The organism is Dysgonomonas sp. 520 (assembly GCF_010501095.1).
Taxonomy (GTDB): domain Bacteria; phylum Bacteroidota; class Bacteroidia; order Bacteroidales; family Dysgonomonadaceae; genus QVMP01.
This window is the reverse complement of the sequence record NZ_QVMP01000003.1, coordinates 57,672-115,342: the sequence shown is the minus strand read 5'-3', so window position 1 is coordinate 115,342 and position 57,671 is coordinate 57,672. Positions and strand designations below refer to the sequence as shown.

Annotated in this window: 36 protein-coding genes and 1 riboswitch (2 of these 37 cut by a window edge); of the genes, 10 read left to right on the top strand and 26 right to left on the bottom strand. The window is 40.6% G+C overall.

Annotation, left to right across the window (positions count from 1 at the left end):
* On the top strand, positions 1 to 77 hold the final stretch of the coding sequence (locus D0T56_RS02910; RefSeq protein ID WP_163318631.1) for a helix-turn-helix domain-containing protein. It extends 781 nt beyond the left edge of the window; only the last 77 of its 858 coding nucleotides appear in the window; its start codon lies off the left edge, out of view; its stop codon occupies positions 75 to 77.
* A gap of 89 nt (positions 78 to 166) precedes the next feature.
* On the opposite strand, the gene D0T56_RS02905 is transcribed toward D0T56_RS02910, so the two are convergent.
* The 6 genes from D0T56_RS02905 to D0T56_RS02880 all read right to left on the bottom strand — a co-directional run bounded on the left by D0T56_RS02905 (position 167) and on the right by D0T56_RS02880 (position 8,068).
* Entirely contained in the window at positions 167 to 616 is a 450-nt protein-coding gene (locus D0T56_RS02905; RefSeq protein ID WP_163318674.1) for a nucleoside deaminase, read from the bottom strand.
* A complete protein-coding gene (locus D0T56_RS02900) occupies positions 616 to 828 on the bottom strand; it encodes a hypothetical protein (protein ID WP_163318630.1) in 213 nt (70 codons plus the stop codon). Before D0T56_RS02900 ends, D0T56_RS02905 begins: the two co-directional genes overlap by 1 nt.
* Before the next feature lie 155 nt (positions 829 to 983).
* The gene (trxA, locus tag D0T56_RS02895; protein WP_163318629.1) at positions 984 to 1,301 is read right to left on the bottom strand and encodes a thioredoxin; all 318 of its coding nucleotides are present in this window, start codon (positions 1,299 to 1,301) and stop codon (positions 984 to 986) included.
* Positions 1,302 to 1,398: 97 nt separating this feature from the next.
* Positions 1,399 to 5,136, bottom strand: coding sequence for a DNA polymerase III subunit alpha (gene dnaE, locus D0T56_RS02890; RefSeq protein WP_163318628.1), 3,738 nt, complete (start codon positions 5,134 to 5,136; stop codon positions 1,399 to 1,401).
* A gap of 192 nt (positions 5,137 to 5,328) precedes the next feature.
* The gene (locus tag D0T56_RS02885; RefSeq protein WP_163318627.1) at positions 5,329 to 6,870 is read right to left on the bottom strand and encodes a YifB family Mg chelatase-like AAA ATPase; all 1,542 of its coding nucleotides are present in this window, start codon (positions 6,868 to 6,870) and stop codon (positions 5,329 to 5,331) included.
* 64 nt (positions 6,871 to 6,934) lie between these two features.
* A complete protein-coding gene (locus D0T56_RS02880) occupies positions 6,935 to 8,068 on the bottom strand; it encodes a DUF4369 domain-containing protein (RefSeq protein ID WP_221412326.1) in 1,134 nt (377 codons plus the stop codon).
* 286 nt (positions 8,069 to 8,354) lie between these two features.
* On the opposite strand from D0T56_RS02880, the gene leuS reads away from it, so the two are divergent.
* A complete protein-coding gene (gene leuS / locus D0T56_RS02875; protein ID WP_163318625.1) occupies positions 8,355 to 11,156 on the top strand; it encodes a leucine--tRNA ligase in 2,802 nt (933 codons plus the stop codon).
* Positions 11,157 to 11,170: 14 nt separating this feature from the next.
* Positions 11,171 to 12,040, top strand: a complete 870-nt coding sequence (locus D0T56_RS02870; protein ID WP_163318624.1) for a YitT family protein — start codon at positions 11,171 to 11,173, stop codon at positions 12,038 to 12,040.
* Between the two features lie 273 nt (positions 12,041 to 12,313).
* Here D0T56_RS02870 and D0T56_RS02865 read toward each other — a convergent pair whose 3' ends face one another.
* The 7 genes from D0T56_RS02865 to purD all read right to left on the bottom strand — a co-directional run bounded on the left by D0T56_RS02865 (position 12,314) and on the right by purD (position 20,386).
* Positions 12,314 to 13,735, bottom strand: a complete 1,422-nt coding sequence (locus D0T56_RS02865; RefSeq protein WP_163318623.1) for an L-fucose/L-arabinose isomerase family protein — start codon at positions 13,733 to 13,735, stop codon at positions 12,314 to 12,316.
* A 52-nt stretch (positions 13,736 to 13,787) separates the two neighbouring features.
* On the bottom strand, positions 13,788 to 15,284 hold the full coding sequence (glpK, locus tag D0T56_RS02860) for a glycerol kinase GlpK (protein ID WP_163318622.1): 1,497 nt from the start codon (positions 15,282 to 15,284) through the stop codon (positions 13,788 to 13,790).
* Positions 15,285 to 15,287: 3 nt separating this feature from the next.
* Entirely contained in the window at positions 15,288 to 16,232 is a 945-nt protein-coding gene (locus D0T56_RS02855; protein ID WP_163318621.1) for a transketolase family protein, read from the bottom strand.
* 5 nt (positions 16,233 to 16,237) lie between these two features.
* Positions 16,238 to 17,083 carry a transketolase gene (locus D0T56_RS02850; RefSeq protein WP_163318620.1) on the bottom strand — a complete coding sequence of 282 codons (846 nt, stop codon included), beginning with the start codon at positions 17,081 to 17,083 and terminating at the stop codon, positions 16,238 to 16,240.
* Positions 17,084 to 17,233: 150 nt separating this feature from the next.
* Positions 17,234 to 18,004 carry a DeoR/GlpR family DNA-binding transcription regulator gene (locus D0T56_RS02845; RefSeq protein ID WP_163318619.1) on the bottom strand — a complete coding sequence of 257 codons (771 nt, stop codon included), beginning with the start codon at positions 18,002 to 18,004 and terminating at the stop codon, positions 17,234 to 17,236.
* Positions 18,005 to 18,099: 95 nt separating this feature from the next.
* Positions 18,100 to 19,107 carry a hypothetical protein gene (locus D0T56_RS02840; protein WP_163318618.1) on the bottom strand — a complete coding sequence of 336 codons (1,008 nt, stop codon included), beginning with the start codon at positions 19,105 to 19,107 and terminating at the stop codon, positions 18,100 to 18,102.
* 7 nt (positions 19,108 to 19,114) lie between these two features.
* Positions 19,115 to 20,386 (bottom strand): phosphoribosylamine--glycine ligase, encoded by a 1,272-nt coding sequence (gene purD / locus D0T56_RS02835; protein ID WP_163318617.1) that lies wholly within the window; start codon positions 20,384 to 20,386, stop codon positions 19,115 to 19,117.
* Between the two features lie 212 nt (positions 20,387 to 20,598).
* Between purD and def the strand changes: the two genes are divergently transcribed.
* From def to D0T56_RS02800, 7 genes are all read left to right on the top strand, one after another.
* On the top strand, positions 20,599 to 21,141 hold the full coding sequence (gene def, locus D0T56_RS02830; RefSeq protein WP_163318616.1) for a peptide deformylase: 543 nt from the start codon (positions 20,599 to 20,601) through the stop codon (positions 21,139 to 21,141).
* A 59-nt stretch (positions 21,142 to 21,200) separates the two neighbouring features.
* Positions 21,201 to 21,401, top strand: a riboswitch (cobalamin riboswitch).
* A 194-nt stretch (positions 21,402 to 21,595) separates the two neighbouring features.
* Positions 21,596 to 23,641, top strand: a complete 2,046-nt coding sequence (locus tag D0T56_RS02825) for a TonB-dependent receptor (protein WP_163318615.1) — start codon at positions 21,596 to 21,598, stop codon at positions 23,639 to 23,641.
* Entirely contained in the window at positions 23,638 to 24,807 is a 1,170-nt protein-coding gene (locus D0T56_RS02820) for a YncE family protein (protein WP_163318614.1), read from the top strand. The genes D0T56_RS02825 and D0T56_RS02820 overlap by 4 nt, the downstream gene beginning before the upstream one ends.
* Positions 24,798 to 25,979, top strand: coding sequence for a T9SS type A sorting domain-containing protein (locus tag D0T56_RS02815; RefSeq protein WP_185153824.1), 1,182 nt, complete (start codon positions 24,798 to 24,800; stop codon positions 25,977 to 25,979). The genes D0T56_RS02820 and D0T56_RS02815 overlap by 10 nt, the downstream gene beginning before the upstream one ends.
* Positions 25,980 to 25,983: 4 nt before the next feature.
* The gene (locus D0T56_RS02810; protein ID WP_163318613.1) at positions 25,984 to 27,069 is read left to right on the top strand and encodes a DUF4465 domain-containing protein; all 1,086 of its coding nucleotides are present in this window, start codon (positions 25,984 to 25,986) and stop codon (positions 27,067 to 27,069) included.
* A 476-nt stretch (positions 27,070 to 27,545) separates the two neighbouring features.
* Complete coding sequence (locus D0T56_RS02805) at positions 27,546 to 28,673, top strand: universal stress protein (protein ID WP_185153823.1); 1,128 nt, start codon at positions 27,546 to 27,548, stop codon at positions 28,671 to 28,673.
* A gap of 206 nt (positions 28,674 to 28,879) precedes the next feature.
* On the top strand, positions 28,880 to 30,004 hold the full coding sequence (locus D0T56_RS02800) for an acyltransferase (protein WP_163318612.1): 1,125 nt from the start codon (positions 28,880 to 28,882) through the stop codon (positions 30,002 to 30,004).
* Between the two features lie 281 nt (positions 30,005 to 30,285).
* Here the strand turns inward: D0T56_RS02800 and D0T56_RS02795 are convergent, their stop codons facing one another.
* The 13 genes from D0T56_RS02795 to D0T56_RS02735 all read right to left on the bottom strand — a co-directional run.
* Entirely contained in the window at positions 30,286 to 32,247 is a 1,962-nt protein-coding gene (locus D0T56_RS02795; RefSeq protein WP_163318611.1) for a sialate O-acetylesterase, read from the bottom strand.
* A gap of 309 nt (positions 32,248 to 32,556) precedes the next feature.
* On the bottom strand, positions 32,557 to 33,582 hold the full coding sequence (locus D0T56_RS02790) for an aldose epimerase family protein (protein WP_163318610.1): 1,026 nt from the start codon (positions 33,580 to 33,582) through the stop codon (positions 32,557 to 32,559).
* Positions 33,583 to 33,587: 5 nt separating this feature from the next.
* Positions 33,588 to 35,891: a GH92 family glycosyl hydrolase gene (locus D0T56_RS02785; protein WP_163318609.1), complete on the bottom strand. Its 2,304-nt coding sequence runs from the start codon at positions 35,889 to 35,891 to the stop codon at positions 33,588 to 33,590.
* Between the two features lies 1 nt (position 35,892).
* Positions 35,893 to 38,136 (bottom strand): GH92 family glycosyl hydrolase, encoded by a 2,244-nt coding sequence (locus D0T56_RS02780; RefSeq protein WP_163318608.1) that lies wholly within the window; start codon positions 38,134 to 38,136, stop codon positions 35,893 to 35,895.
* 163 nt (positions 38,137 to 38,299) lie between these two features.
* A complete protein-coding gene (locus D0T56_RS02775) occupies positions 38,300 to 40,726 on the bottom strand; it encodes a glycoside hydrolase N-terminal domain-containing protein (protein WP_163318607.1) in 2,427 nt (808 codons plus the stop codon).
* A 319-nt stretch (positions 40,727 to 41,045) separates the two neighbouring features.
* Entirely contained in the window at positions 41,046 to 42,443 is a 1,398-nt protein-coding gene (locus D0T56_RS02770; RefSeq protein ID WP_163318606.1) for a leucine-rich repeat domain-containing protein, read from the bottom strand.
* 368 nt (positions 42,444 to 42,811) lie between these two features.
* On the bottom strand, positions 42,812 to 44,134 hold the full coding sequence (locus D0T56_RS02765) for a leucine-rich repeat protein (RefSeq protein WP_163318605.1): 1,323 nt from the start codon (positions 44,132 to 44,134) through the stop codon (positions 42,812 to 42,814).
* A 19-nt stretch (positions 44,135 to 44,153) separates the two neighbouring features.
* Positions 44,154 to 46,433: a glycoside hydrolase family 97 catalytic domain-containing protein gene (locus D0T56_RS02760; protein ID WP_163318604.1), complete on the bottom strand. Its 2,280-nt coding sequence runs from the start codon at positions 46,431 to 46,433 to the stop codon at positions 44,154 to 44,156.
* A 98-nt stretch (positions 46,434 to 46,531) separates the two neighbouring features.
* Entirely contained in the window at positions 46,532 to 48,148 is a 1,617-nt protein-coding gene (locus tag D0T56_RS02755) for a RagB/SusD family nutrient uptake outer membrane protein (RefSeq protein WP_163318603.1), read from the bottom strand.
* A gap of 19 nt (positions 48,149 to 48,167) precedes the next feature.
* On the bottom strand, positions 48,168 to 51,308 hold the full coding sequence (locus tag D0T56_RS02750) for a TonB-dependent receptor (protein ID WP_163318602.1): 3,141 nt from the start codon (positions 51,306 to 51,308) through the stop codon (positions 48,168 to 48,170).
* 455 nt (positions 51,309 to 51,763) lie between these two features.
* Complete coding sequence (locus D0T56_RS02745) at positions 51,764 to 53,698, bottom strand: glycoside hydrolase family 97 protein (protein WP_163318601.1); 1,935 nt, start codon at positions 53,696 to 53,698, stop codon at positions 51,764 to 51,766.
* Between the two features lie 134 nt (positions 53,699 to 53,832).
* A complete protein-coding gene (locus D0T56_RS02740) occupies positions 53,833 to 56,013 on the bottom strand; it encodes an alpha-galactosidase (protein WP_185153822.1) in 2,181 nt (726 codons plus the stop codon).
* A 118-nt stretch (positions 56,014 to 56,131) separates the two neighbouring features.
* Positions 56,132 to 57,671 carry the 3' end of a DUF5107 domain-containing protein gene (locus tag D0T56_RS02735; RefSeq protein WP_163318600.1) on the bottom strand. The gene runs 1,832 nt beyond the window's last position, so only the last 1,540 of its 3,372 coding nucleotides appear in the window; its start codon lies off the right edge, out of view; the stop codon is at positions 56,132 to 56,134.

Genomic DNA, 57,671 nt, shown 5'->3' with positions numbered 1-57,671 from the left:
GGAAAGGAGATATGGATAGCATGCATAAAAAAAGAACCTCCGTCACTTACATAGTGACAGAGGCTCTTTTACGCTGATTATTAAAAAACAAAGGTATGTATTTTTTTCAATTTAGCTGCATGGGCAATCGTTAAAATTTGTTTCGACACAAAACAAAGACAACACCCTATCTTCTTTTTTCCTTGAAGAAATTGATGATAAGCTCCGCACAATCGTGCTCCAAAATTCCTCCGATAACTTCAGTTTTTGGATGCAAGGCTTTGGGTGAAATCAAGGAATAGCCACGTTTGAGGTCTTTTGTTCCGTAAACAATTTTAGGTATTTGCGACCAACCCAGTCCTCCGGCACACATCGGACATGGCTCCACCGTGACGTAAAGAGTGCAGTTGGCAAGATATTTACCGCCCAACACGTTTGCCGCAGCCGTTATAGCTTGCATTTCGGCATGAGCCGTAACATCGTTAAGAGTTTCTGTCAGGTTGTGAGCACGGGCAATAATCTTGTTGTTACAGACAACCACAGCTCCTATGGGAACTTCGTCTTGCTCATAGGCACGTTTAGCTTCAACAAGTGCCTGTCGCATAAAAAAATCGTGATTGAGAATTTGATTTTCCATCATCTTCTCATTTCATTTTCACCGAAAAGGGTGGGATAATCCTGATCCAGATTCTTGAGTATGTGCGAAATAATGGTTTCCCTATACCAGCGCGATTTGTTCGATATTTTATATTTTTTCACGTACGAACATATCAGATTATACTCTTCTTCGTTCAGAGAAAAGTTAACATGTTTTGTGCGTGGCAATTGTGCTCCTTTTTTTTGTTTCATCACTGCAAAAATAGGATGCTTTATCGAATAAATGAAGAAAAAGTTACTCTTTTTGACTGATAAGGCAGATATTGCGGCTTTATTGCGAAGAAAAACAAAACAGGTTGTCCGAAAAAATCCGAACAACCTGTTTTTGTGACTATTTGATAGAAAAATTAGCCTAAAAGTTTATCTATTTTTTCAACTAATGCTGTTTTTTGTACTTCTCCTACCTGTTTATCCACAATTTCTCCATTTTTAAAGAACAGTATCGTAGGAATATTACGGATACCAAATTTGGTTGTAATCTCGTCATTATTATCTACATCAACCTTTCCGATAACTACTTTGCCATCGTATTGTGTTGCTAGTTCGTCTACAATCGTGCCAACCACACGACAAGGACCACACCATTCGGCCCAAAAGTCGATTACTACCGGTAGGTCTGAATTTAGTACATCGTTAAAAGTTGCGTCTGTAATTTCTAATGCCATAATTGTTAATTATATCTTTAAGTTTTTATATATTTTCTTAATAAAACAGAAGCACAAAAGTAATCAATCTTTCATACTAATGAAAACAGAATGTTGGTCAGTTAATGTTAAAAATAATATTCTCGTTTTCCGTCAAATAGTTAATTATCTCTTTGTCAACATTAATTTTATAGTTTCGTGCAAACAGTTCTACTTTCATATTTCTTTCGCCGTCTACTATCTTAAAATATAACAAAGTACTTCCCGTATTGTTTTTGGTCAACGTCGATAGTTCGTCTACAATCTGGTTGTTCAGTTCGTGCAAAGGCAGGGTAATAACTATCTTTTCTATCAGTTTATCTTTCACATCGGGGAGCAATTGGATAGAAAGGATTTTCAGCTCGTATTGGCTCGCGTCAAACCTCCTGCCCTGAACCCGGCCTTTTATATACACATAAAGACCTTCTTTTCCGTATTTACTGAAATTGATGTAATCGTCTCCGAACAAGGGTATTTCGCCACTGCCTGAATAGTCCTCTATCTTGATGATCATATACGGTTTCCCGTTTTTGGTCATGCCCTCGCGCACTGCGGAAACCAAACCACCCAAAGAGACTTCCTTATCTTTCAGTGCCTCCTTGTCTTCTATCTCTGCCATTCTTACATTGCAGGCATATTCCAACGCTATTTTATATTCGTCAAGGGGGTGTGCCGACAGATAGATACCAATCAGGTCACGTTCTTTATTCAAACGTATAAGGTCTGACCACTTTTCTGCTTTCGGAATTTCGGGACGTGCTATATCGAATGATGTATCGTCACCGAACAGAGAGTTTGCGGCTTGCTGCTTGTCTATCTGATATTTGTTTCCGTAGCGTATCAGCATATCTATAAATATTTCTCCTTTTGCATTTGGTTCGAAGAATTGCTCCCGGTGCATATTCGGAAAGTTGTCGAAAGCCCCGGCTAAAGCCAACGACTCTATGTTCTTCTTGTTGCATGCACTGAGGTTGACACGCTCCACAAAATCGAAAATGTCTTTGAACTTCCCATTCTTTTCTCTTTCTTCGATAATGTTGTTCACGGCTCCTTCGCCCACACCCTTCACGGCTGCAAGTCCGAAACGAATATCCCCCTGCGGGTTTACCGAAAATTTCAGGAACGACTCGTTCACATCAGGCCCGAACACGTTTATATCCATGGCTTTACATTCGTCCATGAATTTCGTGATTTCGGTGATGTTCGACAAGTTTCGTGAAAGCACGGCAGCCATATATTCCGACGGATAGTTTGCTTTCAGCCATGCAGTCTGGTATGCTACCCAAGAATAGCAAGTTGCATGAGATTTATTGAAGGCGTATGACGCAAATTTTTCCCAATCGGCCCAAATTTTATTCAGTGTTTTCACCTCATGCCCATTTGCCTTACCTCCTTCAAGGAACTTTTCCTTCAATGCGTTCATCTTGTCGATGAGCTTTTTACCCATCGCCTTACGAAGTTCGTCCGACTGACCTCTGGTGAAGTTTGCCAGAAGACGTGAAAGAAGCATGACCTGTTCCTGATACACGGTGATTCCGTATGTGTCGCTCAGGTAACGTTCCATAATGGGGATGTCGTATTTTATCTCTTCACGCCCCTGTTTACGGGCAACGAACGACGGAATATAGTCCATTGGTCCCGGACGATAAAGGGCATTCATCGCAATGAGGTCTTCAAACTTACTCGGTTGAAGTTCTTTCAGGTATTTTTGCATCCCGGCCGACTCGAACTGGAATGTTCCGGTTGTTTTTCCGGCACTGTACAGTTCATAAGTCTTTTCGTCGGTCAGTGATATTTTGCTTATATCAATGTCTTTGCCTGTTGTATGTTTGATGTTTTCTACCGCTTCTTTTATGATAGACAGGGTTTTCAACCCCAGAAAGTCCATTTTTATCAAACCTGTTTCTTCAATCACAGAGCCTTCGTACTGAGTAACGAGCATGTTTTCGCCCGTTTCCTTGTCTTCGGCTGTGCTAACGGGCACAATGTCGGAAATATCCTGCCGCCCGATTATGATTCCACAAGCATGCACACCCGTGTTGCGCACATTGCCTTCGAGCATCTGTGCATATTTCAGCGTATCTCTGGCTATGGGATCGGAGCCTATTGCTGCGCTTTTTAGTTCGGGCACATATTCTATGGCATCCCTCAACGTAATCTTTTTCTTGTCGGGAATTCTGTCAGGCACAAGTTTAGCCAGCCTGTTCGACTCTGACAAAGGAAGTTTTTGCACGCGGGCAACATCCTTTATAGCCGATTTTGTAGCCATCGTACCATAAGTAATGATGTGGGCAACACGGTCGTAGCCATATTTCTCGGTCACCCAGCGCAATACCTCTCCACGACCGTCGTCGTCGAAGTCGATATCAATATCGGGCATGGATATACGGTCGGGATTCAGGAACCGTTCAAACAGCAAGTCGTACTTTATCGGGTCGATATCCGTAATTCCGAGGCAATACGCAACAGCCGACCCGGCAGCCGATCCACGTCCGGGACCGACAGCCACACCCATTTTACGGGCGGCGGCAATAAAGTCTTGCACAATGAGGAAGTATCCGGGAAAACCCATCGTCTTCATTGTGTCCAGCTCGAAGACAAGCCGCTCTTTTGTGTCATTATCCATTTCCGGATAACGCTCGGCAGCCCCTATCATGGTAAGGTGGGCAAGATAATCGGCTTCAAGTTTCACCCTGATCACCTTGTCATATCCTCCCAAGCGGTTGTAAGCATCCTCGCCAAATTCGGTGATCAAATCTTGCTCCGAATATTTTTCTTTGTAACCCTCTTCCGTGCCAAATGATTCTTCGATCATGAAATATGGCATCAAGGCATCGGAGTCGATAGAATAGAACTCAACTTTATCTGCTATTTCGAGTGTGTTGGACAATGCCTGCGGAACATCAGCAAATAGTTGATTCATTTCGGCAGTTGTCTTCATCCACTCTTGTTTGGTGTAGCGCATACGGTTTGGGTCGTCCAGATCTTTTCCCGTACTCAGGCAGATAAGACGGTCGTGAGCGTCGGCATCTTCTTCATTCACAAAGTGAACATCGTTTGTAGCAATAATTTTGACTCCAAATTTCTCACCCAGCTTTAAAAGTTCTTTGTTCACCTTTTCTTGCAGAGGATAGGCCTCGGTGTTTGCATCGGGACGTGATGTTTTATGCCTTTGCAATTCGAGGTAGAAGTCATCTCCAAACAAGTTTTTAAACCACATAACAGCCTCTTCGGCTTCCTTCATGTCTCCGGCGGTGATCTTCTTCGGTATTTCTCCTCCAAGACAAGCGGAAGAAACGATTAATCCTTCGTGATATTCTTCCAGAAGCTCTTTGTCTATACGAGGACGCATATAGAAACCTTCCGTCCAGCTTTTCGACACCATTTTTATGAGGTTCTTGTATCCGGTAAGGTTTTTCGCCAACACCACCAAATGCCAGCCGCTCATGTCAGGCTTACCCTCTTTTAGTTTGCGGTTGCGCCGAGCCACATAACACTCACAGCCAAGGATGGGTTTGAACAGATGAGATTCTTCTTCGGCAAGTTTGGCTCGAAGTGTCTCGATCTTCTCTGTCTCCCCGTTTTTTTCAGCCTCTTTGATCTGTTTTTTTATATCCTTAATGTTGCCATTTACCGGACCATTCTTTTTATTCGCATAATTGAAGAACTCCTTAATCCCGAACATCGAGCCGTGATCTGTGAGCGCAATGGCTTTCATGCCATCTGCTTTTGCCTTATCCACAAGGCGGGGTATGCTTGCCTGTCCGTCCAACAACGAGTATTGAGAGTGGACATGAAGATGTATATATGGTTGCATATCGATTAAATTTTTTAGAGCATAAAGATACTAAATAGGCGATGAGATATGAAGTTAAATAAGACAAATAGTTTTTAACACCTGTCTCACTAAGTATCAGAGCCTATTTCAAGCTAGATTGTATCCGACCGATTTTTTTAGCTGATTATGTTTGTTGTTCAATTACATTAGTCGTTTATACCGGCGGGAGCGTTACTTGTTTGCCCAGTTTTCTCTGTCCAGATTCCTGTAATTAATAGCTTCGGCAAGATGCTGTGGTTGTATGGACGGAGAATTGTCCAGATCGGCAATTGTGCGCGACACCTTCAAAATCCGGTCGTACGCCCTTGCCGACAGGTTAAACCTATCCATTGCAGTTTTCAATAGTTGCAGACCGTTGTTGTCGGGCGAAGCGTACTTTTGCAACAGTTTGCTATTCATCTGAGCATTGCAGTAAACCCCGTCTTCGTCCTTGAAGCGTTCTGCCTGAATTTCACGTGCCCTTATCACCCTATGCCGTATTTCCTCACTCTTTTCGGCTTCTGTTTTAGACGAAATTTTCTCGAAGGGAACAGGCGTTATTTCAACCTGAATGTCAATCCTGTCCAATAGTGGCCCTGAAATCTTATTCATATATTTATGCACAGCACCCTGAGGGCAGATACATTCTTTTTCCGGATGATTGTAATATCCACAAGGGCACGGATTCATTGACGAAACCAACATAAAACTAGCAGGATATTCGACCGAAAATTTTGAACGGGATATGTTTATTTTCCTGTCTTCGAGAGGTTGGCGCATAACCTCCAGCACGCTGCGGTTGAATTCGGGCAGTTCGTCAAGAAACAAAACTCCATTGTGAGCGAGGCTTATCTCTCCGGGTTGAGGATAGGCTCCGCCTCCAACCATAGCAACATCTGAGATGGTGTGGTGAGGCGACCTGAACGGACGCAAGTTCATAAGGGAAGTCTCGACACCGATTTTCCCTGCCACACTATGTATTTTGGTGGTTTCCAGAGCTTCGTGCAGTGTAAATGGCGGTAAAATGGACGGGATTCGTTTAGCCATCATAGACTTACCTGCCCCCGGTGGACCTATCATTATCACATTGTGTCCTCCGGCAGCAGCAACCTCTAATGCTCTCTTCACATTTTCCTGCCCTTTTACGTCTGAAAAATCGAACTCAAAGTTGTTTTGCTTTTGATTAAACTCGGCACGCGTGTCTACTTTGGTCGGGGTCAATGTTGCTTCGTCATTGAAGAAGTCTATAACTTCGTTTATATTTGTGACTCCATAAACATCCAGATTGTTGACAACTGCGGCTTCTCTGGCATTTTTTTCGGGAAGGATAAATCCTTTAAATCCCGCCTCCCTAGCCATAATGGCTATGGGCAGAACACCTTTTATGGGTAAAATAGAACCGTCTAAAGACAATTCGCCCATGATAAGGTAATCTTCTATTTTATCTGTTTTCAACGAATCGGATGCCGCCAATATGCCGATAGCAAGAGGCAGGTCGTAGGCGGTTCCTTCTTTTCGGATGTCGGCGGGCGACATGTTTATAACCACCTGTTGACGTGGAAATTTATGTCCGTTGACTTGCAATGCAGAGATTATACGCTCGTGACTTTCTTTGACCGAAGCATCGGGCAACCCCACAAGCATAAATTTTATACCTTTCGAACAGTTTACTTCAATAGTTATCAGTGTAGCATTGATGCCTTGCACGGCTGCTCCATATATTTTCGCAAGCATTTTTGTAAAACTCTATTGGTGTAGTTGGCAAAGAAAATAAGAAAATGTCAAATAACCAGAATTGTTATTTGTCTTTTTCTTTCTCTTCCTTCAATTTGTCCATAATATCGGGGAGGGAGGTAATTGAGAAGTCTCTGTCTACAATTAATCCTTCGGGTGATATCAGTATATAGCTGGGAATGCCGGTTATGTTGTACAATTTGATAGATTCGGCAGTCCAACCTCCTGTATCTGAAAGCACAACCCACTCTTTAGGAAAAGAAGCCACGTCCTTTTTTATGGAGTCGTTTTTAGAGTCGATATAGATGAACGAAAAGACAATGTCGTACTTGCTTTTCTTTAGTTTAGAGAACACTTCTTTTGTGTAAGGCACATCCGCTTCACAAAACTCGCAAGTGGACGAAACAAATGCCAGCAAAAGATATTTTCCTTTATACTTCGACAAATTGACTTCCGTCCCGTTCAGATTTGAAAGGCTGAAATAAGGAGCGGAAGATCCTATCTGCGATCTTTTCACATACTCACTGTATGCCTTCAATTCTTCGGTCAGATAGTAAGAGGCGGCGTCACCTTTCAGCTTGTCCAACTCTTCGGTCAGCACTTCTACCGACGCTTTCTTTTTGAAAAAAGCCTCTATCAGTAACACACTTGCTATTTTGTCCGGATTGTTTTGTATGTATTGTTTAGCCTTGCCCGATAATTCGAACTCAACGTTTTTCAGTTCGGCCTGCTTGGCTATTCCGTTAGTCTCGGACGTATCGTTCAAAGCCTTATTCAGTTCGAGCAAAGAACCGATCAACGCTTTATTTTCTTCTTTAAATTTTGTCAGGTCGTCGTTCACATCACCACCCTTAACCGTCATTAGTTCAGGTGTGTTTACATCCCCGTTTATTTTTATATTCCACCTTTTGTTCAAAAACACAGGAATCATTTTCTTGTCATCATCCAGATATAAATAGCTCTGATACAATGTGTCTACATTTCCTTTGTACGAGAAGTGACCCTTTTCGTCTACTTTTATGGTATCAACCACAATAGAATCCTGATTGAACTGTGTTGCCAGAATAACATAAGGTTTTTCTATGTTCGACAAACGGCCTTCAATCGTATACGACTCATCAATTTTCTTTTCTTTACAAGATAATATGGCGAAAGAAAGAATGAAGCAAACCAATACCGGTTTATATATATTTTTCACGAAGTATGTCATTGTTTTTTTATGAGAGTATAATAATTTTATCAAAATCACATCTTAAGAAATTCAATTAAAGATGCTTAGCATAGTTATAAAAAGACTTGTAACCGAACAATCCCCTTTCAGACTACAAAGATGTTTAAAAATTCTTAATTAATAACAAAAAGTATTACATTTTTGTTCACTTTTATTGAAAATTTAACTTAATAGTTTAGCTGATATTTTCTATGCTCAAAATCCAAAGAAATGACTAACTTTGCACATTCAAAAAAAAATAGCATAAAACGTTATGGAATACAATTTTAAGGAAATAGAAAAACGCTGGCAGAAATATTGGGAAGAAAACAATATTTATAAAGTAACCGAAGACAAAAACAAGAAAAAATATTATGTGCTCGATATGTTCCCTTATCCGTCGGGAGCAGGGTTGCACGTTGGTCATCCTCTCGGTTACATTGCGTCCGACATCTTTTCTCGCCATAAACGTTTGCAAGGCTTTAACGTTTTACACCCAATGGGTTACGATGCCTACGGGCTTCCGGCCGAACAATATGCCATACAAACAGGACAGCATCCTGCCATAACCACCAATCAGAACATAGACCGGTACAGGGAGCAACTGGACAAAATCGGTTTTTCTTTCGATTGGAGTCGTGAGATACGGACTTCCGAACCAATATATTATAAATGGACACAATGGGCATTCATCAAAATGTTCAATTCATATTATTGCTACGACGAGCAGCAAGCTCGCCCGATAGAAGAATTGATCAGCGTTTTTGAAATGCAAGGTGCGAAAGATATGAACATTGCCTGTGGCGAGGAATTATCTTTCACTGCCGAAGAATGGAAATCTAAATCAGAACAAGAGCAACAAGAAATATTGCTGAACTACCGTATTGCTTATCTGGGCGAAACTATGGTGAACTGGTGTGCTGCATTGGGCACTGTTTTGGCTAATGACGAGGTCATCAACGGTCTTTCGGAGCGTGGAGGATACCCTGTTGAACAGAAAAAAATGCGTCAGTGGTGCTTGCGTGTTTCGGCTTATGCTCAACGCCTGCTCGACGGTTTGGACAAAATAGACTGGACCGAATCAATCAAAGAAACTCAACGCAACTGGATCGGACGATCGGAAGGTGCGGAAATGCAATTTAAAGTGAAAGACTCTGATGTTTGTTTGGAAATCTTCACGACCCGAGCCGACACTGTTTTTGGAGTAACATTTATGGTTCTTGCTCCTGAAAGCGAATATGTAGAAAAACTGACCACACCGGATCAAAAAGCTGAGGTGGACGCATACATTGCCGCGACCAAAAAACGCACCGAGCGTGAACGCATGGCTGATAAGAAAATAACCGGCGTTTTCTCCGGTTCCTATGCCATTAATCCGTTGAACGGAAAAGAAATCCCAATCTGGATTGCCGACTATGTATTGGCAGGATACGGAACAGGTGCTATTATGGCTGTCCCTGCTCACGACAGCCGTGACTATGCGTTTGCAAAGCACTTCAATCTGCCGATCATTCCGTTGATTGAAGGTTGTGATGTGTCGGAAGAAAGTTTCGATGCTAAAGAAGGAATTGTGATGAACTCTGACTTCTTGAACGGACTGACTGTAAAAGAAGCTATTGAGAAAGCTAAAGAATATATCAAGGACGCAGGTATCGGACGAGTAAAAACAAATTACCGTTTGCGTGATGCCATTTTCTCTCGTCAACGCTATTGGGGAGAGCCTTTTCCTGTATACTACAAAGGCGATATTCCTTATATGTTACCTGAAAATTGTTTGCCTTTGGAATTGCCGGAAGTGGACAAGTTTTTACCCACCGAAACAGGTGAACCGCCATTGGGCAACGCTACAAAATGGGCATGGGACGCAGTGAACAATAAAGTTGTTGACAAATCGGAAATAAACGACGAAACCATCTTCCCGTTAGAACTGAACACGATGCCCGGATTTGCCGGATCTTCTGCATATTACTTGCGCTATATGGACCCGCACAACGAGGAGGCATTAGTAGCGAAAGACAAGGACGAATATTGGAGAAATGTAGACCTTTACATCGGTGGAACCGAACACGCCACAGGACACTTAATTTACAGTCGCTTCTGGGATAAGTTCTTGTACGATGTAGGCATTTCGTGCGAAGACGAGCCTTTCAAGAAATTGATAAATCAGGGAATGATTCAGGGACGGAGCAATTTTGTTTACCGTATCAATGGAACAAACAAATTTGTGTCTTTGAATCTTAAAGATCAATATGAAACTACAGAAATTCATGTGGATGTGAATATCGTAGACAATGACGTTCTCGATTTGGATAAATTCAAGGCTTGGCGACCTGAATTTGCCACCGCCGAGTTCATTCTTGAAGATGGAAAATACATCTGCGGATACACTGTTGAAAAGATGTCAAAATCTTATCACAATGTAGTGAATCCCGATGATATAGTTGAAAAGTATGGAGCAGACACATTGCGCCTCTACGAAATGTTCCTTGGACCATTAGAGCAGTCAAAACCTTGGGACATGAACGGTATTGACGGGGTTCACCGTTTCTTGCGCAAATTCTGGAATTTATTTTATAAAGGAGAAGAATTCTCTGTTTCGGACGATGCTCCAACAAAAGAGGAACTGAAAGCATTGCATAAACTGATAAAGAAAATTTCTCATGATATTGAGAATTTCTCTTTCAACACATCTGTTTCTGCCTCAATGATATGCGTAAACGAATTGACAGCATTGAAATGCAATAAAAGAGCAATCTTGCAAGAATTAGTCATTGTCATTTCTCCGTTTGCGCCACACATTGCCGAAGATTTGTGGCATAGTTTAGGCAACAACTCTACCGTTTGCGATGCACAATGGCCTGCCTATAACGAGGAGCATTTGGTGGAAGATGTGATCAACTATACAATTTCTTTCAACGGAAAGGCGCGTTTCAACATCGAATTTGCCGCCGACGCCAGCAATGACGAAATTGAAAAAACAGTATTGGCTCACGAAAGTTCAGCCAGATGGATGGACGGAAAAACTCCGAAAAAGGTGATTATAGTTCCTAAGAAAATTGTGAATATAGTATTATAAAAACAGCTACCGGAATGCCTACGAAATATCTGAAAGATTTTTATTGGCGAGACTATGTGACTATGACACTTGGTCTTGCTTTGTATGCGATTGGCCTTATTGGCTTCATCAAGCCGGGAGGAATCGTAACCGGAGGACTGACCGGTATTGCCTTACTTGTAGAATACAGCACAAAAGGAGTCATTCAACTGCAAAATGTTTTTTTTGTGGTGAATTGCGTACTTCTGCTTCTGGCTTTCAAGGTTTTGGGATTTAAGTTTATCGTCAAAACATTGTACAGTGTTGTTGTCTTAACTTTGTTTCTCACTATTGCCCGACACATTATAACCGAGCCTCTGATTGAGGAAGAACCTCTTCTTTCGGGTGTTATCGGAGGGATGATGTGCGGAGCCGGCATAGGTTTGGTGTTCAGTGTAAATGGCAGCACAGGCGGAACGGACATTATTGTTGCGATAATAAATAAATATAAGAGCCTAACTTTTGGGCGGGGAATGATGCTGTGTGATTTAACTATTATTTGTTCATCCTATTTCGTTTCCCAAGATTATAACAAAATTGTAGCCGGACTTATCGTAATGGCCGTGATGACCTATGTTATTGATATGGTTATCAATGGATTCCGTCAATCGGTGCAATTTCTTATTTTCTCCGAAAAATACGAAATCATAGCTGATGCTATCAACAAGGAACTTAAAAGAGGCTGCACAGTGCTTGATGGAACGGGGTGGTATACGAAAAAATCGACGAAGGTGATCATACTTCTGGCGAAACGCTCCGAGTCGGTCGATATATTCCGAATGATACGCAGCATAGACGAAAAGGCATTTATTTCTCAAACCAATACCAGAGGTGTTTATGGCGAAGGTTTCGATCAAATGAAATAATCTGAAAATACACTTATGACAAATAATCAATAGATAAAAAAGAAATAACGATGAAGCAGTCCCTGGCTACGAATCGTGGTATTTAGCAAAACAACTATCAATTAGCTATTTATTTATCGAGCAAAAGCGTTATTTGATTCATTTGTAGCGATGTATTGAATTGTTGATTTATTATAAGGAACACTAATACTGACAGCATTAGCCGTAAACAAAAAAAAGAGATGTGTCAAAAAAAATTACATCTGACACACCCCTCCTAACTATTCGTCAAAATTAATCGTGTTTGTAAATATCCCAGCCCAAATATGTTTCAACGGCCTCGAAAACAATATCCTGAACATTGCCTCGACACATTGCCACATGATGTTCAAATCCGTTCTTACACATATATTTCATCAAATTCTGGAGATTAGGAACTTCCGTCACGGCGATGCAACCATCCATTGCGTAAGGATCGTCAGTGATGTTGCCTTCTCCCAAATATGATTTGATAATGCCTTTGGTATCATCGGTTGAAATTCTGAAATAAGTGAACGGCCCACTTGTAACCTTAGCCAATACGGCTCCGAATGTATTTTCGGTTCCCATCGTACGGCTCAACACTCCCAGATTACCCAATTTCAGGTCGTTCTTAACGAAACTTTTCGGGAAGTTTCCGCAGTGCGTACATACACATTTGTTGCGATCTTCTGCAAAATTATTGTTCCAATCTACAATAGCGGAAGCGTTTCCTGAGGCAAGAGTCAGCACATACATAGAAATTGCTCCGGCAATATCCACTTCGCAAGCACTCGGAATCAGTTTGTCGCCCAACATACTCATCGTTACACAAGCTGCACAACCATAATTTGCCTGCAACGAATCCCAACATTGAATAGCCACAGCATCAATATCGTTTGCCGCTATCCATTTTTCCACAGCCAAACCGAATTTTGCCTGTTTCAACAATTTTTTCTCATATCCACCCGGAACAAGCGCATAGCCGTGTATCTCCTTAACCCGGTTGAGAAGCATATTATCATCGTCGGCAATAGCATCGGCCATGCCCAGAATTTCAGATAAATCGACCGGAACAACAGTTATTCCTGTACGTTGAAGAATTTTCTCAGACGCACGAACTGTCTGGAATCCCGCAGGACGAGCGCCGATAGCACCGATACGTGCTCCTCTAACGTTATTCACTACTCTACAAATAGCTGCAAAACGGTTGATATCTTCCAAAAGCAACGGGCTGTTTATAGAATAGGTATGCAATGTTGTATCTGTGAACGGAATACCATACTGATACAAATTGTTGCAAACAGACAACTTGCCGCAGAAAGCATCACGACGATTGTCTAAGTCTACCTTATCATTATCATCGTCACATGCCTGAACAAGAATAGGAACATTCAGGTTGGCTAGTTGAATGGCATTGATAATACCTATTTCAAAACCAAAGTTAGGAAGGGTAACAATAATACCATCAATCCTTTCACGGTTCTTTTTGAAAAGTTCGGCACATTTGATTCCGTCCTCACGGGTTTCGATACTACCCGAACCTGTCGGAGTATCTTCTTCGTCTAGTATAACATAGTCGTAGTTATTCTCGGTTAAGACTTTTGTCAATGTCGCGCGAACGTCTTTAGCCAAAGCCGAATTGAAATAGCTGCGTGTAGCCAGTATTATTCCAAATGTTATTTTCTTGTTCTTCATGATAGTTAATTTTTAATGATATGTTTTTTTAAGTCGGATTTCTAATTGATATTTAGTTTGTGCTTTTCTGAATCATGCCTATCGCTCTTATCCAGCCTGAATATAGCATCTCTCTGGTTTCTTCATCCATTTTCGGAGTGATGATGCGGTCGTCGCATCTAAGGGCAGCAACTTCCTCCAACGATTTCCATACACCTTGTGCCAAACCATTCATCACCGCTGCACCTAGTGCCGAAGCCTCCTCTATGTTGGAGCAATTGATGGTTGCATCAAGCATATCGCTTTGAAACTGCATCAGAAAATGATTTTTAGTAGGACCTCCGTCAACACGCAGTTCTTTCAGGGATATTCCTGCCTGTATGGTCATCAAATCAACAAGGTCTTTCACCTGATAAGCAATCGCCTCAAGTGCAGCCCTCACAACATGAGCCTTTCCTGTGCCGAGAGTCATTCCATGAATCATAGCCTTTGCCTGCGAATTCCACCAGGGAGCACTCAACCCCGCAAAAGCAGGCACGAAATAGACACCTCCATTATCAGGAATACTTGTGGCGAAGGCTTCCACCTCGGAAGCACTATTGATAAGATTCAGTTTTTCTTCCAGCCATTTAATTGTTGCACCCGTGCAATGAATATTTCCTTCGTATGCATAATACACTTTACCATGAGCGGCAAAACCAACAGACGTTACCAGTCCGCCGGGAGCCACAATAGGTTTTTCTCCGATATTGACCATTACCGAAGAGCCTGTTCCGTAAGTACTTTTGCCCATGCCGGGGTCAAAGCACATTTGTCCGGCAAGCGCACCATGCGAATCGCCCAATATTCCGGCAATCACTACCGGTTGAGTAAAAATCCCGTCGACAGTACTTTCCCCGAAAACCGAGTCACAAGGTTTTGCATCAGGCATCATAGAACGTGGTATAGTGAAAAGATCGAGCAATTCATCATCCCAGTCTAAGGTATGAATATTGAACAGTAATGTGCGGGAAGCATTGGTATAATCCGTTGCATGCACTTTCCCGTCGGTCAGTTTCCACAACAACCACGAATCTATGGTTCCTGCCAATAGTTTTCCTTGTTCAGCCAGCGAACGTGCGCCTTCCACATTGTCTAATATCCACTGAATACCGCTAGCTGAAAAGTAAGGATCGATAATTAAGCCACTCTTCTTTTTTATTTTTTCGGAATAACCTTGCTCCACGAGTTTGGCACAAATGTCGGCTCCACGCTGACACTGCCATACAACGGCACGATAGACAGGCTTACCGGTTTCTTTATTCCAAACTACCGCAGTCTCCCGTTGATTGGTTATAGCAACAGAGCATATACCATCTGCATCTATCTTTCCACTTTCTACTACCTTTTTCACCGTCTCAACAGTGTTGGCGTAGATTTCTTCCGCATCATGCTCCACCCACCCCGGTTTGGGATAGTATTGCTCGTGATGTATAGTAGCCCGATAAAGTGATTCACATTTATCGTTGAACAATACCGCCTTAGTAGCCGACGTACTCTGGTCGATAGATATGATATAATGCTTTTTCATAAATTATTTTTTCAAAAATTCAATCGCTGAGTTATATATACCTTCCGCATCAATTCCATAATGATGGAAGATTTCCAAAGGTTTGGCATGTATTGCATTTTCGTCAGGTATACCCAATATTTTTACAGGAACAGGGTTATTTTGCACTACGGTTTCGGATACAATCGCACCCAGTCCTCCGAAAATGCTGTGCTCTTCCACTGTTATAATTTTTCCTGTTTCACGAGCAGCTTTCAAAATCGCTTCGGTATCGGCAGGTTTTAGCGTGTGCATATCTATCACACGGGCATTCACTCCCTGAGTTTTAAGCCTTTTGCCTGCTTCGTAGCAATGATAAACTGTTTCGCCCGTACCGATAATGGTTATGTCGTTTCCATCCATCAACGTATTTGCTTTTCCGATTTGAAAGTCGAATGAATCATCTTCATAAACATCCGGCACGGCATTACGCCCTACACGAACATATACAGGATGGTCGTAATCGACCAATTGCTCTACCAACTTTTTTGTCTGACGAACATCGCTAGGCAAAACAATTTGCATGCCCGGAAAGGTACGAAGAACTGCAATATCGTGCAAACTGTGGTGTGTGGCTCCTAAAGCGCCATAACTTACGCCACCGCTTACACCCAATATTTTTACGTTATTTTTAGAGTACGCTAAGTCTACTTTCACTTGCTCTAAACTGCGAGCCACATAAAAACAGGCAGGACCACAAACAAAAACTTTTTTGCCTGCCATCGACAAACCTGCGCTTACACCAACTGCATTTTGCTCGGCAATTCCAACCTCTACAAATTGTTCCGGAAGTTCTTTTGCAAAGTCGCCCAAAGTAACCGAGCCTCTGGCGTCGGAAGTTACGGCAACAATATTTTTATCTTTTTTTCCAAGTTCCAACAAAGTTTGAGTAAAACTCTGACGACATGGTATAGTTTGATTTGTGCTCATTATTTTTATATAGTCTGGTAATTGTTAATACATGCTTCAAGCTCCGCAATGCTTTGTGTATATTCACTCTCATTAGGCACGCCGTGATGCCATTTCAAAATATTTTCCATACAGGAAATACCTTTTCCCTTTGTTGTTTTGGAAATAATAAGATGCGGTTTTTTATTTTCGAAATCAATATTATCCAATACCTGCACAATACTTCCCATATCATCTCCATCAACCTCGACAACATCCCAACCGAATGCAGTCCACCGCTCGTCTATTGGTTCCAGCGACATCACATTTTCCGTCGTATCGCTTATTTGTAATCCGTTGCGGTCGATAATTGCCACAAGATTGTCTAATTTGTAATGACTGGCTGACATTGCCGCTTCGTAGATCGAACCTTCGCCTTGCTCTCCGTCTCCCATCAAGACATAAGTTTTATAGTCCTTTTTATCCATTTTAGCAGCAATACTCAATCCCACGCCAATGGACAGGCCATGTCCCAAAGCACCTGTATTCACCTCTACACCAGTAGTTTTCACGGTAGGATGACCGGCTAAGGATGTTCCATATTTCCCATAAGTATCGAGCAATTCAGGCGCGATGAAGCCTCGCCCTTCCAAGGTACAATACAATGCTTCCACACAATGACCTTTACTCATGATGAAGCGGTCACGATTTTCTTTTTGGGGTTGTTGGGGATCAATATTTAATGTGTGAAAATATAGTGCGGTAAGCATATTGAGTGAAGAAAGACCTCCTCCGATATGACCGGCTTTTGCATTATAGACTACTTCAAGCAACCTTTTTCTCAGTTTGATTGCCGTATGCTCTAATCTGTCGATTTCTTTTTTTTCTATCATTTTTATTTCATATTTGTTTCAATCTATCCCTAAAGAAAGAAATAGCAAACACAAATATAAAAATAGAAAAGATAAAACAAAAGAAAAAGTAAATATATTTTTTCGTTTATTTTCGTTTTGGTAAAAAAGAGAAAAAATAGAATTGGAATACTACCTTAATTCTGCAACGGTGTAGGCAATGTCATTATTTTTCAATATCTCTTCGTTCTCTTTCGAAATATTAGAGTCTGTGATAAGTAAATTGATAAGAGACAAGGCTCCAAGGCTTGCGAATGAATTAAGGCCAATCTTACTTGAATCGGCAACCAGATACACCTCGTTCGCCGATTCTATCATTGCCCTTTTCACGCATATATCACTGATACTGGGATATGTGAGTCCCGATTTGAGAGATATCCCCGCTGTGGCCAGAAACAATTTATCTACGTTCAGATTATAAAAGAAATCTGCAGCCTTTTGCCCGGTAAGCGAGAGAGTGGGTGCTTTAAATTCACCACCGGTTACTATCAAGTTTATATGAGGATGTGCGCCTAGTATCAAGGCTATATTTAATGCGTTTGTAATAACGGTTATATTCTGAAAATCAACAAGTAGCTTTGCAATTTCGGTAGTCGTCGAACCGGAATCAAGAATAATGGTATCTCCATTTTCTATGTAAGATATGGCTTTGGTAGCTATTGCTATTTTTTCGGACATATTCTTCTGATTCTGGAGAGTTATGTTTTTTACCCCCGCATCAATATCAACCAATATTGCACCTCCATGTTCCCGTTTGATAAGTCCTTCTTTCTCCAAACGCTCAAGATCTTGCCTGATGGTCACTTCCGTAACTTTAAATATACGACTAAGATCCAATACTTTGGCATGTCCGTCTTCTCTAATAAGTTCTAATATTTTTTCTCTGCGCTGATTAGGTAACATATCCGTTTTGTTGAATATAAAAAGAGTATTTTGTTATTAAATATTTGCCCGATTGGCATTATTTATACACTTTCGTTTATTTTCGTTTCTATATATCAGTGCGCTGTAAAGATGAAGAAAGTATACGAAACAAAAGACACCAAAGTGAGATAGAACAAATACATCTGCCAACGCATACTTATCAGGGCAAAATAGTGGGAAACCACTAAAGAAGCCGTCACTAAGGCTACAAACAGAAATACGAGTGGCTGTGTCGGTATAAATAAATATGCCAGAATAGACATTATCAGAATCATATTGAGGAAGGATACAATACCCCGAACCCTGATTTTATCTTTGTAGCTTTCCGAGTAGTTGTTTATTATGATTATGACCAGAATCACCAGGCTAAAAAGGATCAACCCGAAATCGAGGTAATTGAACCCTACAAAAGGTAAAACCAGCCAATCGATCTGAGTCCAAGTCAGAAAAGGCGTATACATGCCCTCTATATTGTCTTTCGACAGGAAGAAGAAAAGGGCAATCCAATAAATGGAAACAACACCAAGCAACGAGGTCAGAATTGCCTTGAAAGAAAAGGCTCGCATAAATGAAAGTCCGATCCAATAGAGTGGCAAAAACAACAGGATATTGGGCGCAAAAAGACTTCCACATGCAAAATAAAACCCAAAATCGAAAGCCATACGTGCCGAGTTTGGCGACTGATAGCTACTAAACAGCTTGTCGGTTGTCAACAGGAAGAAGAAAGCTGCAAAGTGATAGGGGGTAATCTCCGCCAACAAATGATGAGAACTCAACAACAATAGCGTAATGGAAAACGGCAGATGAGTCCTTTTTCTGATAATTGAATATTTTGAATTCAAATGACTAACCATCAAAGCAATACCAATTGCACAGGCAAAACTTAAACCATACGACAAAGCCAAATGGTTATCAGTAATATATGGTTGCAGAAGGTTCCACAAGTATCCTCCCTCTATCTTCGATACGGGTTCGTCCACTGACGTCAGATAGAACCGCACCCGCAATATTATGGAATATATTACGGCAACATATATGGGAAATGTGCCCTCGGCAACGTATTGTTTGTATGAGTTTTTCACATCATCCTTATTTTAAATCGAAGCCAATGTCGCGACGAAAATATTTCTTATCAAACCCGATCTTTTCCGCATTATCAAAAGATAAAGCCAAGGCCTCATCTTTAGTCTTTCCGTAGGATGTAACAGCGATGACACGTCCGCCATTGGTCAGAGTTTTTCCGTCCGAATCTTTTGTTCCCGCATGAAAAACTATACTGTCCGAAACGTCATTCAATCCGGTTATTTCTTTATTTTTCTCATAATCACCGGGATATCCGCCCGACACCAACATTACTGTTACGGCATACCTATCGTCTATTTTCAAAGACTTATTGTTTAATGTTCCGGTTGCCACACCTTCCAACAGATCAACCAAGTCCGATTCTATACGAGGCATAACAACTTCTGTTTCAGGGTCACCCATACGAACATTATACTCTATCACAAGAGGCTCATCGCCCACCTTTATCAGACCGATGAAAATAAAACCTTTATAGTCGATCCCATCTTTCTTCAGCCCGTCAACCGTTGGAACAACAATCCTTTCCTCAACTTTTCGCATAAATTCGCCATCGGCAAAAGAAACCGGCGAAACAGCACCCATTCCACCCGTATTCAGGCCTGTATCTCCTTCTCCGATACGTTTATAGTCTTTCGCCACAGGCAATATTTTGTAAGAATTGCCATCTGTCAGAACAAATACGGAACATTCTATCCCCGACAAAAATTCTTCTATAACCACCGTCTTGCTCGATTTCCCGAACATGCCACTAAGCATAGCTTTCAATTCTCTTTTTGCTTCTTCCAGATCCTCAATAATCAAAACACCCTTTCCGGCTGCCAAGCCATCGGCCTTCAGCACATAAGGCGATTTAAGAGACTCGAGAAAAGCATATCCTTCGTCCACATTATCTAAGGTAAAACTAGCGTACCGTGCAGTGGGGATATTGTGTTTTTGCATAAACCGCTTTGCAAAGTCCTTGCTACCCTCCAATTGAGCGCCCAATTTGGACGGACCGATAACGGGAATATGGCTCGTATCGGCATCTTGTTTGAAGAAATCATACACACCTTCAACAAGCGGATCTTCGGGGCCTACAACAATCATATTGATCTCATTATCCAAAACAAAGTTTTTTATGGCCTGAAAATCAGTCACCTTTATATCCACATTTTTTGCTATAAGGTTTGTGCCCGCATTTCCCGGAGCAACATAAAGGTTTCCTAATTTTTCGCTTTGTTTCATTTTCCACGCAAGGGCATGCTCACGCCCTCCGCTACCGAGTAATAAGATATTCATATATTTATGTAACTGTTTATTCTATTATTTGCAAAGATAAGAAAGAATCTTAATCTGTTCGAATAAACTGTAGTTTAGTGTTAATTCTTTTGTAAAATAGCCCGTATTTATTCTAAATTTGTAGTTAAAAACAGATAAAAATGAAAAATTTGGCTGCTTTTTGCATCTGTATAATGTTATGTATATTACATTCATGTCAAATAAATAAGGGTATGACACAAAAAGAAATAAAACTGGTGAAGGAGGGTGATATCAACCAGCCAATGAGGGTGCTTCTGGTTACCGACGAGCAAGACTTGAAAACTCTCAGAAAGAAAAGCAAAAATATTCGGAACGAAGAGATCAAGGACAATCCAGACCTTCAATATTTCATCCAACGGCTAACCCGCACTCTGGATGAAGAAATGGGTGTTGGAATTGCCGCCCCGCAAGTTGGGGTGAACGTAAACCTGTTTCTTTTCGTCAGGCTGGATAAGCCGGACTATCCGGTTCAAGTCGCTATCAATCCTAAAATAACAGGACATTCGAAAGAAATGATATGCTTTGAGGATGACGGCTGCCTGTCGATACCCGATTTTAGCGGAAACAGTAAACGCTGGACTTGGGTAGATGTTGAATACAGGAATGAAAAAGGCGAGTTGATAAAGGAACGGCTCGAAGGATACAGTCGAAAAGATAATTTTACAGGAATCATTTTCCAGCACGAATTTGATCATCTGCAAGGTGTGCTTTTCACCGATAAACTGTGCGACTAAGAAAAAGGAATATTGTAATTCTTTTTTGATGTATTGTTTTGTAATAATACAAAGTTTACTAATTTTGCAAACGTTTTGGTGATGATGTTTTATTTCTTAAAGCATTATTGAAAAGGGAATCAGGTGAAAATCCTGAACAGACCCGCTGCTGTAAGTTCTTAACAGTCTTATACAATACTTATACCACTGGTTTTTTATATCCGGGAAGGTCGTGTAAGATGGAACAAGTCAGAAGACCTGCCAAAATAGTAAGTTATAGAGCTTTCGTGGAATAGAGCTTGAGACAAACATGGCAGGTTTAATCATTTTTCGGTAGTTGTTCCTGCAAAGTTTATCCCAACATTATTTTAGAATAGCTTTCATCTTTACGCAAATTGTTGTGCGTGAGGTGTAAGTTACATTCTATGATTCGTGACGAAAGCTGTTTGATTGTAAAAAATTTAAACAGCTTATTATGTTTTTAAGCAGAGCATTTTGTACTATTTTGTTTCTTCCTTTCTGTCTGATTTCTCTGTCGCAGAACAAACTGGATAGCTTGCAACATCTTAATGAGGTTGTTGTTGTAGGTAATAAATACAAGGAAGTTATTCCTTCTCAAAAATTATCGGGCAAAGAGCTTGAAAACCTGAATACCTTTTCGGTAGCCGATGCCATCCGTTATTTTTCGGGTATCCAGCTGAAAGATTATGGTGGAATCGGTGGTCTTAAAACTGTTGACATTCGCAGCATGGGGACCAATCATACGGCTGTCTTTTACGACGGCATTCAGGTTGTCAATGCCCAGAATGGACAGGTTGACCTCGGAAAATTTTCCATGGAAAACGTAGAAGAGATATCTCTTTATAACGGACAGAAGAGCGACATTTTCCAATCGGCAAAAGATTATGCCTCTGCCGGAAGTATCTATATCCGTAGTCGCCGTCCCCGCTTTGAGGGACGTAAAAAGACAAACCTGAAAGCCTCATTCAAAACGGGCTCTTTCGATCTGGCAAACCCTTCTATCCTTTGGGAACAAAAAATAACCGATAAAATCAGCACCTCTTTTCATGCCGAATACCTGAATTCTTCGGGAAAATACAAATTCCGTTACAGGAAAGTGTTGGACGGACTTGTTGCTTGGGATACCACAGCTGTTCGTCAAAACGGAGATATTGAAGCATTCCGATTAGAGGCCGGACTAAATGGTTTTACTGACAGAAACGGCAAATGGAATGTCAAAGCCTACTATTACGATTCGGAACGTGGTATTCCGGGTGCAATAGTGAATAACATCTGGAAGTTTTCGCAACGTCAATGGGACAGAAATTTCTTTGTTCAAGGAAGTTTTCAGGAGCAGATTACCGACCGCTATGAATTTCAGGTAAATGCCAAATACGGACACGACTACCTGCGCTATCTGAACCCCGATACCACCCTGATGCTTATCAACAACGAATACAAACAGCAAGATGTTTACCTCTCAGCCGTCAATAAATACAGGATTACTTCTTGGTGGGATGCTTCTCTTGCCATAGATTATCAATGGAACATGTTGGATGCCGATTTGCGGGATTTTGTTCATCCAAAACGCCATACCGTGTTAGCCGCTTTGGCAACTGCCTTCGATTGGAATCGCCTGAAAGGGCAAGCCAGCCTGTTAGGAACTTTTGTCTTCGATAAAGTTACACGTATACAACACAACTTCGAGGAAGGGCAATCGCTTCCTAATGTAGAGACAGGAACTCCCGACAACAAACAAGAACTGACTCCTGCCATTTTCCTTTCCTATCAGCCTTTCGAGAGCCACGATTTCAATATCCGGGCTTTCTATAAACGCATCTTCCGAATGCCTACTTTCAACGATCTGTATTATACCGAAGTAGGCAATATAGCCTTGAAACCGGAGTATACGACCCAATATAATGCTGGATTCCAATACATAAAAACTTTTCCCCGTAAGATACTGAAAAGCATCGGTTTGCAAACGGACAGCTATTTTATCAAGGTGAAGAACAAGATTGTCTGTAACCCGAAAGGAAGTGCCTTGTTCCGGGCACAGACCTATAATATAGGCTTTGTAGAAATATTGGGTATTGATGTCTCCGCCAAAGCGGAATGGCTGTTCCCCTTTGGGATTCAGGTTAATACAAACGTAGCTTATACTTATCAGAAAGCACGCGATTTTTCCGAACCGGGAGAAGTAACCTACGGCGGACAGATACCCTACATCCCTTGGCATAGTGCTTCGGCTTTTATGAATGCAACTTATAAAACATGGAGCTTCAACTATAGCTTCATTTATGTTGGGGAAAGGTATGACAATTCGGACAATAAACGGGCAAACTACCACCAACCGTGGTACACACATGATTTGGGTTTGGGAAAAGAATTCCGGATAAAAAGCACACGACTGAAACTTTCAGCAGAAGTCAACAATCTCTTCGACCAACAATATGACGTAGTAATCAATTATCCCATGCCGGGACGCAATTATAAACTTTCATTGAAATTAGAAATATGAGAAAGATAATACCTTTTTTGCTTACACTCACTTTTATCTGCTTTTCTTGCCGCAAAGATGACGATATTTTTGAACCGGAAATAATCAGACCTTCCTTACCGGAATATACTTCCATTCAGGGTTTCTATCTGCTCAACGAAGGCAATATGGGCAGTAATAAATCCACGCTCGATTATTACGATTACGAAACCGGGACTTACAGCCGTAATATTTTTGCCTCAGCTAACCCTACGGTAGTAAAAGAGATGGGCGATGTGGGCAACGATTTACAAATCTATGGAGACAGGCTCTATGCAGTTATCAATTGCTCAAACAAAATAGAAGTAATGGACGCTTCAAATGCTAAACGCATCGGGCAGATTGAGATAGCCAACTGCCGTTATATTCGTTTCCATGAGGGATATGCGTATGCAACTTCCTATGCCGGACCTGTAGAACTAGACCCCTATTACACGCAACGGGGTTATGTAGCAAAAATTGATACGGCTACGTTGGAAGTCATAGACCGTTGTTTGGTCGGATTTCAACCCGACGAACTGGAAATTGTTGGTAATAAGATTTATGTAGCCAATTCGGGCGGATATATGTTCCCCAATTACGAAAATACAGTTTCCGTTATCGATATCAAAACCTTTAGCGAAACCAAACAAATTGAAGTGGGCATAAACTTGCATCGCTTGCGGGCAGACAGTCACGGCAACCTTTGGGTAAGTTCACGAGGCGATTATTACAACAACCCTTCCAACCTGTTTTGTATCAACACAAAGACTGATGCTGTTGCCGATACGTTAGGTATTTCTGTTTCCAATTTTCATCTGGATGGAGACTCGCTCTATGCTTACAGTTCCGAATGGAGCTATATTTCCATGACCAATGAAATTTCTTACTGCATCGTGAATGTTGCAAAAAAGGAAATGGTTACCAACAATTTCATTACCGACGGAACAGAACAAAACATTAAGCAGCCTTACGGGATTACCGTTAATCCTATTACCAAGGATATTTACGTAACCGATGCAAAGAACTATGTATCGTCCGGAACTTTATACTGCTTTGATAAAGACGGGAACCAAAAATGGAATGTCAGAACGGGTGATATTCCGGCACATATTGTTTTTCTCGGCAAATTGAAAGAAACCACTAAAAATTTGAATATATGGAAATAAAAAATTTAATCGTTATTCTATCTTGTTTTGCTTCTTCTGCAAGCATCATGGCTCAAAAAAACCCTTATATCGAAAAAGTGTATGACTTTGCGCCTGCACCGGGACAATTTGTAAATAAACTGCCCGAATATGAAGAAGGTGATACAAAAACAGACATGATTCGCAAAGCGGAAGAGTGCATCAAAAATGAAAACAAAGTTCCTATCTCTCTTGGGGCCTATGGCGGCTATGTTATCTTCGGATTCGATCATCCGGTTGCAAATGTAAAGGGAGAGTATGATTTCAAAATCTGGGGAAATGCCTTTGCCTCTGCTACAAATCCGAACGAGGAAAAGACACGCTTCGGAGGCAATTGCGAACCGGGCATCGTAATGGTGTCTTATGATGCCAACGGCAATGGACTGCCGGACGATGAATGGTACGAATTGGCAGGAAGTGAATACAACAAACCGGAAACCATTAAAAACTACCGGCTTACATATCACAAACCCGACGAAAACAAAGTGAAAGAACCCATGCCCGGCAGCCCTTACATAAACGATATAACCTATATAAAATGGGAAAGCAATCAAGGAGATAATGGTTATGTATACCGCAATACGTTTCACCAACAGTCTTATTACCCTCAATGGACAGAAGGCGAATCGCTCACATTTGAAGGGACTAAACTTGCCGACAATTATGTGGACGAAAGCGGAAATGGCTCATACTATGTGCAGTATGCTTACGATTGGGGATATGCAGACAATTTTCCCAATGCAGACGAGCGCTCGGGTTTCAATATCGAATGGGCGGTAGACGCTTCCGGAAATCCGGTAAATCTTCCCTCCATCCATTTTGTGAAAGTTTATACAGGCGTAAATCAATATTGCGGTTGGTTAGGTGAAACTTCCACCGAAATATCGGGAGCCGAAGATCTGCACGTTAATATTGTTACTTCCATAGATAACGACAGTCAACAAAGTTTCCAATTGCTCAAAAACCCTGTCACAGACAATCTGGCTATCATCTCCGATATGCAGCAAACTATAAATATATATAGCCTGCATGGCAACAAGGAAATGTCTTTTATGCTAGAAAGCGGAACAAACAATATAAGCTGCTCACATCTATCTCAGGGAATTCACATTATGAAATCGCAAAACAAAACAATAAAATTTCTAAAACAATAAACTCATGAAAAAAAGATTTTACTCTTTATTTGTTTGCATTGCACTTGTTATAAGCAATATATCATTTGCAGCCGATCCGGGTGATATTATCACACTGGACTTGTCAAAAACTTTGAATCCAACAGAATTTGCCATCGACCCTCAAAAAGGGCAATGGACAGGAACTTACGACGACGAAAACTATCCTTTTATCGAGTTCAATTCGTTTGCCTTTTCTCACATCATCAACGGAATGGGAATGGGTTCTTATTGGGATGGATTTACTTATTGCACAAGTGGAGACATTACCAACTATGGAGCGGTCGGAAATTCCGATGGCTGGATAGCCAATCAATGGGGATGTATGGCCGGAGGCGGAATTAAAACCGATGAAGAAGGCAACATCTTAAAAAACGGCGACGGAGAAGTTGTAGTTGAAAAAGGAATCCCATATTTGGTTGCATATTGGGGGCACTTCATGGAAACGTATGGAGAACATAGCCTGCAAACAATTCTTACTGACGGAGAAATGTATGAAGCTGTTGGGGTGTATGTAAACAATCACCCTTGGCCTTATTTCGGAATTTTGTCCGGAGACGGATATGCAACTCCTTTTAGTAAAGAGGGAGATAACTTTAAACTTATAATTCATGGCTTGGACGAGAACTACGAAGATAATGGACTATCTGTTACACATACGCTAGCCGAATTTAAAGATGGAAAACTCATACAAAACGATAAGTGGGAATGGGTCGACTTGTCTCCCCTAGGCAGAATAAGCGGACTGTATTACACAATGGAAACTTCTGATGCAAATCCGATGTGGGGACCAAACACGGCAACCTATTTTTGCCTCGACAAGTTACAGGTTCGTGTACCAATCACAAGTGGCATTAAAGACAACACGCCAAATGTTCAGCTAATCATCCACACAAATTATGTCGAGATAGAGTCGGATCAGAATACTGCTATTGAAATATACGATATGCAGGGAAGAAAAGTATTATCCGATACCGTATTACCGGGTATTAATACAATCGACACTACTACACTGCAAAAAGGTATTTACATAGTAAAATGCGGATCAGAAGCTCAAAGATTTGTTAAATAAGAAAGAGAAGGGTCAAGTTCTCTTAATAAAAGAAAGTTCGTGTCCCTAAAGTAAATTTTAGTATCTTTTTGTCATCCTGAACAGAGTGAAGGATCTATTTTTTGAGAATCCAGATTCTTCGTTACACTCAGAAACAACGTTCGAGGAGCGAAGGCGACTCAATGACAAAGATGTGTAACACTTTGATAGTGTAATCTTACTTTTGGGACACCTCCTTTTTTTCATTCAAACCGATATCAGCCACTGCTGAATCCTTATTCAAAATCAGTATCACCTAAGCATTTAGAAAAAACAAATCCGCTATTCCATTGTTTTACATTGAAAGCAAATTAAAAAAAACGGCGAGTTTTATTTATCGAAAACAAACAAAAATGAGTAAATTTATAGTCAATATCAGTGTGTGAACAGGGCAAAACCCGGTTGTCACAAACTTGTAACTTGTTTTCTCGTAACTTGTAACTAAATTATACAACATTATGGATAATAACCTACTTACATTGGCTATACACACACAAGCTAAAGCCAACATTCTGAAATCTATCCTCGAAGGCGAGGGAATAAAGGTTTATATGGAAAGAGTAGAAAGCCTGCCTCCGGACGAGCCGGGCACAACCAACAATTTCTATATAAAAGTAAGCAGCACAGACCTGACAAAGGCCCTGTCTATAATAGAAGTAAACAAACTTTTCAGTTACAGCGATCAGGATACTTATAAGATTGACGACGGAAACCAACGCATCCTTGTTGCGGTAGACTTTTCCGATTACTCTATAAAGGCTTGCCAGATTGCTTTCGATATTGCAAAAATAATTAACGCGAAAATCAAAATACTTCATATATACAATAATATTTACTTCCCATCGCATATACCTTTTGCCGACACCATAAAAACGCCTACTGAAAACGAAGGCATGTTAGGCAAAATACGGAAGCACATGCTTGAGCTTTGCCTTGATATTGACAAGAAAATTTCTGCCGGAGAATGGCCTTCCGTCAACTACTCCTATTCGATAAGGGAGGGCATTGTGGAAGAAGAAATAGAAAACTTTGTTCTCGAATATAAACCGTCATTGCTGGTATTAGGCAAAAAAGGAATAAACAACAACAAAAACAGCGTATTGGGGAATGTTACGGCTGATGTTATAGAAATGACAGATGTTCCGGTATTGGCAGTACCCGAACATGCCAAAGTAAAGAATATTTTCAATATAAAGCATATTGCTTTCCTTACAAACTTCCAGAAACGAGATTTATTATCTTTCGATAAAATTGTAAATCTTTTAGGTTCATATCCTAATATAAGAGTAACATTAATCCACATAAACAGGATAAACAGAAAAGGTGATAAGTGGAGGGAATATGACCTGATAGGGATGAAAGAGTTGTTCTTGAAACAATATCCTCAATTGAACATTGACTACAAATTAATTGATTCGCCCGACATCCCGGAGGCCGTAATAAATTTTATAGAAGAAGAGGATGTATCGGCAGTATGTATCAATACCCGCAGACGAAATATATTCGGAAGAATATTTGCCCCGAGTTTCTCCCGCAAGTTTCTTGAAAATTCTAATTCAGTGCCTTTGTTTGTACTGAGAGGATAACTGTTTTCGCCACAACTTAAATATTGATTAAGAGATAGCTTTTCACAAGGTTATCTCTTTTCTGTATCAAGAGGTGGGAAGATATGTTGTAACACAAAATATAAGACCGAAAAAAATAAATATAGGAGAAACAAAACCTCAATAATACTCTTATTTTTGCAATGACTATTATTACAAAAATATTTTAAACAACCTTAAACAAAAAAATGAAACCCCTAAATTTAGCCGAATCTAAACCTCATTACGAAATACTTGATGGACTACGAGGTGTTGCAGCCTTAGTCGTAGTCTTGTTTCATGTATTTGAAGTCCATTCACAGGGCAACCATTTCAAACAAATCATCAATCATGGCTATCTGGCTGTAGATTTTTTCTTTCTCTTGTCCGGCTATGTGATTAGTTATGCCTATGACGACCGTTGGAACAAAATGTCTCTCAAAGATTTCTTCAAACGTCGCCTGATACGTCTCCAACCGATGATAATAGTAGGTTCCTTGATTGGAGCGGCATTGTTCTATTTTCAAGACTCGCCGGGCTTAGGCTGGGGAGGCATACACGAGGTTCCCGTATGGAAAATGCTTTTGGTGATGCTGATAGGCTGCACCCTGATACCCGTAGGGAAAGGCTTGGACATAAGAGGTTGGAGCGAAATGCACCCCTTGAATGGACCGGCTTGGTCTCTCTTTTTTGAGTATATAGCAAACACTGTTTATGCGTTGTTTCTAAAGCGTGTATCGAAAATCGTGTTATGGATTCTCGTGATAACGGCAGCAGGTGTGACCATTCATTATGCCCTCACAAATGCCAATGGAGATATTATCGGAGGATGGTCTATCGACAACCCTACCCAGCTACGCATCGGATTCACCCGTTTGGCATTTCCTTTTCTGGCGGGTCTGTTATTAGCACGTATCGGAAAACTACGGTATACAAAAAATGCTTTTCTTTTTGCCAGCATCCTGCTGGTTGTTTTGCTGTCAATTCCTCGTTTTGGTAGTCCCGAATGTCTTTGGGTAAACGGCCTCTACGAATGTTTCTGTCTGATTGTAATGTTCCCATTTATTGTTTGGCTGGGAGCTGGAGGTAAGGTCAATGGCAAAAAGGCTTCAAAGTTCTGTAAATTCCTCGGCGACATATCTTACCCTATCTACATCACACATTTTCCCATAGCGTATGTTTACATGGCATGGGTATCAAACAACAACTATACACTAGAAGATTCGTGGGCACAAGGACTTTTGGTTGTATTCTTTTCTATTACGGTTGCATACTTGGCCATGAAGTTCTACGATCTCCCAATCAGAGAGTGGCTAAGGAAACGCTTTTTATAAAAAATGACACATAAAAATTCTGCATCATCAACATTCATTTTTTGAAGTTGATGATGCAGATATTACTATACAATACCCGTAGTGCATTTAAGAGTTTGATGTTAACTCATTTGTTACAAGATTTATATCGATTTTGTCATTTTGAACGAAGTGAAAAATCTGTGTATTTTCAATCCAGATCCTTCGTTTTACTCAGGATGACAATATAAATATGTATTATATTTCAGCCTGTTATCTTTCATTATCTAAATGCACCACGGGTTATACAATACAGGAGATTTTTATCTCCAATCGTCTGTCCTGAACGGAGAGGCCGGCAAATTACTGCCATTATATAAATTACAATCAGGATTGTCTGCCCAAGCATAGCGCACCGATACAGGAAATGGAACTTTAGGAGAATAAACCACAACCTCATCTTTGTCGATAACCGCATCCGCCCAATAGAACTTGTGATCTGAACCCGCAATAGCAAATCCTTTCAGCTTTGCACCATTTTTCGCTTTCAGTCCATTGTCGGTATGTTTGAAACGTATACGGATTTTATTCCCTTCCAACTGATAGGAATCGTATATAGGACCCGAATACGAAACTTTCTCGCCATAAGTTTTTGCTCTGGCATTCAACGCCAAACGAAGACCTACGTCCTGCTTGTTCTTCGGATGTATGTCATTCCCTTCACCTATATCAATAGTCACAGCCATTCCTGTATTTTCCAGACAAAGAGTCTGCAATTGCGCTTCACGAAGTTCGGCCCAATCGGATTCCTGAGGTTCAGATGTTGCCGGTTTATAATTCGCCAATTGCACAAAATAGAAAGGGAAGTCCCTACCCCATTGTTTCCGCCAATCACGAATCAGCAACGGAAGCAACTCACGATACTGATACCCTCTTTCTTCGTTCGCCTCGCCTTGATACCAGATCGCCCCTTGTATGGCATAGGAAACCAATGGGTTGATCATGGCATTATACAACACCGTAGGACGGTTAGGGTTTCCGGCAACCGATTGTGGAGCCTTATCAAAATCTTTCAGATTGATGGACGGGTAATACTTCCACATTCCCGACAATGAAATAGCGTTGTCTTTCTTTCCCGACAATGAGAGAAACATATTGGCAGATTCGCCATACAACCCACCGCCGCCACCGGTATCGGTCACGCGCACAGTTATCACAGCCTTGCCTGCCTTTACCAGTTTTTTAGGTATCTTGTACTTTCTCGGAACGTTATAACCGTTCGTTTCTCCTATTTTTTCACCATTAAAATAGGTGATATCATTATCGTCAATCATAGCCAGATTCAACTCCAACTCTTTACCCGACCAGCTGGCAGGAATGTCTATTACTTTTCTCATCCAAACAATCCCGTCAAAATCTTTCAGGCTTTTTTCTTCCCAAAATCCGGGCAAAGACATTTCCTGCCACGAATCGTCGTTTGCATCGAGGTTTGCCCACACAGGAAAACCGTTCTTGTAACCTTTATCATTATCTAAAATATTCCGGCTCCATTTTTCAAAATTCTGCTCATACAGCCTTTGAGCTTCTTCTTCCGAAACACTGCTTATGACTTTCACCTCATCCCTGAAATCGGGCATGTATTCCAACGATTCGCCGCTTGTCCAAGCCTCAGCCAATGTTCCTCCCCAAGATGTATTTATCAGACCTATCGGGACATTGAGCTTTTCGTTAAGATTTCGTCCAAAAAAATAGGCTACGGAAGAAAAATCTGCAACAGTTTCAGGCGAACACTCACGCCAACCGCCTCTGGTAGCTTTCAGGTCATCTAACGGAGTTGTGCTTGTGGATTGCTCGACATGCAACAAACGGATTTGTGGATAATTTGCCTTGGCTATTTCATTCTCATAGTCGTTCACTTTGCCCCAGCCCGCCAAAGGCATTTCCATGTTAGACTGACCTGAACAAACCCAAACCTCACCAATAAGTATATTATTAAGTTTCAGAGATTTGCCGTCCGATACAGATATAGTATACGGCCCTCCGGCTTTGGGAGTTTTCACTTTTACTTTCCAGTTTCCATTGCTGTCAGCTTTAACCGAGTAAGACTGATTATCCCACGATGTAATAATTTTGACTGCTGCTTCGGGAGTGGCTTTTCCCCAGATAGGAGCATCTGTTTGCTGCTGCAAAACCATATTATCGGTGAAGATTTTAGGCAGCACGATCTTCGCAGATAGCGAAACCGAACAAAAAACTAAACTTAATAATAGAACAATTTTTTTCATAACATTATTTGTTAACAACTTATGTAAATATAACAATTATATAGAAGTCATCTAGACTTTTTAAATTATACTTAATTTTTGAGTTTTTGTCATGTTGAACGTAGTGAAACATCTAAAAAAACAGATCCTTCGATACTCTCAGGATGACAAAATTGAACAAAACGAAAAAGTCTAGACGGTTTCATAGTAACGTGATTCAGTAGTTGAAAAACGTGGATTTTATTCGACGTTTTCCAGGCAAACCAGAACCCTACCCGAAAGTAGGGGCGTAAAATCTTACGCCCGAATATCAGGGCAAAATATTTTTCTCTATAACAAATCCCTATGAGCAATAGCTCTACAACCCGCATCTATCACTATTATCTGAACAGTTTCGGTGTCCGGCTTCAACATACATGTCTCAAAATGCGGATGATTGGGACCATCAGGATAAAACTGCGCTTCGAGGCAAACTCCGGTAAACGGTTCGGGCAAATAGTCTCCCGTATAAACCTGAACTCCCGGCATGGTTGAATAAACATCGACATACCGTCCCGACTCCTCTTCCGATAGCGAAGCCAGATGTTTAAGAACTTGCTTGTCGGAATTTCCGATGAAATAGGTATTATATCCCTGCAATATTTCGGTTTTCAAGGGCATCATTTCAGATATCCTCCTGCCTCTCCTGAAATCGAAAGCCGATCCACCAATCGGAAGAACTTTTCCTGTCGGGATAAATTCGTCATCCGTTTCAAGATAACTTTCCGAAAATACTTTCAATTCATGGTTCAATATATTCTCCCTTCCCGCCGAAAGGTTGAAGTAGGCATGATTAGTCGGATTAAATACTGTTTCGGTGTCAGACACAGCTTTATATTCAATATATAAACTATTCTCAGCCGAAAAGGAGTAGATAACCGAAAATTTCAAATTTCCGGGAAAACCGCCTTCGCCATCCAGACTTTCGCATGACAAAATTAGCTTTTCATTTTCAACCTTCCAATCAAACACCTTTGAATTAAAACCCGAATAGCCTCCATGATTGCAATTATTGCCGTCATTTCTATCCAAAGAATATTTTATTCCGTTAAGTTCAAATTGCGCACCTCCAATACGGTTCGCAAATCGCCCGACAGTACTCCCTATATACGAGTTGTCGGTAAAATAATCTTCTATATTATTATAATTCAGGATTATATTTTCCAAATTCCCCGATTTATCCGGTACAACAAATGAAACCAATGTTGCCCCATAATTGAGAACCTCAACATAAGCCCCCGACTCATTTTGAATACGGAAAAGAAATATATCCTTCCCGTTTATACTTGAATTTGTTTTTGTTACTGTTAAAGACATTTTAATTACTTATTAACCGGTTTCTTTCCCATATTCAGAACTAACTTTCCGCCCGAAATAATATCATCATAATTAAGATAGTAACGAGTATAACGTTTTCCGTTCAACTCCATATTTTGAATATAAATATTTTCGGTAGAATTTTCATTTGCGATAATGGTAAATGTTTTTCCCGAATCGAGATTGAACGATATTTCATCGAAAACAGGACTTGTTATCTCGTAACGCACATCTCCGGGGCAAAGCGGATGTATGCCCGACGCAGCCAAAACATACCAAGCCGACATTTGCCCTACATCTTCATTGCCAACCAAACCCTCAACTTCATTCCGATAGGCTTTATCACAAATATGGCGTGTCCAACGCTGCGTGAACGATGGAGCATTTAGTCTGTTGAACAAGAAAGGAACGTGATGAACAGGCTCGTTCGCATGGTTATAATACTGATTCCAAAGCAAATCTTCGGGAGCTTTTTCAAAGAAATCGGTCAAATCGGCCAATGTCTTTTTCTGTCCTCCCATTAGTTTTACCATTCCCTCCACATCGTGAGGCACAAACCACCCCTGCTGATACGGGTTAGATTCTATGCTGCCATACCATTCTTGCGTACGGGCATTTTCAGTCCATTCTTCCCAAGTTCCATCATCCTTTTTAGGTCTGAACCAACCTTTTCTTTTATCAAAAATACTGTGATAGGCTTGTGCTCCTTTTTTGAAATATCGCTCATCGTCTTTTTTATCAAGAGAATGAGCCAATACTGACATACACCAGTCTGAATAAGCATATTCAAGTGTATTGGAAATACTATAAGGAGCACCGGAAAAGCCTTTTTCTCCATTGCCATATTTCTTTGATGTATTGAACGCATACCGATAGGCTTTGTCTGCATCATAGCTCCGAATACCTTTCACGTAAGCATCGGCGATCACAGAAATGGCAGGATTACCAATCATGCAACCCGAATATGCGTTCAGAAATTCCCAACGCTCATAATAAAAAGTCTTGTTTTCTTCTGCCAGATTTATGAATGAATTGATTTGATCATTCACCAACGTAGGATTAATAATTGTCTGCAAGGGAAACTGGCTTCGGAAGACATCCCAACCACTGAATATAGTTCGCCTGTTATACTTTGCGGCAGTATGAGCCAGCCCGTCAGCACCTGTATACCTCCCGTCTACATCCGAAAACAAGCGGGGATCAATCATTGTATGATACAGAGCTGTGTAGAATATCGTTTTTTCATCTTCACTGCCTCCTTTTACCAATATCTTATTCAATGCCTTATCCCAAGCATTGCGGGCATTTGTATGAATATCGTCGAACGAGTACCCCTCCAGTTCTGCCCTGAAATTTCGTTCTGCACCATCCATATCCACAAAAGAGATACCTGCTTTCAATGTAACAATTTCCCCTTCTACCGTTTCAAATTCGGAGAAAAAGCCAATGTGCTTTCCTGTCAGTTCATCTATATTTTTTAAAACTTTTGACTCCGCAATACGTTGTTGATACCGGTCGCTTGTTACATCTTGCAGTTTGCGTCCCCAATCGTCCGGAATATCGGCACTCCAGAAACCATAATTTTTAATCGGTTTACTGAATTGGGCATAGAAATAAACTGTATAATCGGCTTTACCGTCACCGTTGCCCCATCCTCCACCTTCGGGAGTACACTTCATCCAACCTCGTATCGTATTCTCATTTTCAACTTTCACAGATTGAAGAACCGACGTCCCCCCTACCCTACGGGCCAAATCTATTTGAATTCGGGATTGTTTGTTTTCGGGGAAAGTAAACCGTAAAAACCCACCATGAGGTGAAGCGGTTGCCTCTGCTTTTATATCGTAATCAGTCAGAAATGCACTGTAATAACCTGCCTTTGCAACCTCTCTACCTTTTGAATACAGAGAGCGATAGCCGCTTTGCGTATCATCCATCCTTCCTGCTACGGTTTTCAATGCACCTGTCGACGGCATCACCAGAAAATTTCCGAGATCGCCATACCACCCCACTCCACTCATTTGTGTGAATGCAAAACCTTCGATAGAGGTATGCTCGTAGCTATATCCACTTCCGTTGTCGCCTCCCGTGATGGTATTCGGGCTCACCTGCGTCATACCGAAAGGTGTGGCGGCTCCGGGAAAAGTCTTTCCCAGTCCATGATACGAATGATCGGTATTTGTACTTGCCCCGATAAAGGGATTCACATAGCTCGATAAACGCCTCTGTGCCACTGATACACTACAAGATATCAATAGCACAGAAGCAAGTATAAATTTGATTGTTTTGAAAAATGGAGTTCTCTTCATTTCAGTTTGGTCTGTTCTCGGCTTTCACTCCCCATTTGGATGGAGAGGCTCCCATTTTAAATTCCAATATGCCACCATTGATAATATCGGAATGAGTGATATATGTTTTATCATATTTTTTTCCGTTCAAACTTACCGATTGAATGTAAATATCTTTCCCCGATTTTTTAGGTGCAATTATTGTAAATGATTTTCCATTCTCAAGTTCTATTTCAGCTTTTTGCAACAATGGTGATCCTATAACATACACCCCGTTTGCAGGATTCACCGGATAAAAACCCATTGCACTGAAAACATACCATGCCGACATTTCGCCACAGTCGTCATTGCCTGCATAACCTGCCGAGTTGGTATTGTACAACTCTGTCATTATCTGAGAAACATACTTCTGCGTCTTCCAAGGTTCGCCTGCATAGTTGTAGAGGTAAGCGACATGATGGCTAGGCTCGTTGCCATGAGCATACTGACCAATGAATCCGGACGCATTATCGTTCAACTCTTCGTGATGGTCATTCGTGAAAAATTCGTCCAGTTTTTCAACAAAAGCCTTATCCCCTCCTGTCAATGCAATCAGGCCGGGTACATCTTGAGGCACATACCAATAATATTGCCATGCGTTTCCTTCGGTGAAGGGATAGCCGCCATTAGCCCCGTAACGAAACGGATCGAAAGGCTCTATCCAGTTTCCTTTATCGTCTTTCGACTGAAAGAAATGTGTTTCTTTGTTATATAGATTCCTGTAATATTGCGATCGTTTCATGAAACGATCATAATCGTCTTTTTTCCCTAATTTATTTGCCAATTGAGCCACACACCAATCATTAAAAGCCATTTCCAACGTAATGGAAACCGATTGTGTCTGGATATTTTCGGGCATATATCCATATTTTTCCCAAACATCGAAAGGTGAATTTAAGTGGTTTGTTGTTGATGAGTTTTTTACGGCTTCATACGCTTTTTCTATATCTATTCCCCGACAACCTTTCATCACAGCATCCACTATCACAGGGATGGAATGATTACCGATCATGCAATAATTTTCTTGTCCCCACAAATGCCATATAGGCAAGTAACCGTAGGTTTCGTAATGAGCCATCAGGCTCTTTACGAAGTCAACCGTCCTATCTTTCTGAATCAATGTGTACAGAGGATGTGCTGCACGGTAAGTATCCCAAAGAGAGAACGTTGAATATTGTATGCTTCCGTCGGTTTTTCCTAAAGAGAAATCCGTAGTCATATATTCGCCATTCACGTCAGAAATAGTATTTGGCTGAATCAGAGCGTGGTACAATGCCGTATAGAATATCTGTTTTTGTTCCTGAGTTCCTTCAACTTTCAGTTTTCCCAGTTCTTTTTCCCACTCCCGGTCGGCTTCTGCTACAACTTTCTCGAAATTCCAGTCACGAATTTCCTTTTCAAGATTTAGTTTGGCATTTTCTGCACTAACGGGTGATAATCCCAATTTGATCAGCAGAGGCGCATTATCTTTATTGTCAAACTCCAGAATCGCGCTCAATTTGTTCCCATTTACTACGGGAGTATCGAAATACTTTGTGTCGCCATTTCTCAAAACAGATTGCCTGATAGGTTTCGACAGTTTTGCGTAGAAACATACTTTCCTCAGATTTGGCCAACCCGTAATGATACGGAAACCTTCAATCGTATATTCATCTACAATACGTATCTGAGAAAGGATGATACGTGTTCCCCAACTGCCTTTGTCGCGCGAATGATCTAAATCGAACACCACATTCGCCTTTGCTCCCGATGGATAGGTATATTTATGAAATCCGGCACGGGTTGTCGTGGTCAATTCCGCATTAATTCCGCTATCTTGCAGTTTCACCTGATAATATCCGGGGCGTGCCGATTCTTCTTTATGAGAGAATGACGAATGGTAGTCATTTGTTGAAACAAGTTCCCGAATGTCTCCCGTAACAGGCATAAGCATCACATCGAACAATTCGGCAACACCTGTCCCGCTCAAATGAGTATGGCTGAACCCATATATATTTGTATCGTTGTAGTTGTATCCGCATGCCACATCCCAATCAGGCGACTGGCGTGTATCGGGGCTCAACTGCACCATGCCGAAGGGCGATGTTGCTCCGGGATAGTTATTACCCGAAAGGCTGTTTTCGATAGCACCTGTGCCAATAAACGGATTCACATAATCCGTTACTTTTTCAGCATAAACATGCAAAACGAAAAAAGACAATAAGAAAAGTAGGGTTATTTTTTTCATTTTCTCTGTTTTTTTTAAGAAGGTATCTCAATGATCAGTTTTTTGTCATCCTGAGTGAAACGAAGTATCTGTAACAGCTTATTCCCAGATTCTTCACATTGTTCGGAATGACAATCGTTTTACAGTTGAGATACCCTCATACAATCATGATAAACTTCTTTTATTATTTAGATGTAAATTCCAAATAATCACCCTTATTCAGTTGAACTGTTATTACATTAGCAGATTGACTATCGGCACTGAAAGATTTTCCGTTTTTCAGTACTTTCAGGCTTGCATTGTTTGATGGAAGTTTCACGGAGAAGCTATTATCAGTAGTTGCCGTTATTTTGGCGTTCTGAACTATTCCGTCTTTCCATTCCAGATCAACGTCGGCACCACCTCTCACACAAAGTCCTTTAAAGTAGCCGGTATTCCATTCTTTAGGCAAAGTAGGAAGAAACTCGATATACCCTTCGTGACTTTGTATCAACATTTCGGCCATTCCCGTGGGTGCAGCTTCGTTGGCATCGAACGAAAATATGTCTGACTCTGCACTGGCAATACCCGCAGGAGACATCGTAAAAAGGTTTTCCCTTGAAAATTCTACCAGCAAGCCTTTCATATTCTTATAGGCTTCTTCTGCATTTTTCAATCGGGCATAGAAACAAACCATATTGGCACGGCTCCATTCCACATCTTCCCAATTTTCAGAATTCAACTGGCGATAAACAGATTTAGCTGCTGCTTCTGCCAATTCAGGCGTTTTGTCCAATGTTATTTGATGATATGGATATAAAGACAACAGATGTGACGAGTGGCGGTGATTTGGATGTGCCAAGTCATAGTCTTCGTACCACTCCTGAACTGTTCCGTCTTTACCAATTTTGATCGGAGGCAATTTTTCCATCGCTTTTTCTAAAGAAGCACGGAATTCTGCATCAAGACCCAATATTTTAGACGCTTCTATACACGATTCAAATGCTTCGTAAACCAAAACACGATCGCAGGTAGGCATCATTGAAAGGGCATACTCACGTCCGTCAACTTTAAACGAATTCTCAGGAGAGATGCTTGGACCTGTTATCAAATATCCGTCATTAGGATTTTCAACCAAGAAATCCAATAAGAATACCGCACTCTTTTTCAAAATAGGATAAGCCTTATTCCGAAGGAAATCTTTATCCTGAGTATAGCAATAGTGGCTCCACAAATGAGAAGCAAGCCAGGCTCCGGCTGTTGGGAACATGCCCCATGTAACACCTTGACCGGGAGCAGTATATCCCCATACATTAGCCACAGTGTGAGCTGTCCAACCCGGACTTCCGTACACTTTCATTGCAGTTTTTTCGCCGTGTTCCGACAGGTCTTTCAGATAGCTGAAAAGAGGTGCGTTACATTCGTGCAAGTTACCCACATTGGCAAGCCAGTAATTTTGCTCTGTATTTATATCCAAGTGATAATCGCAAGTCCAAGGCATATTACATGCCAGGTTGTCATTCCAAATTCCCTGTAAATGAGCAGGTAGCGGAGAATTTTCCCTCGACGAAGATATCAACAGATAACGTCCGTATTGGAAGAAAAGGGCAAATAATCCCGGATCGTCTTTTCCTGTTTCTTTTAACTGTTTCCAACGAACATCGGTAGGCTGATTGTCTAGTTCCGACGATCCTAAGAACAACTCTGTACGTTTAAACAAATTTGTATAATCAGCAACGTGTGCATTTTTCAGATCATCGTACGATTTTTTAGTAGCATTCTGAATTGTTTGATCACAAAGTGTTTTATATGAAGGATTTTTAAAGTCGGTTCTCAGATCAATTGTTATGACAACTTCGTTTCCGTTTTCAACCTGTATTGTTTTATCTTTTGCCGTTACTTTTCCGTCAACCGCCGCAACGTGTATATTTCCTACGTAATATACTCCTCCGGGACCTAATTTTGGAAATAATGCCTGTCCCGAAAAAGTTAAAGTATTATCTGAGGTTGAGATATCCGATTCTCTCAGAAGATCTAAACCTACTTCCATATTCAGTGCATCTTTTTTGCTCGATGTTAGTTTGATTAGTAATACATCATCAGGGTTCGAACAGATATACTCGCGTGTATAAGTCGTTCCTGCAATGTCGTATGTCACCGTAGTGACAGATTTTTCAATATCTAATTCCCTTTTATAATTGCTTACTTCTTGACTTTCATGTTTAAGGTCGATCTTTAGATCGCCGAAAGGTAAATTTGTGCCGAACGAATTTGGTCTTCCCGACAAATATTCGGCTCCCATTCGGTTTCCTTCTTCCAGATTCCCTTCAAAAAACAGCTTGCGCATTTCCGTTAACTTTGCTTTGCCACAAGGTATTTCCTGATTTTCGTCGTACTGACCCGACCACAATGTTACTTCATTCAAGGCAATAGTTTCAGTGTCAACACCTCCATAAATCATGGCTCCTATGCGCCCGTTGCCAACCGGTGTGGCTTGCATCCACTCTTGTGCAGGTTGCTGATACCATAATTTTAACTGATTATCATTGGTTGTTGTTTTATTACACGCCGTAGAAAGCAATAACAAAACAGAAAACAGAAAACAGAATGTTAGTTTATTTGTACTTTTCATATTTGATGGTATTATAAAAAATAAAGGGGATATCCCAAAAGTAAGATTGCACTATCAAAGTGTTACTGATTTTTGTCATTGAGTCGCTTTCGCTCCTCGAACGTTGTTTCTGAGTGCAACGAAGAATCTGTACTTTCTAAAACCAGATCCTTCACTTTGTTCAGGATGACAAAAAGACATTGAAATTTACTTTTGGGACACCCCCTTATCTAATTGTAGGAGAAAGATTTCTCCTTTTTTCTCAATCAGCCTGCCTGTAAAAAATCAGACAAGCTGATATGAGATATTTATAGTGATAGAAATAGAGTATCCTATGATATTATTTTGCAATAAATTTCACTACAACTTTATCGCCACCTCTTGTTGCGTTCAACAAATAGATGCCGGAAGGCAAGTTTACAGACGCTTCACATGTTGCACCAACAACTTGGAAACTAGCAACAACACGTCCATCCAAAGATACAACATTTACATCATATCCATCCAGATTTGTCAGGCTAAGGCTTCCGTTTGCGTAGCTTGCATTCGCTTTGCTCGCTTCGTTATCTTTGATTCCTGTGGTAGCGTACGATTGCACCGGAAAATCTTTAAGTGTACTTTCATAAGCACTTATCAAATTGTCAGGAACCATCCATACAAAGTCAATTTTACCGGCATCTTGCCCAAAAGCACTGCCTTCAAATGCTACAGTTGTTGGATCGGCCCAAGAAGCATAAATTTTTGTTATACCTGTTTTTTCCAAAGACCAATCTTTAATAGAAGTAACAGTATTGGGGATAGTAAGTGTTGTTAGGGCAGCACAACCTGAAAAAGTTCCACCATCAATTTCTTTAAGTTTTGTTCCAAGATCAACGGATGCCAGTTGTGTACAATTTTGAAAAGCCCAACCTTTAATAGTCTCAACATCACCGAATGCTACTGTTTCTAATTTAGAACAGGCATTGAATGCACCAACTCCAATTGACTCAGCATCTCCTATAACCGCTGATTCCAAATTATTACAACCATTGAACACCCAGTCTCCAATAGTCTGAGCTTTTTCTAAAGTTATTGACTGCAAATTGGCACAATTCCTGAATGCTTCATTACCAACAGTTGTTACTTTAGACACATCTACAGTTGTTATAGCAGTCTCATACAATGCCCAGTTACCAATTTCAGTTATATTCTCAAGATTGATTGTAGACAGTTTTTTTGCATCTTGGAAAGCACAATCATCTATTTTTGTAACAGATGCAGGTAAAACAATATTCGTTACCCCTGACCACGCAAAGGTTTGCTTATTTATAATAGTTATCCCATCAGGTATGTTTATGCTTTCCAATCCTCCACAACCATAAAACGCCCAATCCTCAATAGATTTAACTGTTGTTGGCAGTTGAATATTAGTTATCGCACTACAACTTGCAAAAGAACTATTACCAATAGTTTCTACACCTTCCGCTATGGTAAGAGAGGTTAAATTAGCGTTATCACGCATCGAGCCATCTCCAATTTTTTTTACCGCATAGCTTGTTCCTTCAATTGTTACAGTTGCAGGAATATTAATCGTAGCCAATGTATATTTAACATCCCCGGGCAACTGAGATGTTTCTGCAACTCCGTCAACAATTTTGTAGGCAATACCATCTACAACAGTTTGAGCCTTCATCCCAAAAGAAAGCAAGCTAATAGCAGAAACCAGACACATTTTTCCAAAAAAGTAGTTTTTTCTCATGACATTTTTTTTTTTAATGTTTTGTACTCTATTACATACCTGAAGTTTTGGCATAATATGCCCCTGATCATAAATAAATTATGATTAAAAAAACAGGCAGTAAAAATGTTTATGTTGAAACCGTCTAGACTTTTTCGTTTTGTTCAATTTTGTCATCCTGAGAGTATCGAAGGATCTGTTTTTTTAGATGTTTCACTACGTTCAACATGACAAAAACTCAAAAATTAAGTATAATTTAAAAAGTCTAGATGACTTCGTTTATAAAGAAAGGGTGTATTAAAATATTTTGTTATTAAATCTATGTATAATGAAAAATCAATTCATATTTATATTTAATACACCCTCTCCAAGAAGTATATAGTAGTAGTTTATTTTACAATAAATTTCGCTGCAACTTTATCGCTTCCTTTTGTTGCGCTCAACAAGTAGATACCGGAAGCCAAATCGACAGCTACTTCACTGTTGTCACCAACAACTTGTATGCTGGAAACAACACGTCCATCCAAAGAAATAACATTTGCGCTGTATCCGTCCAAATTGATCAGGTTAAGACTGCCATTTGCGTAGTAAGCATTAGCATTAGCAACCTGATTGTTTCCAATTCCGGATACACCTACTTCAACAGGTAATCCTTCCCACTCATCGCCATAAAGATCAAACAATTCTTCCGGAACTTTCCATACAAAATCAGATGCACCATCTTCAGTTCCATAAAAATTGTCGCCAAGATACAATTCACTTAAACCGTCTTCATCCCAAGAAATGTAAACTTCTTCCAAACCTGTTTTTTCAAGAGCCCATGCTCCTACAAGTACCACTGTGTTAGGTATAGTTAGTTTAGTCAGAGAAGTACAGTTTGCAAAAGCCCAGTCTCCGATATTTTTCAAACTGTTCATTGTAACGCTTTCCAAAGAAGAACATCCGTTGAAACATTCTGCACCTGTATTGGTCGATTTAGGCATATTAACCGATACTAAATTATTACAGTTTTTAAAGATACCTCCTTCAACTACTGTTACATTAGGAAGATCGGCTGTTACCAAATCAAAACATTCGTAAAACGCAGTACCTCCAACATTTGTTACCTTAGGAGCTGATACTGATGTAATTTTTGTTTGAGCTAATGCCCATCCACGGATTATTGTTACATTTTCCAGATTTATACTGGTCAAAGGTGTAGTTTGAAAAGAACAAACATCCAAAGTTGTTACACTTGCCGGCAAAACAACCTCAGTTAAAGCTGTTTCTTGGAATGTATGCTCGGTTATGATCTCAACCCCATCAGGAATATTGATTGATGCCAATTTCTTACAACCATAAAATGCCCACACATCAATTGTTTTTATTGAAGATGGCAGAACCACTGCAGGCAGATTTTCACACTGCGCAAAAGCACTATTACCAATAACTTCCACACCATCTGCAATTGTAAGAGATGTCAAATTATTATTTTCACGCATCGAGTTATCCCCAATTTTTACAGGGTAGCTAGTTCCATCAATTGTTACGTTTGCAGGGATATTAATTGTTGCCAATGTGTATTTAACATCTCCGGGCAACTGAGATGTTTCTGCAACTCCGTCAACAACTTTGTAGGCAATACCATCTACAACTGTCTGTGCTTTCATTTGGAATGAAAGAAGGCATAACGCCGACACAACTGCACTCTTAATAAAGTAACTTGTTTTCATACTTAATTAGGTTAATTTGTTAATAAATAAACTTTTCTGTAAAAGTCTTGTTTTTTGTATCTGCTTTTAAAATATAGAATCCTTTACCAACTCCGGACAGGTCTATATCTTGAGAAGTGAATCCGGTCTCCGCTACATTTCTGCTTATCAGGCATTGTCCTGCATTGTTGTAAACCTGAATAGATTGAATAGGATCTTTCGATTTTACGGAAAGAGTTGAAGTTGCTTTGTCTACCGAAATAGACAAAGCAGTTTTTTCATTATCATTATCAGCTATACCGCTTCCGGAAGGGTCTTTCAATCGGATCGCAAAACCACCGCCTTTTGCCATACGGATAGTTAGTTTTGTGTCTTTCGTAATCGTAACCTCTTCGCACTTGTATTCGGTAGGTTTTGTGCTCGAACTTGGAGCATCTTTCAGTATTGTGGCATTATAAGTAACGCCATCGGCCAAGAAGCTGAAATCTACATCTACCCATCTCTCGTCCCAGTTGCTCATTCCACCTATATACCAGTCTAGGCCTTTTTGTTTTGCCATCAATATATATTCACCCAACTTGGAATCTAACGGAACTGTCTTGTCCCAAACGGTTGGCACTGTTCTAAGGAAATCCAGTATGTCCGGATATTTGTTGTATTCGGTAGGAGAATCGCACAGATATCCTAACCATTGGTCAAATATCACATACATAGACAGTTCGTGAGCGCGTGTTCCCATACTCATAGGTACGGTGTTGTCTTTATCAACGGGATAAAACTCTGCTGCTGTTTTGTTTCGCAACGAACCCGGAGTATAGTCATACGGACCGGCAAGGGCTCGTATAAATGGGAACTGAGTATGATAGTTGGGAGTAACGATACTTCTCCAGAAATTATCTTCCGCACCACGTACAGCCTCATAGTTCAATATATTAGGATAGGTACGGCTCAATCCTGTTGGTACAGGGCATCCATGATATAGTGCCACCATTTTACTCTTTGCCAATCTTTCTGCAAACTCATGCCCCCAACGCATAGCTATCTGATCGTTGCGCTCGAAGAAGTCGATCTTAACCCCTGCAACACCATAGGCTTTCATTTTCTTAATCCAATCGCCACCAGAATATTCGTTGACACAACTAGCCCACGTCCAAACTATAATTTTTACATTTTTTGTCTTAGCATAATCGCACAATTCAAACAGCCAATCTTCATGATATCCTGCATCAAAAGTCATATACTCAAGTCCATTCTCTGATGCCCAGTCGATATAATATTTATATAACTGCACACTCAGGTTGTTATTCCCAACCGGAAAGTCCACACCTTCGAGCATAGCTTTGTGCCACCATTCCCAAGCTGTTTTGCCCGGTTTGATCCATGACGTATCAGCTATTTTACAAGGCTCGGACAGCATGTAAACTAATTCATTGTTTAACAAATCTTTATCTTCATCAACAGGGATTATAACACGCCAAGGAAAAGTACGTGCACCTGTTGTTTTAACGATAAAGTTTTCACGCTCATACACAAGGTGGTTGGAGTAATAGTTGTTAGGGTCCATTACTTTTTTAGGGTATTTGGCCCACATTCCACGCATCGACCTATTGCCTCCGGCATCATTGTGCTCCATATACATTCCCGGATAATCATAAGTATCGGCTTCCGTTACAACCAATTTGTAAGGAGTAGAAGTGAACTCGAACAAAACCGGAGTAACCGAAAATTTATTCGCCCCAATAGCTCCGGGGATATTGTATGTGTTGTATATCCGTTCGAAATTGCGAAAACCCTGATGGATATTATACTTAACACCATTGTCTCCGGTTTCTTGAGAAGTATTTGTATCACATTCGGGGAAGTAGACCTTCGTATTGCCCACGAAGTTGAAAATTGCAGTTTCACTGTTTATAACTATGTCTTTATCAAGATTTGTCACGAAACGATATGCAACACCTTCGTCATAAGCTCTTACAATGAGGCTGTAGTTTTCTTTGAACTCTATTGTCAGTTCATTGTATGCTTCAGTCAGGGTTTTGTTTTTCCCCACAACTACATCTATCTGACTGTTAACAGTATTTTTGCTGGTCTTTTTTATTGAGCCAGCACCAATAACCATCCCGTCAGACAGGTTTAAGCTAATGGCTGATTCTTTGATCAACTGTGTTTCGCCATGCCAAACTTCATACGTAGTTCCTCCGTCGACATGCAATTTCATTTTTATTTGTTTGTTGGGAGAAATCACATCATAGTCGGCAGCCCACAACGAAGTGAAGGTTCCGGTTACAAAAAACAGTGTAAAAAATAAAAATTTGTTCATTATCTTAGTTTGTTTTGGTTATCTCTATTCATTTTTATGAGATAATTAATATCAGCAATAATATACACTCAAGCATATTATTGCTGATACTTAGAGTATTAATAGCCCGGGTTTTGATCCTTTTCCATCGACATGAAAGGATTGTTCTTGATTTCAACCTCAGGTATCGGATAAAGCATATGGTAATCTTGGATCGTTCCCGATTCTTTTGCCCATTTGTTACGCTCTTTAATCAGATCGGCAAATTTCCCTGTACGGATCAAATCCATTCTGCGCCATCCTTCGAAGCAAAGTTCACGCATACGCTCGTCCATAATTTCGACACGGAATTGTTCTTTCGACAAACCTTTCCATTCTTTGTCGGCAGGTAGTTTTCCTCCCCAAGCACGTTTACGCACCGTATTAACCATATCCATGGCTTCCGAGGTTTTGTCTGTTTCATTCAAACATTCTGCATAGCACAACAAGATGTCGGCATGGCGTAAAAACAGGTAGTTTTTACCCGACCAATACATACTTCTTCCGTTTTTAGTATCTTTTGCCTGATCTTCTTTTGTGTAATTATCGAGACGTCTGTCTTCCCATTTCTTGATATGCGGGTCTAATTCGTCAGCTCCCCACGATGGCACTGTATATGTTACCCCCATATAGGTATAGTCTTCCCGAATACTAACAGCACGGCGTTGGTCGCCATCTTCCCATAGTCCGCCATCCGATTTCATTTTATAAGCATACTCGGTGGGCAGAGATACATCATAGCCTCCGATATAGCAACTTTCACCTAAATTTGCTAACGTGCGCGATCCCATATCCCACTGCCAATGAGCCGGAGCAAGATCGTTGGGTGTGAAATCCAATTCAAAGATCGATTCGTTTGAGTTGAACTCACATTTACCATATTCATCAAATAGTGTTGCATATTTAGTTTCCAGTTTGTAAGTTTTCTCTATCTGCTTAAAATATTCGATGGCTTTGTCATAGTCACGGAAACCGCTTGCTTCCGGAGCATACATGTGTAGTTTGCCCAACATAGCTATAGCCGCCCCTTGAGTAGCCTGATTCCCGTTTGCTTGTTTACCTGTTGGCAGATTTTTTGAAGCAAACTCAAGGTCGTCATGAATCTGTTTCCAAACCACATCCAAAGGCTGTCTGGATCTATCTATATTTGCTGTATTTTTAAGATCATCAACTTCTATAACAGGAATCTCACCCCAATACATAGCAATCTCGAACATAGACATTGCACGGATAAAATGTACACTTGCTTTGAGCGACGTAATGTTTTTCAACGCACTTTCTTCCGTTTCTTTATCAGCTAGCAATTTCAAACCCAAAATGGCTTCGGATGCAGTATTTATTGCCGGCCATCTTTTCGACCACATTGTGTTGACTTGAGGCGACGTTCCGTTCAATCGTCCATTGTAATAATCTAAGCTAGCCTGAGAGGCATCGCCCATCTGAACAATTCCTTGTTTAACCTCATCTGTACCCAAAAGTGAAAAAGTGAATCCGTCACGTCCGGCTTTTGCCCTGTTATAAGAAACATACAAACCGTCTATTACGATTTTTGCCGTCTGAACATCCTGATACAGGTTTTCTGTTGGAACTTTCGATTTAGGCTCTTGATCCAGAAAATCGCTGCACGAGGAGAAAGCTCCAGCAGCAAACAGGACTGCTATAGTTAATGTTTTTATGTAAATTTTCTTTGTTTTCATAAATTTCAGTTTTTACAAATTAGAATGATAGATTTACACCGAACGTAAACATCCTTGTTGGAGGATACCAGTCTCCTGTTTCCGGATCATAACCTTTATATGGAGTTATACAGAACAAGTTAGATGCCGTTGCGTAGAGGCGCAAATTACTTATCTTCACATTTTGAAGTAATGATTGAGGTAGTGTATAAGCTAACGTTAATGTAGATAAACGCAGATATGACGCGCTTTGCACCGAATGGTTCATGTCGCTGGCAGAGAATACACTGTAATTACTTCCCTTAGGGTCGTTAAGTATAGGACGAGGGAATTTAGCTCCTGTGTTTTCCGGAGTCCAGCGATCCAGCAAATCTTTGGATGCAAGCCCTTTACCATTACTTCCTATCATCGATTCATAAATGTAGCTAAGTTTTTTAGCACCATACGAGTAAGTAAATACTGCATTTAAAGAAATACCCTTGTAGGTAAAGTCTGTGGCAAAACCTCCATAAAAATCGGGGTCTGCATCAATCAATATACGGTCATAGTCGTCCATCTTTCCGTCAGGCACTCCGTTAGGGCCAGAAATATCTTGTGGATACAAGTCACCCGGATTTACTTGACGACCAGCCCAGTCCATATCTTTGAAACGTTCCATATCAGCTTCCTGAGCAATACCTCCGGTTTTCCAGATATAAATTGTGTTACGAGATTTCCCTGTAAACAAGTTGCCTTCTTTTTGAAGATTGCGGTCATTGTCATATTTCAAAACATAATCAACACCACCAACTAGTTTTTTCACCTCGTTGTTGTCGGCAGAAATATTTGCCGAAACGTTCCATTTAATATCACTTGTGTTCACAAGTTTTGCTTCTACCGAAAACTCAACCCCTTGGTTCACTATCTCTCCTACATTCTCATACACATCTTTATGTCCCATAGAAGGAGCTACCTCACGTTTCATTAGCAGGTTTTTGTTTGTTATATGAAAATAATCTGCCGAGAAACGAATCCTATTGTTCAGGAACCCGGAATCGAAACCAACATTGAACTGACCTTGGCTTTCCCACTTGATGTTTCTGTTACCCATCCTGTCGGGACGCACCAGACCCAACGATTGTAGGGCAGTTGCTTTTGCATAGAACTGTGTATAATATGAATAATCATCAATTTCCTGATTACCTACTTTTCCGTAGCCGACACGCAGTTTCAATTGGTCGATGAAGTTCAGATCTTTCATAAAATCTTCTTGTACCATATCCCATGCCAGAGAGAATGAAGGGAAAAGTCCCCATCTGTTACCAGACCTAAACTTAGAAGACCCATCATAACGAGCTGTTGCCGTTAAAAAATACTTATTATCGTAAACATAATTTGCACGAACAAAGTATGACATTAGTGAAGATGTTACAAAATCTGAAACCAACGAACGGTTTTCGACGTTACCCGATCCACCCAAATCATACCAATTCAGAACATTAGTATCATATCCGCGAGCTGTACCTCCCATATAGTCTCTTTCTGTTTTGGATGCACTTGTACCCAATACTCCATTTATACGGTGTATTCCGAATGTTTTGTCATACGACACTGTATTTTCCCATTGCCACATCATTCTCTGATCGCGGGTATGCATTGCTTCACCATTATGAGCATAACGTATCGATTGCTGAATGTCATTAGGAGTATATCTGAAACGGGTTTCTTCCAAATAGTTCAATGAGAAAGAACTACGAATATTTAATCCTGCTATCGGATTTACATTTATAAAATTAGATGAGATAAGACGATTGCGGGTGCGGTCGTTATCTATTCTCAATGTGTTCAGTGGGTTGAAGTAGTTTTGGTCGTAATAGTCACCATAATTCAAAACAAGCACATCGCTGATTGGTAACATAGGGTTCGCGCCACGAGCTTTGTCATAAACATCGTCGGTGGCATCGGTATTGTTACTTGTTTGAATTTGCGATTCCGAACGCACATAAGAAGTGTTAGTTCCTACCTTCAACCAAGGCTTAATGTTGAAGTCGGCATTGATACGGCCTGTATAGGTTTCATTGCTAAGTTTTTTCACCATAGCAGACTGATCCGAGTATCCGAAGCTCAAGAAGTAAGAACCCTTGTCGGAAGCACCCGAAAAACTTACAGCATGATTTTGCTCAAGTCCGGTACGTGTTACTTCATCCAACCAGTCATAATCTTTGAAGTTAGGATCGGCGTATGCATCCATCTCATATTTTCCGAATACATAACCTCCACTTGGGTCTGTCTTACCCGGAATTCCCGGATCGTATGGAGTGTATACCCTATCATTCAGAAATTGCTCAAATTCGGCTTCTGTTGCATTTGGATGTGTGGCCTTATAACTATTAGAAGCCGCATCCAGACGAAGTTCGTACAATTGCCTTGAGTTCATTTTTTTAGGCATACTCGCATAAGTGCGGAACCCGAACCATCCATCGTAGTTTACTTTGCCATCTCCTCTTTTTCCTTTTTTTGTTGTAACCACAACAACCCCGTTTGCTGCACGAGATCCGTAAAGAGCTGTGGAAGAAGCATCTTTCATAATTTCGATAGACTCGATGTCGTTCACATTGATAGAGTTAAACCCTCCTCCGAAATTATCCATAACCAAACCGTCAACCACATAGATAGGGTCGGTTGATCCGTTGATAGTATTTATACCACGAATCTTGATGCTTGAGTCATCACCCGGTTTTGCCGCACTGTTTACCAAAACACCGGCTACACGTCCTTGTAGAGCCTGGTTTATGGAAACAACAGGTTTTTCGGATAATACCTTACCGCTAACGCTACCAACGGCTCCTGTCAAGTCGCTTTTCTTCATAACAGTTCCTACAACAACCACCTCATCCAAGTCTTGAGTATTGCTCTCTAGCTTGACATTAATAGTTGTTTGATTCCCTACTTTAACTACTTTATCCGTGTAGCCCAAGTAAGAAAATACCAACTCCGAATTAGATGGCACAGCCAAACTGTATTTACCATCAAAGTCTGTAATAGTACCTATGGATGTACCTTTTACGACGACACTCACTCCGATTAACGATTCCGAATCGGAGGCGTCTGTTACTGTTCCGCTTACTGTAACGTTTTGCGCTACCATAGGCAAGCAAAAGAACAACAGTAACAGTGTAATGAAAAATTGTGTTTTCCTCATAAATATTAACAGTTAGATTCAATAAAAAAAAACTTTATTTACATTCATTTATTTTAGTTATACACATAAACAACAACGCCTTGAGCGGAAAGCTCAGACTTCCCGATCGAGACGCTGTAAGGCATAAGAATACGGACTCAAAATCCGGTTTCTTGTGTAACGATTATTTTTTCCAAATCCCGTACAAATTGCGGTGAGTATCTCTAACAAACAACCCGTAACAACCAAATTGCGGATGTTAAGTATTATGTTTTTTATATTGCGTAATATATTATAATACATCTTAGGTTATTTTGAGTTTTAAATGGTATAGTATCAAATTTAGTTGCCCTGCTATTGTGCAAATCTATATGGTAAAGCCCAAACGGTTGCATTGCAAACTTGTCAATAAATGACACAAATGTTGAATTGTCGCATTCTACATGTATTTCATCAAAAAATATGCAACATTCATATTACTTTTTCAGCATCATAACAAATCCTCCTCCTGCCGAAAGTGGTATTGTAATCTTTGATTCTGATGTCACTTTTTTTGTTTCGTATAAGTAACTTTCCGCATTTTGGTTCGCATCTTCTCCATCCTTATACAAATATAACGTGTAACCGTGACACTCTTGTAGAAAAGTGAAATCTATATCCACATTGCGAGCCGTCCAATCGGTTAATGCACCAACATACCAGTCGTCACCTTTTCGTTTAGCCAAAACGGCATATTCTCCTATCTTCGCATCCAATACTATTGTTTCATCAAAAGAAACCGGAACATCCGACAAGAATTTCATTATATCGGGATACTTACGATACTCCATTGGCGAATCGCAAAGCATTGCAAAATATTGATCGTAGATAACATACATCGCCAACTCGTGGCATCTTGTTCCTTGAGTCAAGGGTAGTCCCGGATCGATAGGACGGAACATATTCTGTGTTCGGTTGCGCATCGAACCCGGTGTATAATCCAGACTTCCACCCAACATACGTGTGAAAGGAAATATCAAATGATGTTTAGGATTTGCTGTCAAATCCCATTTCGAACATTCTGCTCCCCGAACTGCCTCAAAATTGATAATATTGGGATAGGTACGTTGCATTCCCGTTGGTTTGCTACATCCGTGATAGTTTATCATCAATTCATGCTCTGCCGCTTTCGCTGCAATCATTTCATACCAGTCCATCGCCAACTGATCGTCTCTGTCGAAGAAGTCGACCTTCAATCCTACCGCACCCCAATCATGAATCATTTTCAAATATTGGTCTGCCGTTTCCTCTGTCAAAGCCATAGCTACGCACCAAAGGAATGTACCTACATTCTTCGATTTTCCATAATCAATGATTTCCTGTACGTTTACTTTAGGATTCACTTTCGAGAGGTCGAAAATATCAGACCATCCGGCATCAATCATCAAATATTCGATTCCGTTTTCGGCAGCAAAGTCAATATAAAACTTATACAGGCCGGTATTTCGGTTCGGCATACCCGATGGAATATCCGCACCCGGCAGCATGGCATCGTGCCACCATTCCCACACAGCCTTGCCCGGCTTTATCCACGATGTGTTATCGAAACGTTGTTTCTCTGCCAGTTTGTAAATGACTTCGTTCGTCAACAGGCTCTTATCATCGTCCGTAAGGATGAATACACGCCACGGAAAGTTGCGCTTGCCATTGGTTTTTGCGATATAATCGCATGTTCTTTGAACAACGGAAACAAATCCCCAACTGCCCAAAGCCGTACTATCGGGATATTGCGCATACGCAGCATGAAAACCGACACTGTCTTTCACCATGTACATGCCCGGATAATCCAAAACATCCGATTCGGCCACAATCAATCTGACCCCGTCAGGATATGAGAACAATAATGGTGTGATAGCCTTTTTCCCGTCGGCAACAGAAGATGCTGATTCGTAATCAATATAAGCCAGTTCCCAAGATGTCCAGTTATCCGTTTCGGCATATTGGGTCGACGGATCTCCAGACAAATTCAGTTGCATCATTTCGTTTGTTACAACAATTTCGTCTGCCATATCCGTTACGAAACGATAGGCCAAGCCTTCGTCATAGGCTCTCAACACCAACGAATACCCACCCTCGAAGCTGATAGTTGTTTCGTTGTAGTTATCTTTCAGAGTATCGAATTTGCCATACAGCGGTTTTATTGTTTCCTCTACTTTACGTTCCTGAATATCTTTTACAACCGGATTTTTTCCTAAGAAATCGCCGGAAAGCTCCATACCAATGAATGATGGCTTTACTATCTCCTTGCCTTTATAGTATACACTATACATGAGCGAATCTTGCACAGAAACAACGAGCTTCAATTTGGCATCGGGAGATGTGATTTCCACCTTTCGCCCCGTGGTTGTACAGGACGAAAAGCTGAAAATCATTAAAAAACCTATTAAAGCAATATATCTTGATATGGTATATTTCATTTTAAGTAATTGATAGGATTTAATGTTACATTTTACTTAGTTACAAGTTACTTCGTCCTTCGGGACAGTTACGAGTAAAGCAAGTGGGTTTATTTGGTTTCGTTCAATTGAATAACCAAACTTTCGTATTCATTATACATCGCAAAATGCAATCCTACGGTCATCAAGTAATCTCCACTAAAGGTTTTACCTTCGTATTTAGAGAATCGTGACCAATCGTCCGGATCTTTATTGATTTCTTTCAATGTATATTTCTTGTTAGGATCAAGACCTTGCAATACAATTGTAGGAGGCGTAGGATATATTTCTTTCCGCACCAAGAAGTTGAAAACAATAGCCTCACTCTTATTATCATTCACATACATGAACGTTGTGCGGTTTTGTTTGTACGGAGAAAGAATCCGGTAAAGGTCGCCCATCAAAATTGTGCTGCGTATTTCTTTGTATTTTTGAATAGCATTTTTCGAGAATTCGTATTCTTTCTCTGTCATTTGAGATGGTTGCAAGTCCATACCCAATTTGCCAGCCATAGCTATATCGAAGCGGCTCTTAAGCGAGAAACTTCTGTTTGTGATGTGGTTAGGCGCAACTGATACGTGGCTAGCCAAACCAATAGTAGGGAAGAAGTACTGAGCACCCCATTGAGTTGTAATTCTTTGAAGCACATCGTTATTGTCGCTAATCCAATACTCATCAAAATGTTTCATCGAACCATAGTCGATACGTCCACCACCGCCTGAGCAAGCCATGAAAGTGACATTCGGATATTTTTTGCTCACTTTGTTCATAACCTCCAACAGATTTTTTGAATAATCAATAAATAAGTGGCTTTGCTTGTCAGCAGGAAGATATGATGACCCTGAGTTGAACACATAGCGGTTACAATCCCATTTCACGTACTCAATGCCCGGATTTTCTGTCAAGATGTTATCAATTGTATTGTACACAAACTCCTGTACTTTGGGGTTACTCAAATCCAAAATCAACTGGTTGCGTTGCAAAACTCTCTCACGATGTGGTTGTGCAATCACCCAATCAGGATGTTTTTCGTATAGTTCACTGTCGGGATTAACCATTTCAGGTTCAACCCAAATACCGAATTTGATATTTCTTTTCTTACATTCGTTTATCAGGTAAGGAATACCGTTCGGCAATTTCTTTGTATTTGTTTGCCAATCGCCAAGTCCTGCATTATCGGCATTACGTGGATGCTTGTTTCCGAACCATCCGTCGTCGAGCAAGAACAACTCGAATCCCATTTTTGCAGCATCGTCTATAATACGGGTCAATTTAGCTTCGTCGAAATCGAAATATGTAGCTTCCCAGTTGTTCAACAATATGCTTCTTTCCTTATTGCCGTTTTTGATGCCGTATTTTCTTGCCCAACGGTGAAAATCGCGAGTCATTTTGCCGGTTCCTTCGTTGCTGTATGTAAATAACAGAGATGGTGTTTTGAACACTTCGTTTTTCTCTAATGTATATTCCGATGCATAAGGATTTGCACCCGAAATAACACGTAGCTTGTTAGAATTATCTACTTCGAAGCAGAATTGGAAGTTGCCCGGCCAAGCCAATGTTCCTCCGATTATTTCACCCGAAGTTTCCGATGCTTGCTGGTTCAGCGAAAGGATGAAACTAGGATGTGTGAATTGATTTGTGCGAACACCCAATTTTGAATCTACAATCTTGATACCTTCTGTCAGTTTTTGCTCCGATATGTTCATTTCGTTCGACCAATCGCCGTGAAAATGACTGACATAATATTCGGTTGCATTGAAAGACAAATCGGAAGAAGCAAAATTTGTCAATTTTATGCTTTTCTTTTGTCCGTTCTTTATTTCTACCCATTGCTCAAGGATGTCTTCCTGCTGATAGGCTTTGTAGTTTATTGTTACGAAAAGATCGTAATATTCATCCTTCAACTCAATTGTAGTCTGTGTGATATTACCATCTATTTTCTTCACGGAAGAAGATACATATCCCAGTTCGGTAGACGTATTACCATCTGCTTGTATTGCCCTGAGAGCGGCTTCGAAAACATGGTTTGTGCCGAATGTAGAATAGGAAGCAAATGTTTCCTGATCTACGGTCTTCATTTCGCCCATGTCTTTAACTTTCTTTCCGAAATAGGTTTGCTCCAACCTGTTTTTGTCGTTCACCTTCAACACCAGGCAGGTGTTGTTTGTCGTTATCGGTATATATTCTACTGCTTTCGCAGAAAAACATGAAACCAATAAAGTAACTAAAAAGATTAATTTGCTTTTTTTCATGATATACTTTAGTTTAAAATAATTTGTCGTAATGCCCGGTTCTTCAGTTGCAAATATATCTCCCGAACGGCTCGGGCATTACATACAAACTTGTCAATTAATGACAGAAATGTTGAATTTATAATCTTTCCTTTACTTCATTCAGATGAACTTGTCCTCCCTGATGGTTTATGTCCAGTTTTCTTAGTTCCGACAAAAAGTTTTCAGCCTTTTCTTTCTCTCCCAAACCGAAATGTCCGAGCCCCATTACATAATAACAATGGATTTTGTTCCGCACATTCAGGTCGTCGTCCCAGATGGCCAAATCGGGCAGCGATACGGCAAAATAATCTATCTTACAATCATCAAACAGGTGCTTTTCGCCATGAGATATCAGCTTATTGAAGCGGCTTCTGGCTTTATCTTCTTCGTTCAAGGCACGCCATGCCAATCCTTGATAGAATATTTTGTCCGGTTGCTGGTCGTTATAGAAGAATGCTTGCTGAGGTTCGTCCGAACCTTGTGTTGCCAACATGAAATATTGTTGCGACTTAGCCGTGTCTCCTAATCCTTGATAAGCCAGTCCCTTATAATAATGTATATCGTTTTCTTCTGCATTAGCCAGTTTTCCTTCTCCCAGATTGTGAGGGTATGACTCGGTTTCGTTCAGCAATTGTATAGCCTCATCGTAGCGTTTGTCTGCAATAGCTTTCTTTGCCAACTGAATTCTGCACAAAGTATACTGACCTGTAACTTTTCCTTCGCCGCCTTCCCACGGATGGAAGTTCCGGTTTGCCATCAAATCTTTTGCTTTTTCATATTCACCCATCTGGTTATACAATGTGATACGCTCGATACACATATCGTCACGTTGTTCTACCAAACTCAAATTCTTTTCAAGGAAAGCCAATCGTTCTTTATGAGAAACTCCGGTTTTCTTGTATAGCTGATCCAATTCCATCAGGATGCGGGCATCGGAAGTATCGAGCGAGAATGCTTTTTCTAACATCTCCCGTGCTTTTGCCTTTTGGTTGCGTTTGTTGTAATAAGCTAACGAAAGGTTGCGTAAAACGGTTGGATATGTATCATCAATAGCAGCCGATCGCTCCCAACCGGCAATTGCCTCATCGTATTGACGTGCGCCATACCAGAAGTTACCCAGATAGTAAGGAGCTTTAGGGTCGGAAGGATTTAGCTCTATCGCTTTCTTCAATATATTCACCTCCTCGATGCGATTAGGGAAACATCTTTCAGGATTTTGCTTCACTGCCTCCTTATAGTATTCCGCAGCTTGGGTGTTATCACCTTTTTGCACTGCAAAATAACCCAGTGTATAATACACAATCGGATAGATTGAATTTTCTTGTCCCGTTACCGATTTGCTGTAAGCGACAAACTCCTTCAACAGTTGTTCTGCTTCGTCGTAAAGTCCGGCAGCAGCAAAGTCTAAAGCATATTCTATGAAATCGTGAGCCGAACCACGTGTAAGTTCATATATTTGCTGCAAAACGACAGCGTCGTTTATCAATAAATATTCTTCGAAACGGCAACCCACATTGAAACGGTCTATTTTCAGAGATTCGGCTATCCATTTCAGAGCCTCTTCTTTACGTCCCATCTTCCTCAGAATGGAGGCTTTCAGTTGACGGGCCTTATGATTGTGCCAGTTACGGATAAGG

What these genes read in the sequence shown, in the direction of transcription:
- def (WP_163318616.1), top strand. Translation starts at nt 20,599, where the DNA reads ATGACACAAAAAGAAATAAAACTGGTGAAGGAGGGTGATATCAACCAG.
- D0T56_RS02850 (WP_163318620.1), bottom strand. Translation starts at nt 17,083, where the DNA reads ATGATAGAAAAAAAAGAAATCGACAGATTAGAGCATACGGCAATCAAA.
- D0T56_RS02790 (WP_163318610.1), bottom strand. Translation starts at nt 33,582, where the DNA reads ATGTCTTTAACAGTAACAAAAACAAATTCAAGTATAAACGGGAAGGAT.
- D0T56_RS02770 (WP_163318606.1), bottom strand. Translation starts at nt 42,443, where the DNA reads ATGAGAAAAAACTACTTTTTTGGAAAAATGTGTCTGGTTTCTGCTATT.
- D0T56_RS02745 (WP_163318601.1), bottom strand. Translation starts at nt 53,698, where the DNA reads ATGATTTTCAGCTTTTCGTCCTGTACAACCACGGGGCGAAAGGTGGAA.
- dnaE (WP_163318628.1), bottom strand. Translation starts at nt 5,136, where the DNA reads ATGCAACCATATATACATCTTCATGTCCACTCTCAATACTCGTTGTTG.
- D0T56_RS02900 (WP_163318630.1), bottom strand. Translation starts at nt 828, where the DNA reads ATGAAACAAAAAAAAGGAGCACAATTGCCACGCACAAAACATGTTAAC.
- D0T56_RS02885 (WP_163318627.1), bottom strand. Translation starts at nt 6,870, where the DNA reads ATGCTTGCGAAAATATATGGAGCAGCCGTGCAAGGCATCAATGCTACA.
- D0T56_RS02870 (WP_163318624.1), top strand. Translation starts at nt 11,171, where the DNA reads ATGCCTACGAAATATCTGAAAGATTTTTATTGGCGAGACTATGTGACT.
- purD (WP_163318617.1), bottom strand. Translation starts at nt 20,386, where the DNA reads ATGAATATCTTATTACTCGGTAGCGGAGGGCGTGAGCATGCCCTTGCG.
- D0T56_RS02765 (WP_163318605.1), bottom strand. Translation starts at nt 44,134, where the DNA reads ATGAAAACAAGTTACTTTATTAAGAGTGCAGTTGTGTCGGCGTTATGC.
- D0T56_RS02775 (WP_163318607.1), bottom strand. Translation starts at nt 40,726, where the DNA reads ATGAAAAGTACAAATAAACTAACATTCTGTTTTCTGTTTTCTGTTTTG.
- D0T56_RS02805 (WP_185153823.1), top strand. Translation starts at nt 27,546, where the DNA reads ATGGATAATAACCTACTTACATTGGCTATACACACACAAGCTAAAGCC.
- D0T56_RS02905 (WP_163318674.1), bottom strand. Translation starts at nt 616, where the DNA reads ATGGAAAATCAAATTCTCAATCACGATTTTTTTATGCGACAGGCACTT.
- D0T56_RS02845 (WP_163318619.1), bottom strand. Translation starts at nt 18,004, where the DNA reads ATGTTACCTAATCAGCGCAGAGAAAAAATATTAGAACTTATTAGAGAA.
- D0T56_RS02865 (WP_163318623.1), bottom strand. Translation starts at nt 13,735, where the DNA reads ATGAAGAACAAGAAAATAACATTTGGAATAATACTGGCTACACGCAGC.
- leuS (WP_163318625.1), top strand. Translation starts at nt 8,355, where the DNA reads ATGGAATACAATTTTAAGGAAATAGAAAAACGCTGGCAGAAATATTGG.
- D0T56_RS02825 (WP_163318615.1), top strand. Translation starts at nt 21,596, where the DNA reads ATGTTTTTAAGCAGAGCATTTTGTACTATTTTGTTTCTTCCTTTCTGT.
- D0T56_RS02810 (WP_163318613.1), top strand. Translation starts at nt 25,984, where the DNA reads ATGAAAAAAAGATTTTACTCTTTATTTGTTTGCATTGCACTTGTTATA.
- D0T56_RS02785 (WP_163318609.1), bottom strand. Translation starts at nt 35,891, where the DNA reads ATGAAGAGAACTCCATTTTTCAAAACAATCAAATTTATACTTGCTTCT.
- trxA (WP_163318629.1), bottom strand. Translation starts at nt 1,301, where the DNA reads ATGGCATTAGAAATTACAGACGCAACTTTTAACGATGTACTAAATTCA.
- D0T56_RS02815 (WP_185153824.1), top strand. Translation starts at nt 24,798, where the DNA reads ATGGAAATAAAAAATTTAATCGTTATTCTATCTTGTTTTGCTTCTTCT.
- D0T56_RS02760 (WP_163318604.1), bottom strand. Translation starts at nt 46,433, where the DNA reads ATGAACAAATTTTTATTTTTTACACTGTTTTTTGTAACCGGAACCTTC.
- D0T56_RS02820 (WP_163318614.1), top strand. Translation starts at nt 23,638, where the DNA reads ATGAGAAAGATAATACCTTTTTTGCTTACACTCACTTTTATCTGCTTT.
- D0T56_RS02855 (WP_163318621.1), bottom strand. Translation starts at nt 16,232, where the DNA reads ATGAGCACAAATCAAACTATACCATGTCGTCAGAGTTTTACTCAAACT.
- D0T56_RS02800 (WP_163318612.1), top strand. Translation starts at nt 28,880, where the DNA reads ATGAAACCCCTAAATTTAGCCGAATCTAAACCTCATTACGAAATACTT.
- D0T56_RS02750 (WP_163318602.1), bottom strand. Translation starts at nt 51,308, where the DNA reads ATGAGGAAAACACAATTTTTCATTACACTGTTACTGTTGTTCTTTTGC.
- D0T56_RS02780 (WP_163318608.1), bottom strand. Translation starts at nt 38,136, where the DNA reads ATGAAAAAAATAACCCTACTTTTCTTATTGTCTTTTTTCGTTTTGCAT.
- D0T56_RS02740 (WP_185153822.1), bottom strand. Translation starts at nt 56,013, where the DNA reads ATGAAAAAAAGCAAATTAATCTTTTTAGTTACTTTATTGGTTTCATGT.
- glpK (WP_163318622.1), bottom strand. Translation starts at nt 15,284, where the DNA reads ATGAAAAAGCATTATATCATATCTATCGACCAGAGTACGTCGGCTACT.
- D0T56_RS02795 (WP_163318611.1), bottom strand. Translation starts at nt 32,247, where the DNA reads ATGAAAAAAATTGTTCTATTATTAAGTTTAGTTTTTTGTTCGGTTTCG.
- D0T56_RS02755 (WP_163318603.1), bottom strand. Translation starts at nt 48,148, where the DNA reads ATGAAAACAAAGAAAATTTACATAAAAACATTAACTATAGCAGTCCTG.